At 70.8% G+C, this 55,954-nt stretch carries 50 protein-coding genes and 7 pseudogenes (2 of these 57 running past the window's edge); 29 read left to right on the top strand and 28 right to left on the bottom strand.

Annotated features, from left to right (window positions below; all coding sequences use genetic code 11):
* The 3 genes from QRX50_RS44670 to QRX50_RS44660 form a co-directional block, all read left to right on the top strand.
* Positions 1-189 carry the end of a lytic transglycosylase domain-containing protein gene (locus QRX50_RS44670; RefSeq protein WP_434533205.1) on the top strand. It extends 720 nt beyond the left edge of the window, so 189 of the gene's 909 nt are visible here — the last part of the coding sequence; the start codon falls outside the window, past its left edge; the stop codon is at positions 187-189.
* A 145-nt stretch (positions 190-334) separates the two neighbouring features.
* Positions 335-745: a hypothetical protein gene (locus QRX50_RS44665; RefSeq protein WP_285969096.1), complete on the top strand. Its 411-nt coding sequence runs from the start codon at positions 335-337 to the stop codon at positions 743-745.
* Between the two features lie 29 nt (positions 746-774).
* A complete protein-coding gene (locus QRX50_RS44660) occupies positions 775-1,125 on the top strand; it encodes a DUF3817 domain-containing protein (protein WP_285969095.1) in 351 nt (116 codons plus the stop codon).
* An 11-nt stretch (positions 1,126-1,136) separates the two neighbouring features.
* On the opposite strand, the gene QRX50_RS44655 is transcribed toward QRX50_RS44660, so the two are convergent.
* Positions 1,137-2,477: an MFS transporter gene (locus QRX50_RS44655; protein WP_434533388.1), complete on the bottom strand. Its 1,341-nt coding sequence runs from the start codon at positions 2,475-2,477 to the stop codon at positions 1,137-1,139.
* A 249-nt stretch (positions 2,478-2,726) separates the two neighbouring features.
* Between QRX50_RS44655 and QRX50_RS44650 the strand changes: the two genes are divergently transcribed.
* Positions 2,727-3,290, top strand: coding sequence for a TetR/AcrR family transcriptional regulator (locus QRX50_RS44650; protein WP_285969093.1), 564 nt, complete (start codon positions 2,727-2,729; stop codon positions 3,288-3,290).
* Between the two features lie 178 nt (positions 3,291-3,468).
* Here the strand turns inward: QRX50_RS44650 and QRX50_RS44645 are convergent, their stop codons facing one another.
* Together QRX50_RS44645 and QRX50_RS44640 are read right to left on the bottom strand one after the other, a co-directional pair.
* Entirely contained in the window at positions 3,469-5,067 is a 1,599-nt protein-coding gene (locus tag QRX50_RS44645; RefSeq protein ID WP_285969092.1) for a monocarboxylic acid transporter, read from the bottom strand.
* Positions 5,064-5,492, bottom strand: coding sequence for a DUF485 domain-containing protein (locus QRX50_RS44640; RefSeq protein WP_285969091.1), 429 nt, complete (start codon positions 5,490-5,492; stop codon positions 5,064-5,066). The genes QRX50_RS44645 and QRX50_RS44640 overlap by 4 nt, the downstream gene beginning before the upstream one ends.
* A 979-nt stretch (positions 5,493-6,471) precedes the next feature.
* Here QRX50_RS44640 and QRX50_RS44635 point away from each other — a divergent pair.
* The 4 genes from QRX50_RS44635 to QRX50_RS44620 are packed head-to-tail and all read left to right on the top strand — an operon-like array spanning position 6,472 to position 12,325.
* Complete coding sequence (locus tag QRX50_RS44635) at positions 6,472-10,506, top strand: sensor histidine kinase (protein WP_285969090.1); 4,035 nt, start codon at positions 6,472-6,474, stop codon at positions 10,504-10,506.
* Positions 10,503-10,955, top strand: a complete 453-nt coding sequence (locus QRX50_RS44630; protein WP_220238205.1) for a roadblock/LC7 domain-containing protein — start codon at positions 10,503-10,505, stop codon at positions 10,953-10,955. The genes QRX50_RS44635 and QRX50_RS44630 overlap by 4 nt, the downstream gene beginning before the upstream one ends.
* 7 nt (positions 10,956-10,962) lie before the next feature.
* Complete coding sequence (locus QRX50_RS44625; protein ID WP_285969089.1) at positions 10,963-11,733, top strand: DUF742 domain-containing protein; 771 nt, start codon at positions 10,963-10,965, stop codon at positions 11,731-11,733.
* Positions 11,714-12,325 carry a GTP-binding protein gene (locus QRX50_RS44620; RefSeq protein ID WP_285969088.1) on the top strand — a complete coding sequence of 204 codons (612 nt, stop codon included), beginning with the start codon at positions 11,714-11,716 and terminating at the stop codon, positions 12,323-12,325. The genes QRX50_RS44625 and QRX50_RS44620 overlap by 20 nt, the downstream gene beginning before the upstream one ends.
* Positions 12,326-12,356: 31 nt before the next feature.
* On the opposite strand, the gene QRX50_RS44615 is transcribed toward QRX50_RS44620, so the two are convergent.
* The 4 genes from QRX50_RS44615 to QRX50_RS44600 all read right to left on the bottom strand — a co-directional run bounded on the left by QRX50_RS44615 (position 12,357) and on the right by QRX50_RS44600 (position 14,526).
* Positions 12,357-12,929 (bottom strand): dihydrofolate reductase family protein, encoded by a 573-nt coding sequence (locus QRX50_RS44615; RefSeq protein ID WP_285969087.1) that lies wholly within the window; start codon positions 12,927-12,929, stop codon positions 12,357-12,359.
* Between the two features lie 165 nt (positions 12,930-13,094).
* Positions 13,095-13,745 (bottom strand): DUF899 domain-containing protein, encoded by a 651-nt coding sequence (locus QRX50_RS44610; RefSeq protein ID WP_285969086.1) that lies wholly within the window; start codon positions 13,743-13,745, stop codon positions 13,095-13,097.
* Positions 13,742-14,188, bottom strand: a complete 447-nt coding sequence (locus QRX50_RS44605) for an SRPBCC family protein (protein ID WP_353074058.1) — start codon at positions 14,186-14,188, stop codon at positions 13,742-13,744. The genes QRX50_RS44610 and QRX50_RS44605 overlap by 4 nt, the downstream gene beginning before the upstream one ends.
* A complete protein-coding gene (locus QRX50_RS44600) occupies positions 14,185-14,526 on the bottom strand; it encodes an ArsR/SmtB family transcription factor (protein ID WP_285969085.1) in 342 nt (113 codons plus the stop codon). Before QRX50_RS44600 ends, QRX50_RS44605 begins: the two co-directional genes overlap by 4 nt.
* 144 nt (positions 14,527-14,670) lie before the next feature.
* On the opposite strand from QRX50_RS44600, the gene icmF reads away from it, so the two are divergent.
* Entirely contained in the window at positions 14,671-17,916 is a 3,246-nt protein-coding gene (gene icmF, locus QRX50_RS44595; RefSeq protein ID WP_285969084.1) for a fused isobutyryl-CoA mutase/GTPase IcmF, read from the top strand.
* A 27-nt stretch (positions 17,917-17,943) separates the two neighbouring features.
* Here icmF and QRX50_RS44590 read toward each other — a convergent pair whose 3' ends face one another.
* Positions 17,944-18,219, bottom strand: a complete 276-nt coding sequence (locus QRX50_RS44590) for a hypothetical protein (RefSeq protein WP_285969083.1) — start codon at positions 18,217-18,219, stop codon at positions 17,944-17,946.
* Positions 18,220-18,534: 315 nt separating this feature from the next.
* Between QRX50_RS44590 and QRX50_RS44585 the strand changes: the two genes are divergently transcribed.
* Genes QRX50_RS44585 through QRX50_RS44575 form a run of 3 tightly spaced genes read left to right on the top strand, consistent with a single transcriptional unit; the run spans position 18,535 to position 21,219 of the window.
* Positions 18,535-19,365: an LLM class F420-dependent oxidoreductase gene (locus QRX50_RS44585; protein WP_285969082.1), complete on the top strand. Its 831-nt coding sequence runs from the start codon at positions 18,535-18,537 to the stop codon at positions 19,363-19,365.
* Between the two features lie 19 nt (positions 19,366-19,384).
* Positions 19,385-20,215 (top strand): LLM class F420-dependent oxidoreductase, encoded by an 831-nt coding sequence (locus tag QRX50_RS44580; protein WP_285969081.1) that lies wholly within the window; start codon positions 19,385-19,387, stop codon positions 20,213-20,215.
* 14 nt (positions 20,216-20,229) lie between these two features.
* A complete protein-coding gene (locus tag QRX50_RS44575; protein WP_285966420.1) occupies positions 20,230-21,219 on the top strand; it encodes a TIGR03557 family F420-dependent LLM class oxidoreductase in 990 nt (329 codons plus the stop codon).
* 30 nt (positions 21,220-21,249) lie between these two features.
* On the opposite strand, the gene kstR is transcribed toward QRX50_RS44575, so the two are convergent.
* Positions 21,250-21,879: a cholesterol catabolism transcriptional regulator KstR gene (gene kstR / locus QRX50_RS44570; protein ID WP_285969080.1), complete on the bottom strand. Its 630-nt coding sequence runs from the start codon at positions 21,877-21,879 to the stop codon at positions 21,250-21,252.
* A gap of 648 nt (positions 21,880-22,527) precedes the next feature.
* Here kstR and QRX50_RS44565 point away from each other — a divergent pair.
* Together QRX50_RS44565 and QRX50_RS44560 are read left to right on the top strand one after the other, a co-directional pair.
* Positions 22,528-25,269, top strand: a complete 2,742-nt coding sequence (locus QRX50_RS44565; protein ID WP_434533204.1) for an SCO1167/SCO6262 family helicase — start codon at positions 22,528-22,530, stop codon at positions 25,267-25,269.
* The gene (locus QRX50_RS44560; protein ID WP_285969078.1) at positions 25,269-26,447 is read left to right on the top strand and encodes an SWIM zinc finger family protein; all 1,179 of its coding nucleotides are present in this window, start codon (positions 25,269-25,271) and stop codon (positions 26,445-26,447) included. Before QRX50_RS44565 ends, QRX50_RS44560 begins: the two co-directional genes overlap by 1 nt.
* Here QRX50_RS44560 and QRX50_RS44555 read toward each other — a convergent pair.
* Positions 26,432-27,166 (bottom strand): helix-turn-helix transcriptional regulator, encoded by a 735-nt coding sequence (locus tag QRX50_RS44555; RefSeq protein ID WP_285969077.1) that lies wholly within the window; start codon positions 27,164-27,166, stop codon positions 26,432-26,434. The genes QRX50_RS44560 and QRX50_RS44555 overlap by 16 nt on opposite strands.
* A gap of 111 nt (positions 27,167-27,277) precedes the next feature.
* Between QRX50_RS44555 and folE the strand changes: the two genes are divergently transcribed.
* Both folE and QRX50_RS44545 read left to right on the top strand, forming a co-directional pair.
* Positions 27,278-27,877, top strand: a complete 600-nt coding sequence (gene folE / locus QRX50_RS44550; RefSeq protein ID WP_285969076.1) for a GTP cyclohydrolase I FolE — start codon at positions 27,278-27,280, stop codon at positions 27,875-27,877.
* Positions 27,878-27,891: 14 nt separating this feature from the next.
* On the top strand, positions 27,892-29,112 hold the full coding sequence (locus QRX50_RS44545; RefSeq protein WP_285969075.1) for an NAD(P)/FAD-dependent oxidoreductase: 1,221 nt from the start codon (positions 27,892-27,894) through the stop codon (positions 29,110-29,112).
* Between the two features lies 1 nt (position 29,113).
* Here QRX50_RS44545 and QRX50_RS44540 read toward each other — a convergent pair whose 3' ends face one another.
* Positions 29,114-30,355: an alpha/beta hydrolase gene (locus QRX50_RS44540; protein WP_285969074.1), complete on the bottom strand. Its 1,242-nt coding sequence runs from the start codon at positions 30,353-30,355 to the stop codon at positions 29,114-29,116.
* Positions 30,356-30,515: 160 nt separating this feature from the next.
* Here QRX50_RS44540 and QRX50_RS44535 point away from each other — a divergent pair, with 160 nt between their 5' ends.
* Positions 30,516-31,910 carry a WS/DGAT/MGAT family O-acyltransferase gene (locus QRX50_RS44535; RefSeq protein WP_285969073.1) on the top strand — a complete coding sequence of 465 codons (1,395 nt, stop codon included), beginning with the start codon at positions 30,516-30,518 and terminating at the stop codon, positions 31,908-31,910.
* A 2-nt stretch (positions 31,911-31,912) separates the two neighbouring features.
* Here the strand turns inward: QRX50_RS44535 and QRX50_RS44530 are convergent, their stop codons facing one another.
* A complete protein-coding gene (locus QRX50_RS44530; RefSeq protein WP_285969072.1) occupies positions 31,913-32,305 on the bottom strand; it encodes a nuclear transport factor 2 family protein in 393 nt (130 codons plus the stop codon).
* 69 nt (positions 32,306-32,374) lie between these two features.
* Positions 32,375-34,048, bottom strand: coding sequence for a TIGR04141 family sporadically distributed protein (locus QRX50_RS44525; RefSeq protein ID WP_285969071.1), 1,674 nt, complete (start codon positions 34,046-34,048; stop codon positions 32,375-32,377).
* A gap of 501 nt (positions 34,049-34,549) precedes the next feature.
* Here QRX50_RS44525 and QRX50_RS44520 point away from each other — a divergent pair.
* On the top strand, positions 34,550-35,104 hold the full coding sequence (locus QRX50_RS44520; RefSeq protein WP_353074057.1) for a Uma2 family endonuclease: 555 nt from the start codon (positions 34,550-34,552) through the stop codon (positions 35,102-35,104).
* Positions 35,105-35,107: 3 nt separating this feature from the next.
* Here QRX50_RS44520 and QRX50_RS44515 read toward each other — a convergent pair whose 3' ends face one another.
* Complete coding sequence (locus tag QRX50_RS44515) at positions 35,108-36,058, bottom strand: alpha/beta fold hydrolase (protein ID WP_285969070.1); 951 nt, start codon at positions 36,056-36,058, stop codon at positions 35,108-35,110.
* A gap of 149 nt (positions 36,059-36,207) precedes the next feature.
* On the opposite strand from QRX50_RS44515, the pseudogene QRX50_RS44510 reads away from it, so the two are divergent.
* The 5 genes and pseudogenes from QRX50_RS44510 (at position 36,208) to QRX50_RS44485 (ending at position 40,633) form a co-directional block, all read left to right on the top strand.
* A pseudogene (locus QRX50_RS44510) lies at positions 36,208-37,275 on the top strand (acyl-CoA dehydrogenase family protein).
* Positions 37,276-37,288: 13 nt separating this feature from the next.
* Positions 37,289-38,399, top strand: a pseudogene (locus tag QRX50_RS50160) (acyl-CoA dehydrogenase family protein).
* Positions 38,396-38,782, top strand: a pseudogene (locus tag QRX50_RS44495) (hotdog family protein). The pseudogenes QRX50_RS50160 and QRX50_RS44495 overlap by 4 nt, the downstream one beginning before the upstream one ends.
* Positions 38,779-39,876: pseudogene (locus tag QRX50_RS44490) on the top strand (lipid-transfer protein). Before QRX50_RS44495 ends, QRX50_RS44490 begins: the two co-directional pseudogenes overlap by 4 nt.
* A gap of 187 nt (positions 39,877-40,063) precedes the next feature.
* The gene (locus QRX50_RS44485) at positions 40,064-40,633 is read left to right on the top strand and encodes a DUF5134 domain-containing protein (protein WP_285969068.1); all 570 of its coding nucleotides are present in this window, start codon (positions 40,064-40,066) and stop codon (positions 40,631-40,633) included.
* Positions 40,634-40,658: 25 nt separating this feature from the next.
* Here QRX50_RS44485 and QRX50_RS44480 read toward each other — a convergent pair whose 3' ends face one another.
* The 5 genes and pseudogenes from QRX50_RS44480 to QRX50_RS44460 form a co-directional block, all read right to left on the bottom strand.
* A complete protein-coding gene (locus tag QRX50_RS44480) occupies positions 40,659-41,141 on the bottom strand; it encodes a riboflavin kinase (protein ID WP_285969067.1) in 483 nt (160 codons plus the stop codon).
* 57 nt (positions 41,142-41,198) lie between these two features.
* Positions 41,199-42,059 carry a MaoC/PaaZ C-terminal domain-containing protein gene (locus QRX50_RS44475; RefSeq protein ID WP_285969066.1) on the bottom strand — a complete coding sequence of 287 codons (861 nt, stop codon included), beginning with the start codon at positions 42,057-42,059 and terminating at the stop codon, positions 41,199-41,201.
* A gap of 21 nt (positions 42,060-42,080) precedes the next feature.
* Positions 42,081-43,100, bottom strand: a complete 1,020-nt coding sequence (locus QRX50_RS44470) for a ferredoxin--NADP reductase (RefSeq protein ID WP_285969065.1) — start codon at positions 43,098-43,100, stop codon at positions 42,081-42,083.
* Entirely contained in the window at positions 43,093-43,257 is a 165-nt protein-coding gene (locus tag QRX50_RS44465; RefSeq protein ID WP_285969064.1) for a hypothetical protein, read from the bottom strand. The genes QRX50_RS44470 and QRX50_RS44465 overlap by 8 nt, the downstream gene beginning before the upstream one ends.
* Before the next feature lie 109 nt (positions 43,258-43,366).
* Positions 43,367-43,588 (bottom strand): annotated as a pseudogene (locus tag QRX50_RS44460) (3-ketosteroid-9-alpha-hydroxylase); the annotation flags it as partial.
* A 521-nt stretch (positions 43,589-44,109) separates the two neighbouring features.
* Between QRX50_RS44460 and hsaB the strand changes: the two are divergent.
* Positions 44,110-44,649 carry a 3-hydroxy-9,10-secoandrosta-1,3,5(10)-triene-9,17-dione monooxygenase reductase subunit gene (hsaB, locus tag QRX50_RS44455; RefSeq protein WP_285969063.1) on the top strand — a complete coding sequence of 180 codons (540 nt, stop codon included), beginning with the start codon at positions 44,110-44,112 and terminating at the stop codon, positions 44,647-44,649.
* Positions 44,650-44,654: 5 nt separating this feature from the next.
* On the opposite strand, the gene QRX50_RS44450 is transcribed toward hsaB, so the two are convergent.
* The gene (locus QRX50_RS44450; protein ID WP_285969062.1) at positions 44,655-44,909 is read right to left on the bottom strand and encodes a Smr/MutS family protein; all 255 of its coding nucleotides are present in this window, start codon (positions 44,907-44,909) and stop codon (positions 44,655-44,657) included.
* 95 nt (positions 44,910-45,004) lie between these two features.
* Positions 45,005-45,403, bottom strand: coding sequence for a peptidase inhibitor family I36 protein (locus tag QRX50_RS44445; protein WP_285969061.1), 399 nt, complete (start codon positions 45,401-45,403; stop codon positions 45,005-45,007).
* 121 nt (positions 45,404-45,524) lie between these two features.
* Between QRX50_RS44445 and QRX50_RS44440 the strand changes: the two genes are divergently transcribed.
* Positions 45,525-47,957, top strand: coding sequence for an AfsR/SARP family transcriptional regulator (locus QRX50_RS44440; RefSeq protein WP_285969060.1), 2,433 nt, complete (start codon positions 45,525-45,527; stop codon positions 47,955-47,957).
* On the top strand, positions 47,912-48,382 hold the full coding sequence (locus QRX50_RS44435; protein ID WP_285969059.1) for a hypothetical protein: 471 nt from the start codon (positions 47,912-47,914) through the stop codon (positions 48,380-48,382). The genes QRX50_RS44440 and QRX50_RS44435 overlap by 46 nt, the downstream gene beginning before the upstream one ends.
* A gap of 372 nt (positions 48,383-48,754) precedes the next feature.
* On the opposite strand, the gene QRX50_RS44430 is transcribed toward QRX50_RS44435, so the two are convergent.
* The 3 genes from QRX50_RS44430 to QRX50_RS44420 form a co-directional block, all read right to left on the bottom strand.
* Positions 48,755-49,825, bottom strand: a complete 1,071-nt coding sequence (locus QRX50_RS44430; protein WP_285969058.1) for an MBL fold metallo-hydrolase — start codon at positions 49,823-49,825, stop codon at positions 48,755-48,757.
* A gap of 10 nt (positions 49,826-49,835) precedes the next feature.
* Positions 49,836-50,870, bottom strand: a complete 1,035-nt coding sequence (locus QRX50_RS44425) for a fatty acid desaturase family protein (RefSeq protein ID WP_285969057.1) — start codon at positions 50,868-50,870, stop codon at positions 49,836-49,838.
* A 79-nt stretch (positions 50,871-50,949) separates the two neighbouring features.
* On the bottom strand, positions 50,950-51,102 hold the full coding sequence (locus tag QRX50_RS44420) for an acyl-CoA dehydrogenase family protein (protein WP_491700783.1): 153 nt from the start codon (positions 51,100-51,102) through the stop codon (positions 50,950-50,952).
* A 60-nt stretch (positions 51,103-51,162) separates the two neighbouring features.
* Here QRX50_RS44420 and QRX50_RS44415 point away from each other — a divergent pair.
* From QRX50_RS44415 to QRX50_RS44405, 3 genes and pseudogenes are all read left to right on the top strand, one after another.
* A pseudogene (locus QRX50_RS44415) lies at positions 51,163-51,665 on the top strand (SDR family oxidoreductase); the annotation flags it as partial.
* A gap of 10 nt (positions 51,666-51,675) precedes the next feature.
* Complete coding sequence (locus tag QRX50_RS44410; protein ID WP_285969056.1) at positions 51,676-52,278, top strand: TetR/AcrR family transcriptional regulator; 603 nt, start codon at positions 51,676-51,678, stop codon at positions 52,276-52,278.
* Positions 52,271-53,421, top strand: a pseudogene (locus QRX50_RS44405) (acetyl-CoA C-acetyltransferase). The gene QRX50_RS44410 and the pseudogene QRX50_RS44405 overlap by 8 nt, the downstream one beginning before the upstream one ends.
* A 91-nt stretch (positions 53,422-53,512) precedes the next feature.
* On the opposite strand, the gene QRX50_RS44400 reads toward QRX50_RS44405, so the two are convergent.
* The 4 genes in view from QRX50_RS44400 to QRX50_RS44385 are tightly spaced (each overlapping or abutting the next) and all read right to left on the bottom strand, a layout consistent with a single transcriptional unit that may run on beyond the window.
* Positions 53,513-54,817: an NAD(P)/FAD-dependent oxidoreductase gene (locus tag QRX50_RS44400; protein ID WP_285969055.1), complete on the bottom strand. Its 1,305-nt coding sequence runs from the start codon at positions 54,815-54,817 to the stop codon at positions 53,513-53,515.
* Complete coding sequence (locus tag QRX50_RS44395) at positions 54,810-55,034, bottom strand: ferredoxin (RefSeq protein WP_285969054.1); 225 nt, start codon at positions 55,032-55,034, stop codon at positions 54,810-54,812. The genes QRX50_RS44400 and QRX50_RS44395 overlap by 8 nt, the downstream gene beginning before the upstream one ends.
* The gene (locus tag QRX50_RS44390; RefSeq protein WP_285969053.1) at positions 55,031-55,639 is read right to left on the bottom strand and encodes a ferric reductase-like transmembrane domain-containing protein; all 609 of its coding nucleotides are present in this window, start codon (positions 55,637-55,639) and stop codon (positions 55,031-55,033) included. Before QRX50_RS44390 ends, QRX50_RS44395 begins: the two co-directional genes overlap by 4 nt.
* A protein-coding gene (locus tag QRX50_RS44385) for a DUF4142 domain-containing protein (protein ID WP_285969052.1) crosses the window boundary here: on the bottom strand, positions 55,632-55,954 show its end. The gene runs 418 nt beyond the window's last position; only the last 323 of its 741 coding nucleotides appear in the window; its start codon lies beyond the right edge, outside the window; it ends in the stop codon at positions 55,632-55,634. Before QRX50_RS44385 ends, QRX50_RS44390 begins: the two co-directional genes overlap by 8 nt.

Genomic DNA, 55,954 nt, shown 5'->3' with positions numbered 1-55,954 from the left:
CCGCAGCAGATCGACGACGCCGCGCTGGCCGCCGGCCGCTACCTGTGCGCGGGCGGGCGCGACATGGCCACGCCGTCCGGCTGGTGGTCGGGGATCCTGTCGTACAACAACTCCACGGAATACGCCCAGAAGGTCTTCGGCCTCGCCGACGGCTACGCGCAGTCGGCGAAGGCCGTGCGGGCCGGTTGAGACCCGTCGGTCCGAAATCCGGGCCGGCCTGAATTCCCGCGGGTGTGAAATCCGTGCGAACCGCGAGGTCACCGGCTGAGAGGCGGACCACGTGCGGGCCCGCCTCTCAGCTTCGGCCCGGGTTCCCAGTGCTAGCGTCAAGGCCGTGGCAGTGAACTCCGGCCCGGCCGTGTCCCCGCTCGGGCGCAGGCTCCTGATCGCCGCGACGTGCGTGGTGAGCCTGCTGCTGTGCTGCGGGCTGGCGTGGTGGCAGTGGGACCGGTTCACCTCAGCCAACGGCACGTTCCAGAACCTCGGCTACGTGCTGCAGTGGCCGCTGTTCGGGCTGTTCCCCGCGTTCATGTTCTGGCGGATCAAGAAGCTGCGCGAACGGGAAGAGACCCAGGGCGAGAGCGCCGAGGCCCAGGCCGAGCAGGCCGCGGTCACCGTGCCCGCCCCGAGAGTCTCGACACCCGCGCGTCCCCCGGCGCCCCGGCCCGTGGCCGAAGAGGACGACGAGCTCGCCGCGTACAACCGCTACCTGCGCGAGCTCAACGCCCGCGACCAGCAGGCCTGAACCACCACCTCGGAAGTGAGGACGAACCCATGACCACGAGCACCGACGGTGCGGCCCAGACCCGCCCGGCGCGACTGAACGGAGCCCTGGTGCGGTTCCGCACCACCGCGTGGATCACCGGTGTCGGCCTGCTCGTGCTCTGCGCGACGATGGTGATCGAGTACGGCTTCGGCAACGCCACGCCCGCCGCGGTGTACTCGCCGATCCACGGTGTCCTCTACATGATCTACCTGGCCTGCAGCATCGACCTCGCGATCAAGGCCCGTTGGTCGATCAAGAGCACGATCCTCGTGCTGCTCGCCGGCTGTGTCCCGTTCGTCTCGTTCATCGTCGAACGCCGGGTGACGCACCGGGTGCAGGCGGGCCGTGACATCTTCTAAGCCGGCACTTCCTAGACCGTCGCGGCTTTCCCTCGCCGGAAGGTCAGCGCGACCCCGACGGTGAGGGCGGCCAGCCCGCTCGCGGCGAGGAACGCGGCCGTCATCCCGTCGACCAGCAACGGCGTGCCGGTGGCTCCCGAAGCCGCGGCCGAGCGCGTCGCCGCGCCGAACACCGTCACCAGGATCCCGAGGCCGAGCGTGCTGCCGACCTGCTGCATGGTCTGCAGCACGCCACCCGCGGCTCCCGCGTCCTCGGCGGGCACGGTGGACATGATGATCACGTTCAGCGGCGAGAACGCCAGCCCGCCGCCGACGCCCATCAGCAGCAGCGGCCCGAGCAGGGCAGCCACGTACCCGCTGTCCGGCGTCAGCATCGAGAGCCACGCGACGCCGGAGACCATCAGCACCGTGCCGGTCACGGCCAGCGGTTTCGGCCCGAACCGCGCGAGCAGCCGTGGCATGAGCCGGCTGAGCGTGAAGATCGACGCGGCCATCGGCAGGAACGCGAACCCCGTGGCCAGCGCGGCGAAGTGGCGTACGTCCTGCAGGAACTGCGTCAGGAAGAAGAACATCGACATCATGGCCATCGGCCCGAGGAAGAAGCTGGCGTAGGCGGCGGCGCGGTTGCGTTCGGCGAACAGCCACAGCGGCACCAGCGGATGGGCCACGCGCCGCTCCAGTAGCACGAAGGCGATCAGCAGCACCACCCCGGCCGCCAGCGCGGCGAGCGTGAGCGGCGCGCCCCAGCCGTCGGACGCGGCCTGGGTGAACGCCAGGACGAGCGACGCGACGCCGAGCGTGCCGAGCACGGCCCCGGGCACGTCGAGGTGCGCGGACCGGGGCGGCGGCGCGGGCACGAACCGCGGCGCGAGCACGGCGATGGCCAGCCCGAACGGGACGTTGATGAACAGCGCGGCCCGCCACGAGATCCACTCGGTCAGCAGGCCGCCCACGATCAGGCCTATCGCGAACCCGCCGCTGGCGACGGCGGAGAACAGCGACAGCGCCCGCACGCGGGCCTTGGCCTCGGTGAACGTGGTGGTGATCAGCGCGATCGTGCTCGGCCCCGCCATCGCGGCGCCGACCCCTTGGGCCACGCGCGCGGCGATCAGGAACCCGGCCGACGTGCTCAGCCCGCCGGCCAGCGAAGCGAGCGTGAACACGGCCGTGCCCAGCACGAACATCCGGCGGCGGCCGAACAGGTCGCCCGCGCGTCCGCCGAGCAGCAGCAGGCCGCCGAACACGAGGCTGTAGGAGGTCATCACCCACGACAGGCCGGTGGCGGAAAAGCCCAGGTCGGACTGGATGCGGGGCAGCGCCACGTTCATCACGGTGGCGTCGAGCATCAGCATGAGCTGGCAGGTCAGCACGATGGCGAGGACGAGCCCGGACGCGGCGGTCCGGTGTCTCGGCCTAGGCTCGGTCGACGAGGTTCGCTCGGTCAACTCGGTCAAGGAGGACTCCCCAGAGAGGGACGAAGTAAGTGGAGAAACTCTCCACTTGGTTGCGTCCGCGATAATATGGAGAGCGTCTCCGGTTCCGCAAGGGAATTCGGAGAATCTCTCCGTTTTCTGGGGAGCCGGGTGCGAGGAGGTGCGTGGATGACGGCGGAGGCAGCGCGGCCGATGCGGGCGGACGCGAAGCGGAACTACGACCGCATCGTGGCCACCGCGAAGGACGCCTTCGCGGAACACGGCGTCGACGTCCCGCTCGACGACATCGCCAAGCGCGCCGGCGTCGGCGCCGGCACGCTCTACCGCCACTTCCCGACGCGCGAGAAGCTGATGGAAGCCGTCTACCGCGACGAGATCGACCAGCTCGCCTCGCGCGCCGCCGTGCTCGCCGCAGAGCTGCCGCCGTGGGAGGCGCTCCAGGCGTGGCTGGGGGAGCAGGTCGCGTACGTCATCGAGCGCCACGGCCTCGCCGCCCTGCTCAAGGCGTCGATCGACTCGGGCTCCGAGACGTTCCTCTGGTGCCAGACCCGCCTGCGCACCGCGTGCGCCGACCTGGTCACCGCCGCCCAGTCCACCGGCGACGTCCGTGCCGACGTCACGGGCATCGACGTCCTGCGCCTCGGCCACGGCATCGGCACGGCCTCGAAGAACGCGTCCGAAGAGGACGCGGCCCGCCTGATGAAGGTGATGATGGACGGCCTGCGCGGGTGAACTTCGCCCAGGCCGACGGACGTGGACGATTGGTCCGGTCCGGTCGGCGAACGAGGCCCAGTGCAGTCGTCGGCCGCCGTGGTGTGCGGCGTCGGCGACTGTCGAACCTGGGCCACCTCAACAAAAAGAAGGGGCGACTCCCACCGGGACCCGCCCCTTCTCAGTGAAGATCCGTCCGTCAGGAGCCGATGCCGGTCAAGGACCGGACCTCCATCTCGGCGTGCTTGGACCCGTCCGCCTTCGAGCGGCCGACCATCGTGCCGATGAACCCGCACAGGAACGAGAACGGGATCGACACCAGGCCCGGGTTCTTGAGCGGGAACCAGTGGAAGTCCACGCTCTTGAAGATCGAGTCGGCGGCGCCGGACACGACCGGGGAGAACAGCACCAGGATCAGGCACGCCGCGAGGCCGCCGTAGATGCTCCACAGCGTGCCGGTGGTGTTGAACCGCTTCCAGAACAGTGAGTACAGCAGTGTCGACAGGTTGGCCGACGCGGCGACCGCCAGGGCGAGCGCCACGAGGAACGCGATGTTCTGGCCGTTGGCGAGGATGCCGCCGAGGATGGCCATCACGCCGACGACCAGGGCGGTCAGGCGCGCGACGCGGACCTCGTCGGCCGGTTCGGCCTTGCCGCGCTTGAAGATGTTTGCGTAGACGTCGTGGGCGAACGAGGCGGACGCGGTGATCGTCAGGCCCGCCACTACGGCGAGGATCGTGGCGAACGCGACGGCCGAGATGATGCCCAGCAGCAGCGTGCCGCCGATGTGCAGGGCCAGCAGCGGCGCCGCGGAGTTCTCGCCGCCCGGCGCGGCCTTGATCTCGTCGCTGCCCACGAGCGCGGCGGCGCCGAAGCCGATCACCAGCGTGCACAGGTAGAACACGGACATGCAGACGGTGGCCCAGACCACCGAGCGACGGGCTTCGCGGGCCGTCGGCACGGTGTAGAAGCGCATCAGCACGTGGGGCAGCGACGCGACGCCGAGCACGAGCGCGAGCGACAGCGACACGAAGTCCAGACGGGTGGTGCCGCTGCCGCCGTACGAGCCGCCCGGCTGCAGCAGCGCGGTGCCCATCGGGCTGTTGTCCGTGGCCGCGGTGAGCAGGTTGGAGAAGTTGAAGCCGTACTTGCCCAGCAGGAACACGGTGATCAGGGTGGCGGCCACGAGCAGGATGCTCGCCTTGATGATCTGCACCCACGTGGTGCCCTTCATGCCGCCGACGAGCACGTAGACGACCATCACGAGGCCGACCACGCCGATGACCAGCGACTGGCCCAGCCGCGAGTGCACGTTGAGCAGCAGCGCGACGAGACCGCCGGCGCCCGCCATCTGCGCGAGCATGTAGAAGAACGAGATCACGAGCGTCGAGGCGGCCGAGGCCGCGCGCACCGGGCGCTGCTTCATCCGGAAGCTCAGCACGTCGCCCATCGTGAAGCGGCCGGTGTTGCGCAGCAGCTCGGCGATCAGCAGCAGGTCGACCAGCCACGCGACCAGGAAGCCGATCGAGTACAGGAAGCCGTCGTAGCCGTGGATCGCGATGGCGCCCGCGATGCCCAGGAACGAAGCGGCGGACAGGAAGTCGCCCGAGAGCGCGATGCCGTTCTGCCGCCCGGTGAAGGCGCTGTCGGCCGCGTAGTAGTCGGCGGTGGTCTTCTTGCCGCGGTTGCCCGCGCGGTACACGACGAACAGGGTGATCGCGACGAACAGCGCGAAGATCCCGACGTTCACGAGCGGGTTGCTCTCCGGCACGCTCTCGGCGAGCTCGGTGGTGGTCACTGGCGGGTTCCTTCCGTCACGGCGGCCCGTTCCCTCAGCTCGGCGACCCGCGGGTCCACCTCCCGGTTCGCGAATCGGACGTAGACGAGCGTGATCAGCGCCGTGGTCACGAACTGCGCGAGGCCGAGCAGCATGCCCACGTTGACGAGCCCGAACACGCGGGTGCTCATGAAGTCGTTCGCGTACGCGGCCAGCACCACGTAGGTCAGGTACCAGACGAAGAAGCCGGCGCTCATCGGGAAGACGAATCTGCGGAACCGCCGGCGCAGCGCGGTGAACTCGGGGCTGCGCTGGATGAGGTCGTAGTCGGGACCGCGCCGGGTCGCCGGCGCCGGCTCCGCGCCCTCGCGGGCGAACATGGCCGGCAGCTGTCCGGTCTCCTCGAGCGGGTTGCTCGCCGCGGGGGTGTTCGCGACGTTGTGCATGGCTGCCTCCGGCAACTTGCGTCCGTGGCGGTGGCCGGGTCGGGGCCCCTCGTTCGAGTGGCACCCGGTCTGCCCTTGCGGACTGGGAGGCGGCCATAGTAACGACGGCATCGTATCCCGGAAAAAGCCGGTTCCTGAGAAGGGTGTCCAGAATTCGTTTTCCGGCTGGAAATGTGCGAAAACGGCACCTTCAATGAAGATCACGAACAGATCACTCGTAATAGTGAGACCTTATGTCACGCCACGTTGTCGCAGCTGAGGAACGCTGCGGCAAATGGTTGAGTTGCGGACAATGGTCGGACGAATACCGTGACACGGGGTAGCCAGGGTGCGGGGCCGGCGCCCCCGTCCGGCGTCCCTCCGGTGGGGTCGGGACGAGGATTCGCAGGCCAGTGGAGGATCCCGAAAGAAATCACCGGGTCGGGCGGCGAGTTGCTGCCAGACCACAACATCGTGTTCATCTTTGGGGGCGCCCCACTCGATGGGGGCACGGAGCGTAGATCCTCTGAGGGATTCGACTACCCTGCGTGGGCTAATCGGGTGACTGTCGGACGCCGTGGGCCGGAGCAACCGGTAACCGAAATTCCCTCTTCGACCCCGCGCGGGGTCCAATCCGCGGGCCGCGGCCGGGGCCGAATCGACTTTTCCCAGGTCAGCCGTGCGAAGCGGAAGACAATATCGTCGGGCGGGATTGGTGTACGATTCTTTGGCCCAGCTGACCGCAGCGATCGATAGGCACAGACAAGTTGACCTCGACCACCGCCGTGCAGTACGCAACTTGCGCCGTGCACGTGCAAAGTCCCGGGAAGCAGCACGCCGGTGATCACGGTGCAAGGTCTGCACGGTCGTGTCCTCACGGGGTCGATCGCGCGGGTCGGCGGAATGCCGTGGACCGTTCCGGGAGCACCGGAAGCCGCCCACGGGCAGCCACGACGCGGGACAGGGAGTCACTTTCGTGACCGTTGCAGGAGATGGCCAGGTGCCTGTTGAGAAGCTGCTCGGCCGCCCGCCCCGGCGACCGAGCCGGTCCTCGGGCTGGCGAGCGGCGCTGCGCTGGCGGGACTGGAGCATTCCCGTCAAGCTCTCGGCGGTGACGCTGGTCCCCATCGTCCTCGCGCTGGTGCTCGGCATTACCGCGATCGTGGGACAGGTCAGCCGGTCCGGTGACTACGAGCGGATCGACAAGCTGGTCGGCCTGAGCACCCAGCTGCGCAACCTCACCGACGGTCTGCAGAAGGAGCGCACGCTCACCGCGGCGCAGCTGTCCGGGGGCACCGCCGGCATCACGCCCGAGCTGAGGGCCGCTCGCGCGGCCACCGACGCCGCGGTCGAACCATTCATCACGGCGGCGAACCGCGTCGGTGGGTCCGAGTCCAGTGTGTCCGGTGCCGTGAACTCGGCGACCGCGCAGGTCAACGAGATCGCCGTGATCCGCCAGCAGGTCGGCGCCGGTCTGCTCGACGCCGCCGAGGCGGTGGGCGACTACAACGCCGTGACCGGTGCCCTCATCGGCGCCGACACCGCGGTGGCCGCCGGCGCCAGCGCCGACGCGCTGGGCGGCACGGCGAACGCCCTGCACGACCTCGAGGCCGCCAAGGAGCAGGTCTCGGTCAGCCAGGCGCTGGTGTCGTACGGCATCTCCAAGGGCACGCTGGAACCGCAGCAGCTCAGCGACGTCCGCGACGCCGAACTGCGGTACGACGACCGTATCGACGACTTCAACGCGGCCTCCACCGCGCCGCAGCGCCAGGACCTCGAGAGCACCCTCAAGCCCGACACCGCCTACGACCGCAAGCGCATGGTCGGCATCGTGCTCGGCGAACAGGGCCCCACGAGTGACCAGGGACTGTCGCAGGTCCAGTCGCAGGAGTGGAACAACGCGTCCAACGCGGTGGTCGGCCAGCTCTCCGAGGTCGGCAACCGCATGAGCGCCGATGCCACCTCCGCGTCCGCCGCGCTGGTCGAGGACGCCAGCAGCAGCGCCGGTCTGCTCGCCGTGCTGCTGTTCGCCGCGATGGTCGCCGCCGCGGCCGTCGTCTTCCTCATCACGCGCCAGATCCTGCGATCGCTGAAGACACTGCGCCGCAGCGCGCTGGACGTCGCGGAGAAGGACCTGCCTGCCGCCGTCCGCAACATCCAGGAGGGCCGCGCGCAGAGCGTCGAGGTCGAGCCGGTGCCCGTGCGGGTGTCCGACGAGATCGGCGAGGTCGCGCGCGCGTTCGAGAAGGTGCACAGCCAGGCCCTGCGGCTCGCGACCGAGCAGGCCGCGATGCGCGCCGGCTACAGCAGTGTGTTCGTCAACCTCTCGCGCCGCAGCCAGAGCCTCGTGCAGCGCCAGCTGCAGCTCATCGAGCGGCTGGAGCGCGACGAGGAGGACGCCGACCAGCTCGCCACGCTCTTCCAGCTCGACCACCTCGCCACCCGGATGCGGCGCAACAACGAGAACCTGATGGTCCTCTCCGGCGCCGAGCCGGGCCGCCGCTCGGGCCAGCCCGTGGCCGCGCACGACGTGCTGCGCGCCGCCGTGTCGGAGATCGAGCAGTACCAACGGGTCTCGGTGCAGCAGCCGCCGGCGGTGAAGATCGTCGGGTTCGCCGCGAGCGACGTCCAGCGCCTCATCGCGGAGCTGCTCGACAATGCCACCGCGTTCTCCGCGCCGGAGACGCAGGTGACCGTGGCGACGCGCCTGGCCGACGACGGCTCGCTCAACGTCGACATCCTCGACAAGGGCATCGGCATGAACGAGTACGAGGTGGTCGAGGCCAACGGCCGCCTCACCGAGGCCGGCTCGGTCGACCTCGCTACCTCGCGCCGCATGGGCCTGTTCGTGGTCGGCCGCCTCGCCGGGCGCCACCGCATCGGCGTCTCGCTCCACGGTGGCAAGGACATCGTCGGCGTGCGGGCCACCGTGGTGGTCCCGCCGGAGCTGGTCATGACCGGTGCCGCGCTGGAGAACCCGCCGCAGCAGGCCGGACCGTTCGGCAGCGTCGCCGCGCCGCCCGCGAGCCCCGGTGGCCTGCCGCGCCGCCAGCGCCCGGTCAACGGCTCGGCGCGCTCGGCCGCGGACCGCGCGCTCGTGCCGCAGCAGCCGATCTCCGGCGCCGACGAGCAGCAGCTGTGGCCCTCGGCGAGTGACCTCGCCGGGTTCGCCAACGGCCACACCGTCGACCCGGGCGTGCGCCCGCCAACGGACCTCGAGATCTCCGGGACCGCGCTGTTCAGCCCGATCCCGCGCGACGACGCACCGCCGCCGAAGCCGCCGGTGCCGCAGCTGCCGCAGATCGTCGACGTGCCGCCGCCGCGGCCGGAGCCGGAACCCGAAGCAGGCCCGGAGCCCGTCGACGAGCGTGCCCGCGAGCTGCCCTCGGGCAAGGATCTGTTCTCCGCCAACGGAACCACCCTGAGCGAGTGGTGGAACGAAGCGGCGCAGAAGGTGCCGGAGGTGCCGCCGCCCACGGCCGCCGAGACGACGATCGAGAACACGCCGATCTTCGACGAGATGCTCTCGGTTTGGTTCCGCTCGCCCGCGCCGCCCGCGGACGAGACGGCGACCAAGACCGGTGCAGACCAGCCCGCGGCCGAGAAGACCGCCAAGCCGGGCGAGTCCGGTGAGGACACCGGCAAGGCCGGCGCGAAGACGGAGCCGAAGCCGGGGGAGCAGCCGCCGGCCGACGTGGCGAAGCCGGAGCCCGGCATCGCCCCGGTGACCACGCCGGAGCAGGACGAGCGCAACTGGGACTTCGCGAGCGACGAGAACTGGCGCACCGTCCAGGCCGTCACGCAGGTCGAGCCCACGGCGTTCACGAAGGCGGGCCTGCCTCGCCGCCGTCGTGGCGAGCAGCTCATGCCCGGCAGCGCGACGCCGGACGAGCTGCCCGCCGCCGAATCGGCCAAGCCGGGCCTGCCGGTGCGCGACCCCTCCGACGTCCGCGGTCGTCTCACCAGCTTCCAGCGCGGGGTGAACCGTGGCCGGCAGCAGGTCCGCGACGGAGGTGTCGAGCCGGCTGCCGACCAGCAGGGGCTGGGCGCCGCGGCGCTCAACCGCCTGGAGGGCGAGCCCGGCACCGGGTTCGCGGCTCCCGGTTTCGCCCCGGCCGCCGAGCAGGCCGGCCAGGCCCCGGTGGACCGCCCGGGCGTCGCGCCCGCGTTCGGCCTCGGTGGTCCGGACCAGCAGGGTCCGGTGGGAGACAACGAGACCACGGCCGAGTACCCCGGTTTCGTCGGTGCCCTCGACGCGGCGGTGGCCGCTGCGGACGCCGCGGAGCGGGCCGGGCAGGCCGAGGAGCCCGCTGAGGCCGCGAGCGACCGGCCGGCCGTCGCGGACGCTTTCGGTGCGGCCCAGGCGGAAACGCCCGCGGCCGAGCAGGACGGCGAGGCCCAGCCGGACCGGCGCGGCGTCGCGAGTGCGTTCGGCGCGGCCCACACCGCTCAGCCGGAGCCCGCGACGGACCAGCCGGTGCCGCCGGCGTTCGACCCGCACGGCGGGTGGACCACCCCGACCGAGACCAACGGCAACGGCAGCAACGGCACGGCGACCCGCCCGTCGCCCACCCCGCGCCCGGTGCGTCGCCCCGAAGGCGAGGTGCCCGGCCGCCCCGCGGCGCCCGAGTCCCTGCCCACCCGGCGCCCCGCCGCCAGCAATCTGCCGCCGGGACCGCCCGCCGTCGACCCGAACCAGGTGCCCGCCGCGGTGGCGAACCTGGAGGCCGCCGCGGCCGGGACACCCGCCGCGGAGTGGGCTTTCGGGTCCGACGAGGGCTGGCGGACAGTCCAATCGGTGTCCCAGTCGACGCCCTCTTCGTTCACTTCGGCAGGATTGCCCCGGCGTCGCCGCGGGGAGCAGTTGCTCCCCGGGAGCGCTCCGCCGCCCGCCGGAGCGGCGAGCCCCCGTCCGACCCGCGACGCGCACGACGTGCGTGGCCGCCTGAGCAGTTTCCAGCAGGGCATCCAGCGCGGCCGGCACCGCACTGGGCAGGCCACTGAGACCAACCACGAAACACTGGAGGGTGAATGACCTCGCCGAGTACGGCTCAGCCGCAGCAGAACCAGTTCGGCTGGCTGGTCAACGACTTCGCCGAGAGGGTCCCGGGTGTGGCGCACGCCGTGGTGGTGTCGGCCGACGGGCTCCTCCTCACGGCCTCCAACCGCCTGCCGCTCGACCGCGCCGACCAGCTCGCCGCGGTCGCCTCCGGACTCGTGAGCCTCACCCAGGGCGCGGCCCGGTGCTTCGAGGCGGGCGCGGTGAACGAGACCGTGGTCGAGATGGAGCTCGGCATCATGGTGCTGATGTCCATCAGCGACGGTTCGTGCCTCGCGATCCTCGCGGCGCCGAACTGCGACATCGGCCAGGTGGCCTACGAGATGACGATGCTCGTGGACCGCGTCGGGCAGATCCTGACCCCCGAACTCCGCGCGCAGCTGCAGGGCGCGGGCGGGTCGCTGATCGGTGAACCGGTGGGATGATTACGCGATGAGCACGGGGTCCGGATTATTCGGCGGAGAGCCCGGAGACAGCGAGGAACCCCCGCGCGCGGGGACTCCCGGTGCTGCCCGCGGTGAGGACGACGGCACCTTCGCCGACCTCCTCAACGGCTTCAGCCTCGATTCGGGCCGCTCGCGCAAAAAGCGGAAGAAGACCGGTAAGGAGCCCCAGTCCCCCGAACCCCCGCCCGCGGGAGCGCACGCGGCGGAGGAACCGCCGGCGGCGCCAGAGCCGCCGGCAGAGTTAGGAGATCGAGTGACCTCTCTAGTCTCTCCACCGGGCAGTACCGATGCGGATGGGCCTAGACCAGGCGGGCTCTTCGACCCCGGACCGCCCAGTGGCGAGTTCGTGATGCCCGCCGCGTTCACCCGGCCGGACCGCCCCGATCGGGTGGACCCGGCCGAGGAGACGTCGATCGTGCGGCCGTACGCTCTCACCGGCGGCCGGACCCGGGCGAACTACGCGCTCGAGCTCGAGACGCTGATCTCCACCAATGACCACGTCGTCGCGGGGGGCTTCCCCGAGGCGGCGGCCGAACAGATCGAGAGCATCTCGATCATGGAAGAGTGCCGGACCCCGCGCTCGGTCGCCGAGATCGCGGCGATCCTGCGAGTGCCACTGGGTGTCGCCAGGGTGCTGATCAGTGACGCGGCCGACGCGGGCCTCGTCACCGTGCACCGGACGATTTCGGGCAATGACGGCGCCGAAGCACACTTGATGTTGATGGAAAGGGTTTTGAGTGGACTCCGTCGGCTTTAAGGCACCGCGGGAAACCGCGCCCCCGACCATGACATCGGCGAAGATCGTGGTGGCGGGCGGCTTCGGGGCGGGCAAGACGACCTTTGTGGGTTCGGTGTCGGAAATCGTTCCGCTCACCACCGAGGCGATGATGACCGACGCGAGCCGCGGCATCGACAACCTCGACCAGACCCCGAACAAGACGACCACCACGGTCGCCATGGACTTCGGCCGCGTGTCGCTCGACGCCGACCTGATCCTGTACCTGTTCGGCACCCCGGGCCAGCAGCGCTTCTGGTTCATGTGGGACGACCTGGTGCGGGGCGCGATCGGCGCGATCGTGCTGGCCGACACCCGCCGCCTGGCGGACTCGTTCGCGCCGATCGACTTCTTCGAAGACCGCGGCCTGCCCTACATCGTCGGCGTCAACACGTTCGACGGGGTGCTGGAACACGACATCAACGACGTGCGCGAAGCGCTGTCGATCGACCCGAGCATCCCCATCGTCCGCTGTGACGCGCGGGACCGCGAGTCGACGAAGCAGACGCTGATCACGCTCGTCGAGTACGCGATGCGGCAGTGGATCGCCTTGCGGGCAGCCAAAGCCCGCTGACCCGGGCCCCTTCAGCGTTGCGGCGGCCGGGTCACCTCTCTTCGGTGGCCCGGCGATACCGCAACAGCACCACGGCGCCGTCGATCACGCGGGACTCGACGAGCCGCAGGCCGAGCCGCTCGGCGTCGACGGCGAACGGCCGCTTGTCGCCGCCCAGCACCACCGGGTGCACGAGCACGTTGTACTCGTCGATCAGCCCGAGCCGGCTCAGCTGCGCGGGCACGTCGGCGCCGCCCATGAGCAGAATGTCCTTGGTGTGCCGCGCTTTGAGCGCCGTGACCTCCTCGGTCAGGTCGCCGCCGAGCACCTCGGTGTCCCACCCGGGGTCGGTGAGCGTGTGCGAGAAGACGACCTTCGGGGTCTTCCGCCACACCGGTGCGAAGGCGATGTCGTGCGGATCGTCCGAGATGGACTCCGCACGCGGCCAGAAGCCCGCCATCATGTCCCAGACCCGCCGCCCGTAGGCGAACACGGCGGCGCGGTCGGAGAGCTCGTGCGAGTGGGCCGACAGCTCGGGCCCCATCCGCGGCCAGTCGAACTCGCCGTTCGGGCCCTCGACGCAACCGTCGACCGAAACGTGCACGTAGTACACCAGATCACCCATGACCAGGCTCCTTCGCCGAGTGGCGTCCCTGCCGGACACCGTTCAGCCTACGGTCGGAGCAGGCGGGGCCGGCCGGACATCGGTGGCGAAAAATCTGACCCGGATCGTCGAAACGGGCCGGTCCCCCTGGAACCGGCCCGTTTCGGCCGTGGAGCTCAGCGCTCCTCAGTACTCGTCGTGCACTCGCCACCAGCCGCCAGGCTCGTCGGAGCCGCGCGACTCCTCCTCCCACGCCTCCTGCCGGCCGAACGGCGTGATGTCGAGGTAGCGGTGGACCGCGGAGAACGTCTCGGCGCCGCGGCCGGTGGTGAAGTACGTGCGGTAGACGTCGTCGCCGTCGCGCAGGAACACGCTGGTCCCGAAGAACCGGCCGACGCCGCAGTCCTCCGTGAAGTCGCTGCCGTTCGCCGAGACCCACGGCACGTCCCAGCCCATGCGGGCCTTGTACCGCTCGATCTCGGGCAGCGTCGCGGGCGCGGTGACGACGAACGTGACGTCACGGGCGTGGAGGTGCGACAGGTGCGGCACGTTGTCCACGACCATCGAGCAGCCGGGGCAGCCCGTTTCGTCGCCGGGGTGCAGCATGAAGTGGTAGACGATCAGCTGGGGCCGGCCGTCGAACAGGTCCAGCAGGCTCTTCTTGCCCTCGGCCGAGGTGAACTCGTACGCCTTGTCGAAGCGCACCATCGGCAGCCGGCGCCGCTCGGCCGTGAGGTGGTCGGCCGCCTTCATCAGTTCCTTTTCCTTGACCAGCAAGGCATCGCGCGCGGCCTGCCAGTCCTGGGCGGACACGACACGGGGGAGTGCGGTGGTCATCGGGCCTCCTCGAGGTGGTGGGCGAGCTTTTCGAACGTGGAGCTCCAGCCGTCCTGGTGGCCGGCGCGCTCGTCCTCGGTGGGGAACGGCGCCTGGTGGAACGTCATCTCGGTCTTGTCGCCGACCTCGGTGAAGGTGATCGTCACGACCGTCTCGCCGACCACGTCGTCGGGCTGGTCCCACGAGAACGTGAACACGAGCCGCCCGGGCGGGCTGATCTCGCGGTAGGCGCCCTGCATCCAGCGCTCGACGTCGTACTCCGCGCTGTGGATCCGCGCGCGCCACGCGCCGCCGGGCCGCAGGTCGATCGTGACTCCCGAGGCGGCGAACTTGTCCGGGCCGAGCCAGCTCGCGAGGCGCTCCGGCTCGGTCCACGCGCGGAACACCAGCTCTCGCGGGGCGTCGAACACGCGCGTGATGGTCAGGTCCCGTTGCGTAATCACTCGGTCTCCTTCCGGGGCTCGCGCAGGAGCCGCAGGTGCTCGTCCAAGCGGTCGAACCCCGCCTCCCAGAACTGCCGGTACTCGTTCACCCAGTCGGCCACGACCACGAGCGGCTTCGTCTCGAGCCGGCACGGGCGCCACTGGCGCATCCGGCCGCGGGTGATGAGCCCGGCCGCTTCCAGCACCTTCAGGTGTTTTGACACCGCCTGCAGGCTCACCTCAAACGGCTCGGCCAGCTCGTTCACCGTCGCTTCGCCCTGGGCGAGCCTGGCGAGGATGGCCCGCCGCGTGGGGTCCGCCAGCGCGGCGAAGGTGGTGCTGAGCTGATCAGTGGCCATCGGTACTCAATCGCTCGGTTGATTAACTTGTAGGTTGAATATAGCTCCCAGCTGGCTCCTGTCAACCGCTCCGGGAACCGGCTTGAGACCTGCGTCACCGCCGCTCGGGTTTCCAATAGTAGGAAGTCCAAGTATTTTGGAAGGATGAGCAGCGACCTCTACCGCCCCGAGAACCCGGTCCGGTTCGTCACCGCGTCGAGCCTGTTCGACGGCCACGACGCCTCGATCAACATCATGCGGCGGATCCTGCAGTCGCAGGGCGCCGAGGTCGTGCACCTCGGGCACAACCGCTCGGTCGACGAGGTGGCCACCGCCGCCATCACCGAAGACGTGCAGGGCATCGCCATCTCCGCCTACCAGGGCGGCCACGTCGAGTACTTCTCCTACCTGGTGGAGCTGCTGCGCGAACGCGGCGCGGGCCACATCAAGGTGTTCGGCGGCGGGGGCGGCGTGATCGTCCGCGAGGAGATCGACCTGCTGCACTCGCGCGGCGTGGCGCGGATCTTCTCGCCCGAGGACGGCTACGAGATGGGCCTGCCGGGCATGATCAACTCGATGATCAAGGCCTGCGACGTGGACCTCTCGGCCCAGCCCCCGGTGTCCGTCGACAAGCTGCTCTCCGGCGACGTGCCGGCGCTCGCGCGGGTGATCACCCAGCTGCAGCGTGAAAAACTGCCCGAAGAATGGCTCGCCGCCATCACCGAGGCCGCCGAGAAGCGCCACGTACCCGTGCTCGGCATCACCGGCACCGGCGGTTCCGGCAAGTCGTCGCTGACCGACGAGCTCATCCGCCGCTTCCGGCTCGACCAGGAGGACAAGCTGCGGATCGCGGTGCTGGCCGTGGACCCGTCGCGGCGCAAGGGCGGCGGCGCGCTGCTCGGCGACCGCATCCGGATGAACTGCCTCGACGGCTCGCCCGTGTACTTCCGCTCCATCGCGACGCGCACGACCAGCGGCGAGATTCCCGCCGGGCTGCGCGAGTCGATCCTCGCGTGCAAGGCCGCGGGCTACGACCTCGTGATCGTGGAAACGCCGGGCATCGGCCAGGGCGACGCGGGCATCGTCGACTACGTGGACGAGTCGCTGTACGTGATGACGCCGGAGTTCGGCGCCGCGTCGCAGCTGGAGAAGATCGACATGCTCGACTTCGCCGACGTGGTGGCCATCAACAAGTTCGAGCGCCGCGGCGCCGAGGACGCCCGCCGCGACGTCGCGCGCCAGCTGGTGCGCAACCGCGAGGCCTTCGACAAGGCCCCCGAGGACATGCCGGTGTTCGGCACGAGCGCCGCGAAGTTCAACGACGACGGCGTGACCGCGCTGTACCAGAAGCTGCGCGACCAGCTCGCCGAGCGCGGGCTGGCGGTGTCGGCCGGCGTGCTGCCCGCCGTCGAGGGCAAGGTGTCCACCGACGCCAGCACGGTCATCCCGGGCAACCGGGCGCGCTACCTCTCGGAGATCTCCGAGACCGTGCGTGGCTACCACGAGCAGACCGAGAAGCAGGTCGCCGCCGTGCGCAAACGCGAGCACCTGGCCGTGGCGAAGGCCGCTCTGTCCGAGTTGGACACAGTGGACGCCTCCACCGACGCGCTCGACGGGCTGCTCGCCGCCGCCGAGTCCGATGTGGACGGCGAGACCACCAAGCTGCTGGAGCGGTTCCAGGCGCTGTCGGAGGAGTACCGCGAGGACGAGCTCGTGGTGAAGGTCCGCGACAAGGAGCTGCGCACGCAGCTGTGGCGCGACACGTTGTCGGGCAACCGGATCCCGCGCGTCGCCCTGCCTCGGTACACCGAATCCGGTGAGCTGCTTTCGTTCCTGCGCCGGGAACACCTGCCCGGATATTTCCCCTACACGGCGGGCGTGTTCCCGTTCAAGCGTGACGGCGAGGACCCGGCGCGCATGTTCGCCGGAGAGGGCGACGCCTTCCGCACAAACCGCCGGTTCAAGCTGCTCTCGGCCGACTCCGAGGCCAAGCGCCTGTCCACGGCCTTCGACTCCGTGACCCTCTACGGCCACGACCCCGACACCCGCCCGGACATCTACGGCAAGGTCGGCACCTCGGGCGTCTCGATCGCGACGATCGAGGACATGAAGGTGCTCTACGACGGCTTCGACCTCACCGCGCCGAACACCTCGGTGTCGATGACGATCAACGGTCCGGCGCCGACGATCCTCGCGTTTTTCCTCAACACCGCGATCGACCAGAAGCTCGACGCCTTCCGTGCCGAGCACGGCCGCGAGCCGTCGGCCGACGAGGCCGCCGAGCTGCGCGCGTGGGCGTTGAAGAACGTGCGCGGCACCGTGCAGGCCGACATCCTCAAGGAGGACCAGGGGCAGAACACCTGCATCTTCTCCACGGAGTTCAGCCTGCGCATGATGGCCGACATCCAGGAGTGGTTCATCCAGCACGCGGTGCGCAACTTCTACTCCGTCTCGATCTCCGGCTACCACATCGCCGAAGCCGGGGCGAACCCGATCTCGCAGCTGGCGTTCACGCTGTCCAACGGGTTCACCTACGTCGAGTCGTATCTCGCGCGCGGCATGGACATCAACGACTTCGCCCCCAACCTGTCGTTCTTCTTCTCCAACGGCATGGACGCCGAGTACTCGGTGCTCGGCCGCGTGGCGCGGCGGATCTGGGCCGTGGCCATGCGCGAGCGCTACGGCGCCGATGAGCGTTCGCAGAAGCTCAAGTACCACGTGCAGACCTCGGGCCGCTCGCTGCACGCGCAGGAGATGAGCTTCAACGACATCCGCACCACGCTGCAGGCCCTGTGCGCGCTCTACGACAACGCGAACTCCTTGCACACCAACGCGTTCGACGAGGCCATCACCACGCCGAGCGAGTCGTCGGTGCGCCGCGCGATGGCGATCCAGATGATCATCAACAAGGAGTGGGGCCTGTCGAAGAACGAGAACCCGCTGCAGGGCTCGTTCATCATCGACGAGCTGACCGACCTGGTCGAGGAAGCCGTGCTGGTCGAGTTCGACCGGATCTCCGAGCGCGGCGGCGTGCTCGGCGCGATGGAGACCGGTTACCAGCGCGGCAAGATCCAGGACGAGTCGATCCTGTACGAGCGCAAGAAGCACGACGGCTCGCTGCCGATCATCGGCGTCAACACATTCCGCAACCCGCACGCGGGTGAGGAAGACGTGGAGGTCGAGCTGGCCCGCGCCACCGAGGACGAGAAGAAGTCCCAGCTCGACCGCCTCGCCGACTTCCAGCACCGCCACGTCGAAGACGCCCAGCAAGCACTCAAGGCCCTCCGCGAGGCCGCAACCCGCGGCGGCAACCTGTTCGGGGTGCTGATGGACGCCGCGCGGGTCTGCTCGCTCGGGCAGATCACCGACGCGTTCTTCGAGGTCGGCGGTCAGTACCGGCGCAACGTCTGACGCGCCTCGATAGGTGAAAGGGCCGGGTCACGCGCGTTGGGCGGTCAGCTGCCAGACCTGCGCGCGGACCCGGCCCTGCTCGTCCACCTCGAGGCCGGCCGCCGTCGCGTCGTCGACGGTCTGGCCCGGCCTGAAGTTCTCCACGACCTCGCGCACGGCGTCGCGCGTGACGGACGTGGTGTAGAGCGTCTGCACCAGACTCGTGATGCGCCAGCCGTTTCCGCCCGTTTCGCGCAGGTTCTGCTCACTGATCCGGTACGGCGCGGGGAAGGACTCCGGCAGGTCCTCGGAGAAGGCGAACATGTGCAGCCGCGCGCCGGGCTTCGTGGCCCGGACAACTGCGGCGACGCAGTGAAGTCCGTGACGTTCTTCGTGGTTCGGGACCGATCGGGGTTGGCTCAGGTGGGGTTGAAGAAATTCCCTCACCTCACGCCGGACACGCCCCCGCAGCGCTCACCGGCGTTGTCATGCCCCGGCGCACCTGTTCGAAGTCGACCTCTTCCGTCGTGATGCGAACCCTCGCGTATTCAACGGTCGATGATTTATGGAGTGCGACCGATCCGGTGAGCTGTCAGCCGGACCGGGAATAGGGGCTCGGCGGATCGGGTAGAACGAGGCATGGACTTCGGGATCTCCACGTTCGTGACCGATGAAGGCATCCGCCCCGACGTGCTGGGCGAGGCGCTGGAGGAGCGGGGCTTCGACTCGCTGTTCCTCGCCGAGCACTCGCACATCCCGGTGAGCCGGGAGAGCCCTTACCCCGGCGGCGGCGACCTGCCCGAGAAGTACAAGCGCACGCTGGACCCGTTCGTCGCGCTGACCGCGGCGGCCGTGAACACGTCGAACCTCGTGCTGGGCACGGGCATCGCGCTGCTGATCCAGCGCGACGTGATCCACACGGCCAAGGAGGTCGCGTCACTCGACCTGGTGTCGCGCGGCCGGGTGGCGTTCGGCGTCGGCGTGGGCTGGAACCGCGAGGAGATGGCCGACCACGGCACGGATCCGACCACTCGTGGCGCGCTGATCGACGAGCAGATCGAGGCGCTCAAGGCGATCTGGACCCAGGAGCAGGCGGAGTACCACGGCAAGCACGTGGACTTCGACCCGATCTTCGCCTGGCCCAAGCCCGTGCAGACGCCGCACCCGCTGATCTACGTCGGCGGCGAGAGCCCGGCCGCGCTGCGCCGGCTCGCCCGCCACGGCGACGCTTGGCTGCCGCGCCAGCAGACGCCGTCCGACGAGATCAAGCGCGTGCGCGAATGGCTCGCCGAGCAGGGCCGCACCGACGTGCCGTTCACCGTTTTCGGGGGCGGTCCCGACACCGACGCGGTGAAGCGGTTCGCCGAGGCCGGCGTGGAGCGCTACACGTTCATGCTGCCGACGCTGCCCGAAGCCGAGACGCTGGCCGCCCTCGACGACCTCGCGCGGCTCGCGGCGGACCACCGGTGACCCGTGGTTCGATGAACGCATGAGGTTCGGGATCTTCAGCTTCGTCACGGACGAGGGCATCCGGCCCGACGCGCTCGCGCGCGGGGTCGAGGAACGCGGGTTCGATTCCCTGTTCGTCGGGGAGCACTCGCACATCCCCGCCGACCGGCAGTCGCCGTACCCGGCGGGCGGTGAGCTGCCGCGGATGTACTACCGGATGTACGACCCGTTCGTGGCGCTCACGGCGGCCGCTTCGGTGACCTCGACGCTGCTGCTGGGCACCGGCGTCGCCCTGCTGGCGCAGCGCGACCCGATCCAGACGGCCAAGGAGGTCGCCTCGCTCGACCACCTGTCGGGCGGGCGCGTGGTGTTCGGCGTGGGCGCGGGGTGGAACCTCGAGGAGATGCGCGATCACGGCACTGATCCCGACACACGCGGCCGGCTGCTCGACGAACGGCTGGACGCGATGAAGCAGCTGTGGACGGCCGAGGAAGCCACCTTCCACGGCGAGTTCACGCATTTCGACCGCGCCGTGGCGTACCCGAAGCCCGCGCGGAAGCCGCATCCGCCGATCTACGTCGGCGGCAACAGCCGGCACGCGGCGCGGCGGGCGGCCCGGCACGGCGGCGTGTGGATGCCGAACTCCGTGGTCGTGCCCGAGCGGGTCGGGAAACTCATGGCCCTGCGCGACGAGTTCGCCCCCGGCACCCCGGTGTCGGTGTTCGCGGTGGGCAGCAAGAACGAGGCTCTGCTGGAGGCCTACGCCGAAGCCGGGGTGGAGCGCATCACGCTCCTGCTCGGCACGCGGCCCGAAGCGGAGACCCTGAGCAGGCTCGACGCCCTCGTCGAGGTCGTCGAAAAGTACCGGTGAAGGAGCGGAAACGCGTGAGTGACGTGCAGATCGGTCTTGCGGCTGCGTTGGAGCAGTTTTCGCCGCGGGAGTCGATTCGGTTGGCGAAGGCGGGCGAGGAGCGGGGCTTCTCGGGGCAGATGGCGGCGGACCACTTCCAGCCGTGGGTTCCGCAGCAGGGTGAGTCGTCGTTCGTGTGGAGCATGCTGGCGTCGCTGGCGGAGAACACCACCGGTGACCTGGGTCCCGGGGTGACGTGCCCGTCGTTCCGGTTGCACCCGGCGATGGTGGCGCAGGCCGCGGCGACGCTGGAGGCGACCTATCCGGGCCGCACGTGGCTGGGGATCGGGTCGGGTGAGGCGCTCAACGAGCACATCATCGGCGGTTACTGGCCCGAGGCGCCCGAACGCGTGCGGCGGATGTTCGAGGCGCTCGAAGTGATCCGGAAGCTGTTCACCGGCAAGGACGTCAAGCACAACGGCGAGTTCTTCAAGCTGCACACCACGCGCCTGTGGACCCTGCCCGAGACGCCGCCGCCGGTCTACATCGCGTCGGCCGGGCCGTACACCTCGCGCAAGACCGGGGAGCTGGCCGACGGGCTGATCACGCCGGGCGCCTCGATCGAGAAGCTGGGCGGGATCCTGGACAACTTCAACGCCGGGGCGAAGAAGGCCGGGAAGAACGGCGACGAGATGCCGAAGCTGCTGCAGGTGCACCTGTCCTGGGCCGAGGACGACGAGACCGCGTGGGCCAACGCGATGGACCAGTGGCCCAACGGCGGCATGAAGTTCCCGAAGGCCGACGTGCGTTCACCGTTCGACTTCGCGCAGATGGCCAAGCTCGTGCGCCGGGAGGACTTCGAGGGCCGCATGGTCGTCTCGTCGGACCCGGACGAGCACCGGGCGGCGCTGCAGAAGTACATCGACGCCGGGTTCAACCGCATCTACATCCACAACGTGGGCCGCAACCAGGACCAGTTCCTGGACGTGTTCGGCAAGGAAGTCCTGCCGAAGCTGACTGCCTGAGCCGCCGCGGACAAGTAGGGCTCGCGGGCCCTACTTGTCCAGCAGCAGGTGCACCGACAGCTCGAGGCGGTGGGCGACGTCGGCGGCCGAAGCCCGGCGCGTCACCCACGCCACGAGGTTGGCCATCCACACGTCGGCGACGACGTGGAAGATGTCGCGATCGGAGTCCGTGGGCTCGGCGATGCCCATGGCTTGCGCGAACATGTCCTCCATGAGCCGGCCGACGAGCTCGACCTCGGCCGCGGCGGACGTGTCGGCGAACATGAACGCGCGCACCATCGCCTCGGTCAGGTGCGGGTCGCGCTGCATGAGCCGCGTGTTGCGGCCCAGCACGAACATCAGTCGCTCCGCGGGGGTCTCACCCGGGATCGCGGCGCGTTCCAGCTTCTCCTGCGCCCGCTCGAACTGCCGCGCGAGGCCGGATACCAGCAGGTGGATCTTCGACGGGAAGTAGCGGTAGAGCGTGCCCAGCGCAACGTCGGCCTTCTCGGCGACGGCCCGCATCTGCACGGCGTCATAGCCGCCCTTGGAGGCCAGCGCGAGCGTGGCGTCGATGATGCGGCGGCGGCGATCGCGCTGTGCCGCGGAGCCGAGCTCGTCGCCGATCGTGCCCAGTCCGGTGCGCGTCTTCGCCGCCGGAGCCTTCGCCTTGCCCGGCATCGGCCTTCTCCTGTCTTGCGGAACTCGTTCCAGTTCTGCGTTCAGCGTACCTTCCCTGGCGAAACGTTCAACTACCGACCCGTTGGCCGAAAAACTGTAACACGTTCTACACGCGCGAGTAGTCCCGTACCGCGAGGAGGCCTCGATGGCGGTCGCGCTCACCGGCGAACAGGCGGCGCTGGCCGCCGCGATCCACGACTGGGCGCGGGCCCACGACCGGTGGCGGCCGTGCGCGCGGCCGAGGGGTCCGGCGCCCCGGTGCCCGCGCGGTTCGCCGGCCTGGGGTTGTTCGGGGTCGCGTTGCCGCCGTCGGTGGGTGGCGCGGGAGGCTCGGTCGCGGATCTGGCGGCGGGGCTGGCCGCGGCGGCATCGGAGCTGGTCCCCGGGCCGGTGCTGAGCACGGCGTTGGCCGGACTGCTGCTAGTTCCTCCTCATCCGCTGCCTCTCGATCGCCGGCGGCACGACGCAGGTCCTGCTCTCGGCGGTGGCCGAGCGGGTGCTGGGCCTACCTCGCTGAGCCACCCGGCCCGCGCCCCAATGCGGCGTTGGGTGCGTTGGGCGCACCGAACGCCGCATTGGGGGCGCTGGGCCGAGCCACCCGGCCTGCCGCTGAGCCGTTTGTCGTACCCCTGCCCTACGGTGCTGGGCGTGGAGTTCGGCGCACTGACCCAGGCCACCTACCTTCCCTCGGACCCGCCGCGGGAGGGTGTGCTGGCGTTGTGGGGCGACGAGGTCGCGGGGGACACCGCGATCGAGCTCGTGCTGCCCAACGACAAGAAGTTCGCGCGCACCAAGGTGGACGCGCGCCTCGTCCCGCTGGCGCGGGCGATCCCGCGGCTGCTGGTGGTGCCCGACGACGTGAGCCCGGCGATCGCCGCGTGGTCGGCCGTCGTGAACGCGGGGGTGAACCTGGTGGCGCGCGGCAGGTTGCGGCCGGCGCTCACGCCCGGGGGTGTGGGGTCGTGGCGGGTGGGGCCGCTGGACGCCGCCGACGAAGAGCTGGTGCGGGGCCTCGCGTCGGCGTTGCCGCCGGAGGCGCACGCGTTGCCGTTGTCCGGAGTGAAGCGGATCCGGCTGCACTCGCCGGAGTCGCTGGTCCGGGCGTTGTGGGACGCGGCGGCCGACGTGCTCGTGCGCAGCCCTTCCGCGTCCGTCGGGGCGGGTGGGCCGGCGTTCGCGGAGCCCGAGCCGACGCTGGTCGGGCCGGCCGGGGCGGCATGGCTCACCGAGCTGGACGCCCGCGGGCCCCACGGCGCGCAGCTGATCCTGCGGGTCGAAGCACGGGAAGACGAGCAGTTCGCGGGCGTGCTGGCCGTGCGGTCCGCGCTGGAGCCGAGCCTGGTCGTCGAAGCCGCGACGCTCTGGGACGCCCCCGATGCCGTGCTGCATCGCCTCGGTGACCAGGTGGAAACCCAGCTGCTGCTCGGCCTGCGCCGCGGCGCGCGAGCGTGGCCGCCGCTGGGACGCGTGCTCGCCGAAGCCGCGCCGACGGAGCTCGCGCTGTCCGACGACGACGTCGTGGACCTGCTCGGCTCAGGCGGCCGCGACCTGGGCAGCGCCGGCATCGAAGTGCTGTGGCCCAAGGATCTCTTCGCCGGCGAAGTCCGCGCGAAGGCGAGCGCGACGCAAGCGCCGGCCAGCGAGGCGGGCCCCGCGTTCCCGTTGAACGGCCTGCTGGAGTTCCGCTGGCGCCTGTCCCTCGGCGGCGCCGAGCTGACCGACGAGGAAGTCGCGACGCTCGCCGAAGCCAAGCGGCCGCTCGTCCGCCTGCGCGGCCAGTGGGTGAAGCTCGACCCGCGCCTGATCGCCCGGATGCGCGCCAAGCGCAACCGCAAGCTCACCGGCGCCGAGGCCCTGGCGGCGGCGCTCACGGGCGAGCTGGAGCTGGACGGCGAAACCGTCGAGTTCGCCGCGCAGCCCGCGCTCGCCGGCCTCGTCGAACGGCTCAAAGAGCGCAGCCCCGAGCCGGTCGGCCCGCCCGACGGACTCACGGCGACGCTGCGCCCGTACCAGCTCGCCGGCGTCGGCTGGCTCGCCACGATGACCGGCCTCGGCCTCGGCGCGTGCCTGGCCGACGACATGGGCCTGGGCAAGACCATCCAGCTCATCGCGCTGCACCTGCACCGCCGGGCGCTGAAAGCCGGGCCCACGCTCGTGGTCTGCCCGACGTCGCTGCTCGGCAACTGGGAACGCGAGTTCGCGAAGTTCGCGCCCGACGTGCGGGTGCGCCGCTTCCACGGCGGTGGCCGCCACCTCGACGACCTGCTGCCCGACGAGGTGGTGCTCGCCACCTACGGCGTGGTGCGCCGCGACCGCGCGACACTGTCCGAAGTGGACTGGGGTCTCGTCGCCGCGGACGAGGCCCAGCACGTGAAGAACCCGTTGTCCGCCACGGCAAAGGGGCTGCGGAAGGTCCCGGCCGCCGCGCGCGTGGCGCTCACCGGCACGCCCGTGGAGAACCGGCTCACCGAGCTGTGGTCCTTGATGGACTGGACGACACCGGGCCTGCTCGGCCCGCTCGACCGCTTCCGCCGCACCGTCGCGCGGCCCATCGAGCGCGACCGCGACCAGTGGGCCACGGAGCGACTGGCCACGACCGTGCGCCCCTTTCTGTTGCGGCGCAAGAAAACCGACCCCGACATCGCGCCGGAGCTGCCGCGGAAAACCGAGACCGACCGGTTCGTGCCGCTCACGGCCGAGCAGACCACGCTGTACGAGGCCGTGGTGCGGGAGAACCTGGCCGAGATCCGCGAGTCGCAGGGCGTGCAGCGGCGCGGGCAGGTGCTCAAGCTGCTCACCGAGCTCAAGCAGATCTGCAACCACCCCGCGCAGTTCCTCAAGGAGAGCGGCGGAGTCCTCACCGGACGCTCCGGGAAGCTCGCCGCGTTCGAGGAGCTGCTCGACGTGATCCTCGACGAGGGCGACAGCGTGCTCGTGTTCAGCCAATACGTGCAGCTGTGCCGCCTGCTGGAGCGCCGCCTCGCCGACCGCGGGCTGCCCGTGGCGCTGCTGTCGGGCGAAATCGGGCCGAAGCGGCGCGACGGGCTGGTGGCGTCGTTCCAGTCCGGCGAGGTGCCGGTGTTCCTGTTGTCGCTCAAGGCGGGCGGTGTCGGGCTCAACCTGACGCGCGCGACGCACGTGATCCACTACGACCGCTGGTGGAACCCGGCCGTGGAGGACCAGGCGACCGACCGCGCGTACCGGATCGGGCAGGACCGGCCCGTGCAGGTCCACCGGCTGATCGCCGAGGGCACGCTGGAGGAGCGCATCGCCACGGTGCTCGAGGCGAAGCGCGGGCTGGCCGAGGCCGTGGTCGGTGCGGGGGAGGACTGGATCACCGAGCTGTCCGACGACCAGCTCGCCGACCTCGTGCGGCTCGGCGGTGGGTGATGCCCCGCACGATTCCCGGGACCCGGCGCAGGACGTTCGGCAACACCTGGTGGGGCCGCGCTTGGGTGGAGGCGCTGGAGCAGCGCGCGAGCGTCGACCCGAACCGCCTGCCGCGCGGGCGCACGTACGCGCGCAAGGACACCGTGAGCGAGCTGCACGTCGGCGCCGGCGAGGTCACCGCGCGTGTGCGCGGGAGCCGGCCCGAGCCGTACCACGTGACGATCCGGATGCGCGAGTTCTCGCCTGAGCAGTGGGATTCGCTGCTCGACGTCGTCGGCCGCCGCCTCGGCCACGCCGCCGCGTTGCTCGACGGCGAGCTGCCCGAGAAGCTGGCCGCGCAGGCCCGCGAGGCGGGAGCCGATCTGCTCCCGGGCCCGGGCGATCTGAAGCCGCGCTGCTCGTGCCCGGACTCGGCGAATCCGTGCAAGCACGTCGCCGCCGTGTACTACGTCGTGGCCGACGAGGTCGACACCGACCCGTTCGTGCTCTTCAAGCTCCGCGGCCGCCCCCGCGACGAAGTCCTCGCCCGGCTGCGCACGCTGCGCACCCCGGACCGCCCGCAACGCAAGAAGGTCCACGACCCCGGCCTCACCCCGAAACGGGCCTACGCCCGCCGCGTCACCGCCGTGCCGCGATTGCCGCCCGTGCCCGACGTGGCCGGCCCACCAGCCGTCCTCGACCTCGACCCGCCCCCGAACACGGGCTGGACGTCGGCCACCCTCGGCACCCTCGCCGCCGACGCCGCCTCCCTCGCCCGCGACCTCCTGCTCTCCGGCGGCGCCACGGCCGAGCTGTCGTTCGAAGAAGACCTGGCCCGCCGCGCCGCCGCCCGCACGTCGGCGGAACTCCCCGCCCTGGCCCACGCGGCCGGCGTCGCACTGCCCGAACTCACCACCTGGGCCCACGCCTGGCGCGAAGCGGGCCGCGACGGCTTGGCCGCCTTACGCGAAACGTGGTCCCCGGGCCCCGGCCCCCTCGCGGACGCCCGCGCCTGCCTCTCGGACTCCGGCCTCCCCGACCCCACCACAACCTGGCGCAACCGCGTGACCCAAGGCCCCCTGCAACTCCGCTACGGCCGCGACCACCGCTGGTACCGCTTCCTCCGCACCGGCTCGGCTTGGCAGTTGGACGGCCCACCGTCCACGCGTGCCCTCGATGTCGCCTATCCGCCGGGCTGATCCGCTCGCAGCTCCACGCAGCACCCGCCGGGCGCGGGATCGATCAGCACCGCGTCGACGCCGGGCACCTCCAGCCCCGCGACGATGCCACCCAGGAACGCCTGGTTGATCCCGCACACCAGATCCGGCGCCTTGCTCGCCAGCGGATGGAACGGGCAGTTGCGCAGCCGCACACACGTCGGTGTCTCGCGGCGCGGCTCGAACCCCTGCCGGGCGAGAACGGTTTCGGTGACCGTCAAGCCGCGTTCGGCGCCGAGGCGGCCGGGGCGCAGGGAGGCGCGCTCGGCCGCGCCGAGGGATTCGCCGCGCTCGGCCGCCACGCGCAGGGCCGTTTCGCGGGCGGTTTCGCCCTCGGTTTCGGTGACGACGGCGTCGAGAAGGATGTCGGCGAGGACGCCGTGGCGGCGCGGCGGGATGGTGACGGCGAAGTCGGTGTCGGCGGGTTCGTAGACCTTCGGGGTGCGGCCGACCTTGCGGATGCCGCCCACGGCCTCGTAGCGCGAGCGCAGCAGGCCGGCGTCCACGAGCTTGTCGAGGTGGAACGCCGCGAGCTTGCGCGAGATCCCGACCGACGCGGCGGCCTCGTCGCGCGTGACGGGCCGCACCGCGCCGCGGATGAACGTGTACATCCCGCGGCGCAGGTCCTCCTCCAGCGCGGCCACGGCCTTGATCGCGGGAGCGGCGGGCTCAGTCGTCACGGCTCCCACGATAACGCCCATGGCCGTGTCCGCAAGTGTCAGTTCACCCTGTTGAACTGGTCACCTTGACCGAAGCTGACAATAAGACCAATATTCATGGACGAAAACCCGCCGAACCCCCGAGGGGTCCCCATGCGCTCCGGCTCTGCTCTGCACGTCGTCCACGAACCCGACCCCGGCATCGATCTCGCCGCCGCCGCGCGCGCCGCGGGCGACTTCCTACGGGCGCTCGGCGTCAGCCTGGAGACGGAGAGCCTGCAGGGCACGCCCGAGCGCATGGCGCGTGCGTACGCGGAGCTGTTCACGCCGCGCTCGTTCGACCTCACCACGTTCCCCAACGACGAGGGTTACGACGAGCTGGTGCTGGCCCGCGGCATCCCCGTACGGTCGGTGTGCGAGCACCACCTGCTGCCGTTCACGGGTGTCGCGCACGTCGGCTACCTGCCGGGCGACCGCATCCTCGGCCTGTCGAAGCTGGCGCGCGTCGTCGAGCACTTCGCGTGCCGGCCGCAGGTGCAGGAGCGGCTCACCAAGCAGGTCGCGGGCTGGCTGGGCGAGCAGCTGTCCCCGAAGGGAGTCGGCGTGGTCATCGAGGCCGAGCACACGTGCATGACGCTGCGCGGCGTGCAGGCCACGGGTTCCAGCACCGTCACCTCGACACTGCTGGGCACTTTGCGGGAGGATGCCCGCTCCCGCCAGGAGTTCTTCGCACTCACCGGTGTCAACGCATAGAGGAGTTGTTTCCTGTGGCAGAGCAGGGTTTTGTCATCGTCGGCGCGGGCCTGGCCGGCGCCAAAGCCGCTGAGGCTTTGCGGGCCCAGGGGTTCACCGGACGGGTGACGCTCATCGGCGACGAACCCGACCGGCCCTACGAGCGCCCGCCGCTGTCGAAGGACTTCCTCGCCGGCAAGGCCGAGCGCGACAGCGTGTTCGTGCACGAGGAGGGCTGGTACTCCGAGCACGACGTGGACCTGCGCCTGGGCGCCACGGCCACCGCCATCGACCGCGACAACCACGTCGTCCGCCTCGATGGCGGCGAGACCGTGGGCTACGACAAGCTCCTGCTGGCCACGGGCTCGAGCCCGCGGCACCCGCCGATCCCGGGCGCCGACGCCGAGGGCGTGCACTACCTGCGCCGCCTGGGCGACTCCGCGAAGCTCAAGGCGACGCTGACCGCGGGCACCCGCCTGGCCGTGATCGGCGCGGGCTGGATCGGCCTGGAGGTCGCGGCCGCCGCGCGGGAGGCCGGGGCCGAGGTGACCGTGCTGGAGGTCGCCGAGCTGCCGTTGCTGGCCGTGCTGGGCCGCGAGGTCGCCACGGTCTTCGCCGACCTGCACCGCGCCCGCGGCGTCGACCTGCGCCTCGGCGTGCACGTCAAAGCCATCACCACCGACGAGGGCAAGGCCACGGGCGTCCGTCTCGACGACGGCACCGAGGTCGCCGCCGACGCCGTGCTCGTCGCGGTCGGCGCCGCGCCCAACGTCGAGCTCGCGCAGGCCGCGGGCCTGGCCGTGGACAACGGCGTGGTGGTCGACTCGTCCCTGCGCACCACCGACCCGGACATCTTCGCGGCCGGCGACATCGCCTCCGCCCAGCACCCACTGTTCGGCAAGCACGTGCGCGTGGAGCACTGGGCCAACGCCCTCAACCAGCCCGCCGTCGCCGCCGCCGCGATGGCCGGCCAGGAAGCCACCTACGACGAGCTCCCGTACTTCTACACCGACCAGTACGACCTGGGCATGGAGTACCACGGCCACGTCGACCCAGGCGCCTACGACCGCGTCGTCTTCCGCGGCGACGTCGAGGCGCGCGAGTTCATCGCCTTCTGGCTCCGCGACGGCCACGTGCTGGCCGGCATGAACGTCAACGTCTGGGACGTCGGCGACCAGCTCAAGGCCCTCATCCGCGCCGAAGGCCCGGTGGACGCCGACCGGCTGGCGGACCCGAACGCGCCGCTCGAACCCTGAGCTACCGGTCCGCCGCGGCCCACGCCCGGTAGGTGTGGTCGAGGAACCGTTCCACGCCCCGGACGACGTGGGCGCTGCGGATCGAGGGGAAGATGTCGAACGCGTGCTGCGCGCCCGCGAGTTCGGCGTAGGCGACGGGCTGGTGGGATGCCGCGCGGAGCCGGGTCACGAACTCGCGGGCCTCCTCGACGGGCACGAGCGAGTCGTTGCGGCCGTGGATCACGAAAAACGGCGGCGCCGAGTCGGAGACGCGGTCGAGCGGGGAGGCGGCCACGTAGTCGTCGAGGTAGGTCACCGGGTCGCGGTCGGGGGAGAAGATGCGGCGGGCCAGCAGGCTCTCCAGGCGGTACTGGCTCTCGGTCGCGCCGCTGGTGGCCGCGATGTCGTAGACGCCGTAGTGCGGCACGCAGGCCTGCACGCTCGTGTCGGCGTCGGGGAAGTCCGGTTGCAGGGCCGGGTCGTTCTGGCTCAGCGCGAGCAGCGCGGCCAGGTGCCCGCCCGCCGAGCCACCCGTGACGGCGACGAAACCGGGATCCCCGCCGTACGAAGCGATGTTCGACCGAATCCACACCAGTGCGCGCTTCGCGGCCTCCACGTGCGCGGGCCAGCGGTGGGCGGGCGCGAGCGGGTAGTTGATCGCCACGCACACCCAGCCGCGGCGCGCGAGGTGGCGCATCAGGGGCTGGCCCTGCTCGTCCTTGTTGCCGATCGTCCAGGCGCCGCCGTGGATCTGCAACAGCACGGGCGCGCCGGTCACCGGCTTCGCGGGCCGGAAGACGTCGAGCAGGAACCGCTTGCCGCCCGGCGCGTACGGGATGTTCCGCTCGCGCACGACCTCGGGATCGCGGCCGCGGAACGGCAGCGCCAGCTGACCCCACGGCGTGGCCAGGTCGCGGGAGCTCGGCGGGTGCTCCAGCCGCGTGGAGTAGTCCGGCCCGAGTGCCTCGGTGAGCGCCGACTCGACCTCCCCGCGGGCCTTCTGCGCCGTCGCCACGAGCGTGCCCAGCCCGGCGGCCGACAGCGCGGCCAACGCAACCCCGGCCCTCGACGACCGCCGCCCGTGCCGCGCGACGTGCTGCGCGGTGTCCAACGCGGTGAGCGCCAGCAGCTGCGGAGCCAGCTCGTCGGTCAGCCACGCGCTGAAGAACACGGGGATCGACGTGACCCGGTTGCGCGGCGGGCGCAGGGCGACGGCGGTGAGGCCGAGCTGCGCGGCCCGGCGGGTCAGGAAGGCCGGTTTCACCTTCGCGATGCTACCGCCGCAAACCGCCCCATCCGCCGTTCTGCCTTACTGTGCTGCCCGCTACCAACCCGACCACAGTAACGGCGGGAACGGCTGCCACATGCGATAACGCGCGGTTTGGGTACCCGCCTGCTTCTGGCCGGATTGGTAGCCTGACGACATGCAGAGACTGAGCGGCCTGGATGCGAGTTTCCTCTACCTGGAGACCCCTGCGCAGGTCCTGCACGTCTGCGGGCTGCTCACGCTCGACGGTTCCACCATCCCCGGCGGCTACTCGTTCGCCGAGCTGCAGCGCCGGCTCGCCGAGCGCGTCGCGCTGATTCCGGAATTTCGCCGCAAACTGCACAATCCACTCTGGAACCTCAGCCATCCGGTGTGGGTCGAGGACGAGGACTTCGACCTCGACAACCACCTGCACCGCATCGGCGTGCCGGCGCCCGGCGACGACCGCGAGCTGTCCGAGCTGTGCGCCCACATCGCCGGCCAGCAGCTCGACCGGGCGCACCCGCTGTGGCAGTTCTACGTGATCGAGGGCCTGTCCGACGGTGGCATCGCGGTGCTCATCAAGATGCACCACGCGAGCATCGACGGCGTCGGCGGCGCCAGCCTGATCACCTACCTCGCGGGCCTCGAGCCCGAGGCGCCGCTGCCGGAGATCCCGCGGGAGAAGCAGCACAACAGCGGCCTGCCCACGCGCGTCGAGATCCTGCGCGAAAGCCTGGAAGGGCTCGCGCACCGCCCGTTCGAGATGGCGAAGCTGCTGCCCGAGCTGGTGGAGCTCGTGCCGCGCTGGCTCGGCAAGACGTTGCGCGGCAAAGGGATGCCGGTCCCGTTCACCGCGCCCCGCACGTCGCTCAACGGCACGATCACCGGCCACCGCAGCGTCGCCTACGCCCACGTGGACCTCGACGACGTGAAGCGCGTGAAGAACGCCTTCGGCGTCACCGTCAACGACGTGGTGCTGGCGCTCGTTTCCGGCGCGCTGCGGCAGTTCCTGCTCGGCCGCGGCGAGCTGCCGGAGGACCCGCTGGTGGCGACCGTGCCGGTGTCGGTGCACGAGCGCACCGAACGCGATCACGGCAGCAACAAGGTCTCCGCGTTCTTCGCCTCGCTGCCCACCCACCTGGGTGACCCGGCCGCGCGCGTGTTTTTCCTCGCCGAGGCCAACCGCCTGTCGAAGGACCACCACTACGACATCGACGCCGACATGCTCGCCGACTGGGCCCAGTTCTCCCCGGCCACGGCGTTCGGCCTCGGTGTGCGCGCCTACTCTTCGCTGCGGCTCGCCGAGCGCCACCCGGTGGTGCACAACCTGATCATCTCCAACGTGCCCGGCCCGCCGATGCCGCTCTACCTGCTCGGAGCCCGCGTCACCGCCTTGTACCCGCTGGGCCCGGTCTTCCACGGCGCCGGCCTCAACATCACTGTCTTCTCATACGAGGGCAAGGTCGGCGTCGGCCTGCTCGGCGCCAAGGAACTGGTGAAGGACCTGTGGCCGCTGGCCGAGGCCCTGCCCGAGGCGATGACGGAGCTGCTCAAGGCCATGCCGGCCTGACGTCAGCCCGGGATCCGCTCGGCCACGGCCGCCCGCGACTCGGGCGCGGGGAAGGGATCCGCGAAGTACTGGGTCTCGTGGGTGACGAAGCCGTCGGTGAACTCCATGACGCTCACCGAATGGGTGGGCGAGCCGTCGTAGGTGATCACGCACTCGCTCACCCAGAGGTCGCCGCCGCCGGTGATCCGGCTGATCGTGAAGTGGCGCTCGGCCGGGTGCCCGCCGCGTTGCGCGCGAATCCGGTCGCGGCCGCGGAAGCGTTCGCCGGACTGCGGGTAGTCGAGGATCGCGTCCGCGGCGTAGATCGCGTGCTCGGTGTCGATGTCCCCGGCCTCGGAGGCGCGCCAGTGCTCTTCGATCCGGGCGCAGATCGGGGGATCAGGGGGCACCGTCATCACGTCCTCACCGTCTCGCCGGGCAACTGCGCGCCAGCCTAGCCGCGCGTGAGCCGAACCGCCTGCCGCTCAGGCCTTGCGGCGGCGTTTGGCCGGCTGAGCGGTGGTCTTCTTCTTGGCCTGGTACGGAATGTCGGCGAATTTCAACGTCGCCTGCAGGCTGCGCACCGCCCGGTCGAGCCGCAGCAACGCGACCTGCGACAGGGTGAACAGCTCGCCGACGTTCCACGCGCGGCCCGCGGCGGCGAGCACGACGGTGTCCGGCGCCTCGGTCAGCACCCGTCCGTCGTCCAAAGTGGACACCTTTTCGGCCAGCTGCGCCAACGCTTCCGGCTCGTCGTGCAGCGCCTCGGCCGACACGAGCGCTTGGGTGTAGAGGTGGCTGGCGGCCGTCGCGCGGCCCAGCCACTTCACGTGGATCAGCTCGTTGCCCGGGCCCAGCAGGTCGCACAGCTCGAACCGCGGGTGCAGTGGTGTGGTCGCGGTGTCGCGATCGAGGCAGACGTAGCCGTCGAGCGTGGCGACCTGGCGGCAGTAGCGGTTCTCGTCGTCGGGCTCGCCGGTGGGTTTCCACGTGAGGTCCGGCCACTCGTATTTGCGCGCCAGCAGCTGCGAGACCTGCTCGCGCATCTGCTCCACGTACGTCTCGCCGATGCGGTACCAGCGGCCCTGGTGGAACACATAGCGGGTGTGCCCGATCGTCGTCTCGAACACGAGCCACTTCGCGACCTGCACGGGCGACCCGGTCTCCTCTTCGCCCGCCTCGTCGGCGCAGGTGGCCACGCGCCCGGCGCGCAGGGCCTTCACCCGCTTGTCCTCGGGCAGCTGCGCAAGCCGGCCCGTGAGGTGTTCCAGCTCCAGCCGCGACTCCACGTGCAGCGGCCCGCCGGAGCCGAGGCCGGTGATGCGGAACGAGCCGGCGTTCTCGGCGTCGTTCACCGCGGTCGCGGGCCACGCCAGGCCGAGCGACGCGCCGGTGTCGCCGCCGAGCGCTTCGGCCAGCTGCGCCTCCAGCGTCGGCACGAGCCGGTGGTGGCGGTCGAGCGGCCGCGTCTGCGCCACGAATCGCAGCGCCGAAGACGCGTCGGGCTCGTCCACGACGGCACCCACCGCGTCGAGATCCGCGAGAAAAGCCTGTGGTTCCTTCGCAAGCGGTACGTAGAGCGAGTTGCCGACGCGGATCCGGTAGCGCTTGCCGGTCACCCGCCCGTAGGTGAGGTCGGTCAGGTCCGCGGAGCCGGCCAGCCGGTTCACGAGGTCGCCGTAGGGCTCCAGCCGGAACGCGGAAAGCTCGCCGCCGCCCGGGATCGAGATCTGCGTGGCGCGTGCCGACACGTCGAGCGCGGCGCTCGACACCAGCCCGAGGTCGAACGGGTCGAGGCGGCGGATCCCGAACAGCAGCCCGAAACCCTGCTCCACGTACTCGTCGTTGAGCACCAGGTGCCCGGCGCCCCAGGACACCGCGTATGTCCAAGGTGGACGCGGCACGAGCAGCACGGCGAACGGCAGCGTGGAAGAGAGGTCGAGTTCGCTTCCGGTCAACGCGGCCGCGTGCGGAAGCCACAACGGGATCTCGGTGTGGAACGCGCCGGCGACCAGCCGCGCGCGGGTACCGGAGAGGTCCACCGTCGTGTCGGTGGTGACCTGCTCGGGCTTGAGCGACACCAGCAGGTCGGGCTCGGCGCCGGTGCCGTCGAGGCGGAAGAGGGAGACGGGCCGGCTGGGTGCGGACGGGGCAGGCATGACCACCACCGAAGTGTGCTGACGCGTGCGAACGTCGAATCAGAATGCGTGATTTTCTTGTCCACCCGGTTAATCACGGAGAGCGAACGTGATGCGGAATGGTGAAGTTCACCTTACTTGGGGTTTCCTGCTCGCTTCGATCGCGCAATGATAACGTGATGTAGAGCCGAGGGGAACACGTTTACGGCGTCACGAAAGATCGGTTTCGGACCAGCTCAGAAGTCCAGCGGGTAATCCATTGGTGTCGTATTACCCTACCCGGAATGGCCATTCCGAGAATTCGCTCACATAACTCGAACGGCCCTGTCGTGCGGGGTTCTCCTGGGCTGTCCGGGTCTGTTTCGCCGCATTTTCGTGACCCTGTGTGACGGCGGACGCCGGACGGCGCGCGGACGGATAGGCCGCCCGGGTTTCCAACACGCCGGAGGACGGTTCGCGCTGCCGCGTGTACCCGTCTACCCTGGCGTAGTCGTTTTCCGGTCGGCCCGTCCTGGGGGCAGCATGATGACAGTCCCGTCGTTCGCACACGGCGACCGTCTCACCCGTCGGGACCTGGAGGCGATCACGGATGAACGCCATCGATACGAACTGGTGGACGGGACGCTTCTGGTGAGCCCGTCCCCGCGTCCGCTGCACCAGAGGGTGGTCGCGCGCTTGCTCGCGGCGCTCACCCCGGTGTGCCCTGAGGATTGCGAGGTGCTCCCCGCACCGGTCGACGTCGTGCTCGACGAGTTCACCGTGATGATCCCCGACGTGGTGGTCGGCCGGCGCGAGACCTTCACCGAGCGCGCACTCGTGGGCGTGCCCGTGCTCGCCGTCGAAGTCGTTTCCCCGTCCAGCCGCTACATCGACCGCCACCTCAAGCCCGCCCGCCTCGCCGCGGCCGGCTGCCCGTTCTACTGGGTCATCGAGCCCAACGAGCCCACCCTCAGCTGTTTTCGCCTGGAGGGGACCGAATACGTGCTCGACGCCGAGGCCACCGGCGGCGAGACCGTGCACCTCGAGGTGCCCTACCGCCTCGACCTCAGCCCCGCGGACCTGGTTTCCAGCTACTGAGCTTCACGCCGAGTCGGGTTCTTCCTCGCGCACCCGGTCCGTTTCCTCGTCGGCGATCGCCGCGTGCACCGACGTGCACGCCGCCATCAGCGCGGGTACGAACTGGTTCGCCGCGAGCACGCACGCCGTGTGCCCGGCGGGGATCTCGTACGTCGCCGCGCCCGGGATGCGCCGCGCCAGTGACCGCTGGTGCGCCGGCGCGATGAAACCGTCGCGACTGGTCACGACCACCGAGGTCGGCACGCGCAACGTGTGCAGCCACGGCGCCGAGTCGAACCGGCCGATCTCGTCGAGCGCGACGGCGATGGCCCAAGGGCTCGTGGACCGGAACTCGGCGAGCGCCCACCGGTGGTCCTCCAGTCGCGCGAGCCGTTCGCGGCGCGGTTCGCCGGGCACGAGGCCGATCTTGGCCTGGTCGCGCATGAGCTGCAGCGTGCGCCCGAACAGGTCGAGCGCCACGCGCTGGCGCACGCCGCGGCGGAAATAGCTCGCCGTGGAGCACAGGACGAGGCCGCTCACGCGCTCGCGCCGCTGGTAGGCGACCATCTGGCCGACCATGCCGCCCATCGAGTAGCCGGCGATCATGAACCGCTTGATGTCGAGCGCGTCGGCCACCGCCACCACGTCGTCGGCGCAGTCTTGCAGCGTGAACTCGTGGGAGCGGATGCCCTGCCCGTGCCAGCGCTGGTCGAACACGACCACGCGGTAGTGCGCGGAAAGCCGCTCCAGCAGCGGGTACCAGGTCAGCAGGCCGGTGCAGGCCACGGAGTGCAGCAGGATGATCGCGGGCGCTTGGCGCGGGCCCACGTCGACCACCACGGTCTGGCCGCGGCCCGGCAGTGAAAGTGGCTCCGGGTCCGGCACCCCGGCCGTGGACGGGATCGTCGCCAGCTTCCGGGTCGCCTGCCAGCCGACGTCGCTCAGCGCGCCGATGAGAACCTGTTCCGCACCCACGTCGACTCGGCACCCCTCTTCGCTCGACGGCCTGTTCCGCTTCTGGAGTACCCGGTTGCCGAAGCCACCGGAGGTTGCCGATCCCATCCCTTCCGGTTAAAGCTAGAACGTGTTCCACTTGTGGCGGCCATTCGGAGGGAGGGACCGGCGTGGACTTCACCCCCGACGATACGCAGGCCGGGATCGCCGCGCTGACCGCGAGGGGTGCTCGGCAAATCCGCCGACGCGGGCGAGCAGTGGCGCGCGCTGGCCGGCGCCGGGCTGCTCGCGCTCGCCCTGCCCGAGGACCTCGGGGGCGACGGGCTCGGAGTCGCGGAGGGTCGCCGCGGTGCTGACCGAAGTCGGCCGCGCGGCCGCGGCCGTGCCTGTGTACGCCGTGCTGGCGCTGGGTGCGCTGCCCGTCGAGACGCTCGGCACGCCGCGCCAGCGTGCGCAGTTGCTGCCGCCCGTCGCGGCCGGCGATGAGGTGCTCACGGCGGCGCTGCACGAGCCGTCCGCGCCGTTCACGACCGTGCCTGGCACCGTCGGCGCGGCCGGCGACGGTGTGTGGCAGCTCACCGGCGTCAAGACGGGGGTGCCGGGCGCCGCGGACGCCACGCGGATCCTCACCCCGGTCGCACTGCCGGGCGGTACCGCGGTGGCGCCTGGTCGACCCGTGCGCCGACGGCGTCGAGCTCGTCCGCACGCCCAGCTCCGGCGGCGCGCCCGAGTACACCGTGCGGCTGGCCGGGGTGCGGCTGGCCGACACGGAGTTCCTGCGCGACCGCTCACCCGGCCACGCCGTCGCCACGCTGCACCGGTTCGCGCTTGCGGGCGCGCTGGCACTGGGCGAAGGGCTGCTGGCCGGCGCGCTGGCCCTGACTTCGCAGCATGTCGCTCAGCGCACGCAGTTCGGCCGTCCGCTGGCGGCGTTCCAGGTGGCCCAGCAGATCGCGGCCGTCTACGTGGCCCCCCGGACCGTGCACCTGGCCGCGACGTCGGCCGGGTGGCGGCTGGCCGCGGGCCTCGACGCCGACACAGAGCTCGACATCGCCGCCTACTGGCTCACCGACCAGGCGCCCGCGGCGCTGGCGACGTGCCACCACCTGCACGGCGGCCTCGGCGTCGACCGCGAGTACCCGCTGCACCGGTATTCGTCGGCGGTGAAGGATCTTGGCCGGGCGCTCGGCGGCGCCGCGCACCCGCTGGACCGGCTGGGGGAGCGGGTGGCCGGGTGAGCACGCACATCGGCTGACGGCCGCCCAGCAGGCGCTGCGCACCGAGCCGCGGGAGTACTTCGCGGGCCTGCTGACGCCCGAGGAACGCCGGGCGCTGCTGCGGGAGCGCCACGGGCCGGTGTACCGCGAGGTCGTGCGGCGCCTGGGCCGCGACGGCAAGCTCGGCGTCGGCTGGCCGAAGCGCTACGGCGGCCAGGGCTTCGGTGAGATCGAGCAGCACCTGTTCGTGGACCAGGCCGCGCGCGCCGACGTGCAGCTGCCGTCGGAGACACTGCAGACCGTTGGCCCGACGCTGCTTCGCCATCGGCTACACCGAACCCGAGACGGGCACAGACCTGGCTTCGCTGCGGACCCGCGCGGTGCGCGAAGGCGACGAGTACTTGGTCAACGGCCAGAAGATCTTCACCACCGGCGGCCACGACGCGGACTACATCTGGCTTGCCGTGCGGACCTCGCCGGACGCACCCAAGCACCAGGGGATCTCGATCCTCGTTGTCGACACCCGCGACCCCGGCTACTCGTGGACGCCGATCATCACGTGCGACGGCGCCCACCACGTGAACGCCACCTACTACGAGAACGTCCGCGTGCCGGCGGACCTGCTGGTGGGGCAGGAGAACGAGGGCTGGCGCCTGATCACCACTCAGCTCAACCACGAGCGCGTCGGCGAACCCGTGGCGGACATGGTGTTCCGGGTGCTGAAGTTCCGGCCGCTTTCGGCCGAGCCGCCCGCGCCCGTGCTGCGCCCGCTGATCAGCCGGGACACGGAGTTTCTTCTGGGCCGGCCTGCGGAAGAGCGAGCTGCGCATCCAGTGGTGGGGCGACACGCTGCGGCACCCGCCGGGTCCGATACCGCCTGGCGGTTCCCTTGAAGTGACACCGGACTACGTCGTGGCGAGCGGACGCGGCACGGTCTACAGCTACGTCGTGCACCACCACCCGCCGGTGCCGGGCAAGCGGCTGCCGTTCGTGGTCGCGCCGGTGGAGCTGGAGAGGGCGTGCGCGTGCTGGCCGAGCTGCTCGACGCGGAGCCGGACGAGGTGCGGGTCGGGCTGCCGGTGGTCGCCGCGTTCGTGCGGGTGGACGACGAGCTGACCTTGCCGGCGTGGCGGGTGGCGCGATGACGGTCGAGCTGCCGTCGTTGCGGATCGAGGCGACCACGACGTTCGTGGTCAGCACCGCCCTCGCGACCCGTGACTTCCAGGACGTGCACCACGACCGCGACGCCGCCGTCGCTCGGGGTTCAAAGGACATCTTCCTCACCATCCTCACCGATACCGGTCTCGTGCAAAGGTTCGTGAGCGAGTGGGCCGGGCTTGAGGCGTTGATCCGGTCGATCAAGATCCGCCTCGGCGTGCCGTGTTACGCGGGGGGACACGCTCACGTTCACCGGCCGGTCGTCTCGCGCGACGGCGCCGACGTCGAGCTCGCCGTTTCCGCGACGGGCAGCCTGGGCGAGCACCTGACCGGCACCGTTTCCCTGACATTGGCTGGTGGTGCGTCGTGACGTTGGCGGGCGTGGCGGCGATCGCCGGGATCGGGGCCACGGAGTTCTCCAAGGACTCCGGCCGGAGCGTTCTGCGGCTGGCGGCCGAATGCGTGACGCACGCGCTGGCCGATGCCGGCCTCTAGGCGTCCGAAGTGGACGGACTGGTGTCGTTCACGATGGACGGCACCGCGGAGATCGCGCTGGCCAGTGAACTGGGTATTCCGGAGCTCGAGTTCTTCAGTCGCATCCACTACGGTGGTGGTGCCGCGGCCGCGACGGTGCAGCAGGCCGCGATGGCCGTGGCCACGGGTGTCGCCGAGGTGGTGGTGGCGTACCGCGCCTTCAACGAACGCTCCGAACAGCGCTTCGGCCGCGTGTCGGCCGCCGCGGCGAGGCAGATCAATTCGTCCGGTGTGGACAATGCGTTCCACGACCCGATGGAGGGCTTCGGCCGCGTGGCCGTGGTGGACCATGCGCACGCCGCGACCAACCCGGCGGCGTGGTTCCACGGCCGGCCGATCACGCTGGCCGAGCACCAGGCGTCGCACTGGGTCGCGGAGCCACTGCACCCGCTCGACTGCTGCCAGGAGAGCGACGGCGGGGTGGCGCTGGTCGTCACGCGCGTCGAGCGCGCGCTCGACCTGCGGCACGCGCCGGCTGTGGTCGCCGCGGCGGCGCAGGGGAGCGGGCCGGACCAGTACGTGATGACCAGCTACTACCGTGACGACCTTGCCGCGCTGCCCGAGATGGGGGTGGTCGCCCGGCAGCTGTGGGCGCAGTCGGGGCTCGGACCGTCCGATGTGGACGTCGCGGTGCTCTACGACCACTTCACCCCGTACGTGCTGATGCAGCTGGAGGAACTGGGCTTCTGCGGCCGCGGCGAGGCGAACGACTTCATCGCCGGCGACACCCTGACGCTGCACGGCGCGCTGCCGCTCAACCCGCACGGTGGGCAGCTCGGCGAGGCCTACCTCCACGGCATGAACGGCATCGCCGAAGCCGTGCGCCAGATCCGCGGCACGGCCGTGAATCAGGTGCGCGAAGCCGAGACCGTGCTCGTGACCGCCGGGTCCGGCGTCCCGACCAGTGGACTGGTCTTGACTCGTCACTGAGCGCGACTCATACCCTGGCCCCGTACGGTAGCTCTGCGAGGTCGGTAACTCTTGTGGGGCAACGACTTTCACCTCTTTGCTGGCTGGTGCTCACCTGCCGTGGAATGCCACCGTGGAGCGGAGATCAGCGACGCAGCGTGAAAGCAGGCACGACGATGTCCGGATCCACCGTCCTCGCGGGCTCGCCATGAGCGCACCGGTGCTGGTGGCATGGCTGCTCACCGCGGTCTTCGCGGTGCTCGCGCTGCCGTGCGTGCTGCGGCTCGTACGGCTCGACTACGCGCGCCTCGGCTCCGGCGTGCGCAACGCCGACCTCGCCGAGCTGCTGCTCGTGGTGGCCATGGTGGCGATGATCTCGCCCGTCGGCGGCCCCATCCCCGCCGCCGGCTGGCAGGCGGTGTTCGTGCTCACGGCGGCGTGGTTCGGGTTCGCCTGGTGGCGCGGGCGCGGTCAGGCCCACACTTCGGGCTGCGGCCACCACGCGTTGTCCGCGGCCGCGATGCTGTACATGGTGAGCGCGATGCCCCACGGCGGCATGGTCCACGGCCCGTGGCTCACGATGTCCTCTATGGACACCCGGCTCGCGGTGCCGCTGCTCGCCGTGCTGGGCGCGGTGTACTTCGTGGCCGACGCCGCCCGGTCGGGTGTGGTCGCGGTGCGCACGCGCGGCGACGCCGCACCCGGGCTGACCTCGCGCACGGTGTGCCGCGCTGTGATGGGTGCGGGTATGGGGTACCTGCTGCTTGCCGCTGTGTGACTCGCTGTTGCCGGGCGTCGCCGCTTCAGCCGAGCCGGCGGACCTCACCGTCGGGCGGCGGCGTGCCGAGGTCCGGCAGCTGGCTCGCCGGATTCTCCTCGATCCACTTGCGCGTGGCGGCGACGTCGCGGTCGAGGGCCTCGATCAGCTCCTCGCCGGAGTTGTACTTCTGCTGCTCACGCAGGTGCGCGCCGAGCCAGACGGTGAGCGTCTCGCCGTAGAGGTCGCCCTTGAAGTCGAGCAGGTGCGCCTCGACGAGCCGGTAGCCGTCGGCGCCGTAGTACGTGGGGCGGCGCCCGACGGACACCGCGGCGGCCACGTGGGTGCCGTCCGCGCGCTCGGCCCAGCCGGCCCAGACGCCGTCGCCGACCTGCCCGCTCTGGTTGCGCAGCGCGATGTTCGCCGTGGGGAAGCCCAGCTCGCGGCCGCGCTTGTCACCCGGCTCCACCGGTCCGCGGACCACGAAGAAGGTGCCGCTGTGCTGACCGAGAGCGTGCTCGTCCGCCATCCGCCGTCCCGTCCCTGTTCCGGTGTCCTTTCCGACACCGTAATACTGGCGGTCGGCTCAGCGCGGCACGAGCACTGTGTCGGACAGCACAGGAGCGTCGTCACGCTCCGGAGCGGTGGTGGTCACCAGCAGCCGGTCGCTCTCGCGCCACACGCGCGTGCGCAGTGGTTCGCCCGGAAAGACCACGCCGGCGAACTTCGTCCCAAACGAGCGGATCCGGGTGGGGTCGCCGTCGAGGAAGGCGTCGGTGAGCGCCTTCGCGACCACTCCGTAGGTGCACAGCCCGTGCAGGATCGGGCGGTCGAACCCGGCGGCTTTCGCGAACGCGGGGTCGGCGTGCAGCGGGTTGCGGTCGCCGCAGAGGCGGTACAAAAGCGCCTGCTGGGGCAGCGTCGGGGTGTCGAGCACGGCGTCGGGCTCGCGCTCGGGCCACCCGAGCCTCTGCGACGGCCCGCGCTCGCCGCCGAAGCCGCCCTCGCCGCGGGCGAAGATACCGGAGCGGGCGGTCCACAGTGGATCGCCCTGCGAGTCGGCGACCGTGGTTTCCTGCACGAGGACGGCGGCCTTGCCCTTGTCGAACACGTCCGTGATGCGCGTGCGCGCCACGGCTTCGCCGTCGACGGGGATGGGCCGGTGCAGCTCGATCTCCTGCGTGCCGTGCAGCACCTTGGCGAGGTCGATGTCCACGCCCGGGAACTTGAGCGCGGGCGGGGTGAACGTGCGCAGGTTCACCGCGACCGTGGCGAACGTCGGGATCACCCGCAGGTCCTGCTCGTAGGTGTAGTGCAGTTCGCGCTCGTCGACCGGATCGGCGCCGGCGCCCAGCGCGAGGTGGTAGAGCAGCACGGCGGACGGCGTCCAGGCGAACCGCACCTCGCCGAGGTCGGCACCGATCGCGAGCGCGGGGTCGATGGGCACGGGCTCTCCTTGGCTTTCGGGCTATTCGTAGCTGACCGACACCTCGTCCGTGACGGGCAGCGACTGGCAGGCCAGCACGATCCCGTCGGCGAGGTCTTCGGTGTCGAGCACCTCGTTGTCGAGCATCTTCACCTCACCGGACACCAGGCGGCACGCGCAAGCGTTGCACTGGCCTGCGCGGCAGGAGTACGGCGCGTCGAGGCCCTCGGCGAGCAGGTGGTCGAGCAGTTTCCGCTGCCGCGGCCAGGCGGTGGTGCGGGTTTCACCGTCGAGGTCGACGGTGAGCCGGGCCGTCTCGCCTGCTTCCGGGGACTCGGGTTCGCGTGTCCGGTCGAACGGGTTCCCGGTGAGGGAATGGAACTTCTCGACGTGGACGCGCTCGCGCGGCACGCCGAGCTCGGTCAGCGCGGTCCTGGCGGCGGCCATGAACGGCTCCGGGCCGCAGAGGTACGCGTCGTGCCGGCGGTAGGGCGCGGCGAGGGTTTCGAGCGTGCGCGCGGACGGCAGACCCTGCAGGCTTTCGAGCCAGTGCAGCACGGTCAGCCGATCCGGGTGCCGGCTGGTGAGCTCGGCGAGCTGCCGGGCGAAGATCACGGACGCTTCGTCGCGGTTGGCGTAGACGAGCACGACCTGTCCGGTGCCGTGCCGCAGCGCCGACTTGAGGATCGACATCAGCGGCGTGATGCCGCTGCCCGCCGCGAACAACAGGAAGTCACCGTCCAGCGACGCCGGCACGAACACCTCGGCCGGCGGCAGCACCTCGATCTCCGCGCCTTCACACAGCTCTTCGCACACCCAGCCGGAACCGAACCCCGTGCGTTTCACCGTGACCTGCACCCGGCCCTCGTGCGGCGCGCTCGAGAGCGAGTAGCACCGCGCGACGGATCCCGCGCGGTCGCTGGGGATCCGCAGCGTGAGGAACTGGCCGGGTGCGTAGGCGAAGGCCGCCTGGTGTTCTTCCGGGATGGCGAACACGATCGAGCGCGCGTCGGCGGTCTCGACGATCACCTCGGCCACGGTCAGCGTCACGACGTCAGCCATCACGCACCACCCGGTCGGCCACGTCGAGGCTCCCGTCGTGCACGGCGTCGGTGATGCTGTCGGCCAGCTTCTCGCACGTGTCGAGCAACGCGGGATGCCTCCCGGCGGCCACGTGCGCCGCGAAAACGGGCAGCTGCGAGGAGCGTCGGTGGTCCACTGGATGCTCGTGTGCGCGAGGCTGTTCTTCTTCACCGGCACACACGTCCCGCAGCTGCGGCACTCGTGCGGCCGCAGCCCGGCGGTGTGGAACTCGGTGACCTCGGTCGTCACACGCCTGCCTCTTCCGCCTCCGCACGCTGCCGCGCCAGGTTCTCCGCCACTTCCGCGGCCCACGCCTCGTTGGCCTTGCTCGTGTCGACCTCGAACTCGAAGCGGCGCGTCATGTCCTCGGTGACGTCGTCGGCGTCGACGTAGAACTGCTCGTACCAGCGGCGCAGCTGGTAGACCGGCCCGTCTTCCTCAGACAGCAACGGATTGTCGATGCGGGTTGCCGATGGCTGCGTTGCTTCGCGGGTTTCTGTGCCCGGGCTGGCATCGCGGTGTCCGTTTGGGGCCACGACTTCGGCGACAGTTGCCGATGGCTGCGTTGGTTCGCGGGTCTATGGGCCCGCGCTGGCATCGCGGTGTCCTTGTGGGGTCACGACTTCGGCGTGAGTTTCCGATGGCCGCGTTGGTTCGCAGGTTTCTCCTCGTGCGCCGGCATCGCAGTGTCCCTTTGGGGCCACGCCTTCGGCGTCGGTTCCCGATGCCCCGTTGTTCCGCGGGGTTCTCGGCCCGCGCTGGCCTCGCGGTGTCCCGTTGGCGCCACGGTGTCGGCGCCCGTTCGCGATGGGCGCGTTGTTTCGCGGTTTCTCGGCGCGCGCCGGTGCCGGGGTGTCCCTTTGGGCCACGATTTCAGCGTTGGCTCTCGATGGCCGCGATGGTTCGCGGTCTCTCAGCCCCCTCCGCGCGCCTTTGCCGCGGGTCAGCCGGAGACCTGGCGTCCAACCGAAACTTCGGTGAGGCCCGGATGACCGCTGTACTCGGCCCGTCGCGATTCCGGGCCGTGCTCGGACACTTCTGCACCGGAGTCACCATCGTCACCAGCCATGACGGCGCCGCCCCGGTCGGGTTCGCGTGTCAGTCCTTCGCGGCGTTGTCCCTGGATCCGCCGCTGGCGTTGTTCTGCGCGGCCCGCACGTCGCGCACCTGGCCGATCCTCGCCGCCACCGGTCGCTTCACCGTCAACGTCCTCGCCGAGCACCAGCGCGACCTCAGTGCCACCTTCGGTGCCCGCGTTGACGACAAGTTCGCCACCGTCGCCTGGCACCCCGCCCCGTCCGGCGCCCCGCTGATCCACGGCGCCCTCACGTGGATCGACTGCGCTCTCGAGACCGTGCATCCCGCCGGCGACCACCACCACGTCGTCATCGGCCGCGTGACCGCACGCGGCGACACCTCCGACGCCCGGCCGCTCCTCTTTCACCGCGGTCAGTACACCGTCACGGAACCCGTCCTCGACCCGCTCGCCGCGCTCCTGTCCTGGCCCCGCCCGGACGACTGGCTGTAGCGCGCCTACTTCCACCTGAAGTGCACGAACACCCGCCCGAAGTTGTCCTTGTCCTTCTCCACACGGTGGTAGAGCGCCTTGATCTGTTCCTGCTCCAGAAACCGCAGCACGTGCTTCTTCAGCTGGCCGGACCCCTTGCCCGGGATGATCTCCACGAGCGGCGCCTTCTTCGCCACGGCCTCGTCGATCACCGCCCGCAGCGCCCGGTCGATATCGCCGCTGCGGTTGTAGATGTCGTGCAGGTCGAGTTTGAGCTTCATGCCGTCCAGCGTGCCACGCGCACCCGCCGAGACGGCCGGACCGAGCCCCCGGCGCACCCCTCACGGCGCCGGCGGCTCGGCCCGAAGAGGGGGGATCAGCAGGCGTTGATCTTCCAGGAGTCGGCCTTGTCGTTGGTGCCCGGGATGTCGGCCAGGTTCTTGTAGTCCTTGAACGGACCGACCTTGAGGATCAGCTTGTCGCCCAGGACGCCGCGGTGGTTGTAGAGGCAGATGGTGCGATTGCCGTTGTTGATGATCGACGACAGCTGGCTGCGCTTGTCCCCGCTGGACGCCGGCGGGTTGTTGAAGCTTCCCGACGGGGTGGAGCTGTAGTTCAGGTGCCAGCCCGTGTAGCTCGCGTTCTGGTAGAAGCAGTAATAGTTCGCCGGGCAGGGCGCGGTCGCGGCGGAGGCCGGCGCTGCGGCGACCACGGTGCCGGCGGCGACACCGGCGATGGCGGCCGCGATCGCGGCGGCGGAACGGATCTTCGACATGGCGGTTCTCTCCCCTTGAGCGGCCACCCCCGGAGTGGGCGACCGGATGGCTCAACCGTGTCGAGGTCCGTCCTCGTGTCGTCATCACGCCATCCTCACGCAGGTCAGCGCAGGTATGATCATGGTCCGGGAAGGGACGTGGATGGACTTCTGTGTGCTGGGGCCGTTGGAGATCTGGACGGCCGGGGGACGGCTGTCCCTCCCCGGAACCCGGCACCAGCGCGTGTTGGCGACGTTGTTGCTCACCCCCAACGCCGTCGTCCCGATGGCGAGGCTCATCGAGGCCACGTGGGAGGGCGAGCCGCCCGCCACGGCCACCAAGCAGGTGCAGAACTGCGTGTCGGCCCTGCGCGAACGGCTCGGTGACCCCGAGCAGCGCCTCATCGTCACCGACGGCCCCGGCTACCGGATCACCGTCGCCGACGACCAGCTCGACCTGCTCCGCTTCACCAAGGGCCTCGCCGACGCGAAGCGCTTCGCCGAGCAGGGTGCGCTGCGCGACGGCGTGCGCGAGATCCGGACCGCGCTCAAGCTTTGGCGTGGCCCCGCACTCGACGGGCTCGATACCCCCGCGCTGGTCAGCCGCGCCGCCCGGCTGGACGAGCAGCGCCTCGACGCGTTCGAGTCGTGCGTCGACTGGCAGATCGCGCTCGGCCAGCACCGCGAGGTCGTCGACGAACTCGCCGAGGTCGTCGCCGAGCACCCGCTCCGCGAACGGCCGCATGCCCAGCTGATGCTCGCGCTCGACCGCTCCGGCCGGCAAGCAGACGCGCTCAAGGTGTTCCAGCGCCTGCGCACCGACCTCGCCGAGGATCTGGGCATCGACCCCGGCCCCGACGTCCGCGACCTGCACGAACGCATCCTCCGCGGCGAGAATCGCCCGTCGGGCGCCGCGCCCGACACCGCCGCGCCCGACACCGCCGCGCCCGACACCGCCACACCCGACACTTCCGCGCCCCCGGACGAGCTCGACCGCGCGGCGAAGGAGCTCGCCGCGGCGATCACCCGGCAGTGGACCGCCGAAGCCGAGATGCGCTCGCTCAAGCGTCCGGAGCCGGTGCCGTTGAACTGGTCGTGCACCGAGCGCGAGGTCGCCGCCGCTGCGTCGACAGTGCTCGGCGCGCGCCCCGGCGAAGGCCCGGACCGCCTGGTGCTGAGCGGCGACCTGACCGACGTCGTCGCGAAGTTCCGGCAGGTCCCGGCTCGGCAGCTCGTGGTGCTCGGCGAGCCCGGCGCCGGCAAGTCCGTACTGGCGATCCTCCTCACTCTCGGTCTGCTGGCGGACCCGCGACCGGGCGAGCCGGTGCCGGTGCTGTTGCCGCTCGCCTCCTGGAACCCGCACCGCGAGCACCTGCACACCTGGCTGGCGCGCAAGCTGGTCGAGGAGTACCCGGGCCTCGCGAACACCGCCGCCTACGGCGAGGACGCCAGCCTGCGCCTGGTCCTCGAGGGCCGGATCATCCCGGTCCTCGACGGCCTCGACGAAACCCCGCCAGGCCTCCACACCGCCGCGATCGATGCCCTCGACCAAGCCGTCGGCGCCGGCCGCCCGCTGGTGGTGACCTGCCGCAGCGCCGAGTACGAGCTCGCGGTCCGCCAAACGGGCGCCTTCCTGACCCGGGCCGCCGTGGTGGAGATCGAGCCGGTCGAGATCGAGGACACGATCGACTTCCTCACCGCACGCCGACGCTCCGGCGAGACCCGCTGGGACCCGCTCGTCCGCCGGCTGCGCCGCGAACCGACCGGGCCGCTCGCCCAAGCCTTGCGCACGCCCCTGATGGTCGACCTGGCCAGGACCGCCTACGCGAACCCCGCCACCGACCCCGGCGAACTCTGCGACCCCACGCGATTCCCGGACCGCGCATCCGTCGAACGACACCTCCTCGACTCGTACCTCCCCGCCGTCTACACCCGCAAACCCACACCTCCCGCTCAGCTCGCCCGCCCACACCCGCCGCGCGACTACGACCCCGCGCAGGCCGAGCGCTGGCTCACCTTCCTCGCGCGCCGGCTCGAACGCGAACGCACCCGCGACCTCGCCTGGTGGCAGCTGGACCGCGCCGTGCCGAGGCTCGTCGTCGGCCTGTACCTCGGGCTGCCGCCGGCGGGGTTGTTCGCCCTCACCGGCTGGCTGGCCGCCGGCCCGGTGATCGGCGCGATCTACGGCGGCTCCTTCGCGATCGCGGGCTGCGTCACGCACAGCGTCGGGCGCCGCCCGGGTCCGCTGCGAGTGGAACCGAGGTTCGCGGGTACCGCCGGCCGCTTCGCCCGCCGGTTCGCGGTGGGCGAAGCGGCCGGAGTCTGCCTCGGCCTCGGCTGGTCGCTCCCGACCTGGGTGATCAGCCTGCTCGCGCTCGTGTTCGGTCTGGCCGTCGGCGTGCACGTCTGGCTGGGCACGCCGCTGGATGCGAACCGGGTGTCCAGCCCGGAGACCGTGCTGCGCCACGATCGCGCCGCGGCCCTCTCGTTCACGTTGTCATTCATGGTCTCCCTCGGTCTCTTTACGGTTTGGCTCTGGCGCTCACCCCCGCAGAGTCCACCTTCGAAATACTGAACGGGCACTACGACGTGGTGCTCGGCCTGGCGGGCGGAGTGGCCGCCGGGCTGCTGGGCCGGTCCCTCGTCGCGAACCTGGGTGGTGTCGCCTACGGGATCGCCGGTGCGGTCATCGGTGGTCAGGTGTTCCTGCCCGCGACCAGCGCAGTGCAGGCGGTGGTGGGTGGCGGCCTGTTCGGCCTTTCGGTCGGCGTGAGTGTGTGTTTGGCCCGGGCGTGGGGCGCCTTCGCGTTCACCCGGCTCTGGCTGGCCTCGCGGGGCCGGATTCCCTGGGAATTCATGGCTTTCCTCGCCGACGCACACCGGCGCGGGGTGTTGCGGCAGGTCGGCGAGGTGTACCAGTTTCGGCACGCGAGGCTGCAGGAGCGGCTTGCCGACGCGGGACCTACAGCAGGTGGGCGCCCAGGCATGGATGACGAGTAAGGATCACTGGAGCAGCACCGTTCCATCGTGCCCTGGTGATCGGCCGATGTCATCGATTCGAACACATGTTCGCACGATCGGGTGGTCGCTCGGGTGAAGGGCGGCGTTTGCCGCTTGAGGCGCGCTAACGTCGGATTCATCAAAGCAGCCGGACGTGGTGCGACTCCGCCCGTCCTCCTCGGCGCGGGAATCCTTCAGCAGCACCCTTTTCTGCACTCGAGCAGCACATCCTCGAGCAGCACGTCGACACATTCACGCGAGAACGGATCAGCGATGTACCCAGCAGGAGTCAATTCGGCGGCGCGCAAACAAGCTCGTCCGCACCGGAGACCGGAGCGCCGTCCCATGGACGGTGAGCGAAGACCCAGGGCGTCACCCCAGCGTCTGCCACCAACCGTCCACGGCGGGCGGGTTCGTCACGTCGATCCGCTGACCGGGCGTCGGCACGGCGAGGGCGAGGTCGTTCGCCTTGGCCTCGCGCCACACGCGGTCCGCGGGCTCGCCCCAGGGGTGCATCGCGAGGGAGAACGTGGCCCAGTGCACGGGCACGAGCAGTCCGCCTCGAACGTCGATGTGCGCGGCGATGCCTTCTTCGGGCGTCATGTGGATGTCCGGCCAATGGGGGGCGTACGCGCCGACCTGGATGAGCGTGGCGTCGAACGGGCCGTACTCCTCGCCGATCCTGGCGAAGCCGTCGAAGTAGCCGGTGTCCCCGCTGTAGAACACTTTGTGCTGCGGCCCGGCGATGACCCACGACGTCCACAGGGTGCTGTCGTTGCCGATGCCGCGGCCGGAGAAGTGCTGGGCCGGTGTCGCCACGAACCGGATGCCGGCGACCTCGGCTTCGTCGTGCCAGTCGAGCTCCACGATTCGCGAAGCCGGCACGTGCCACCGCTCCAGGTGCGCGCCGACCCCCAGCGGCACGAGGAACGGTGCGTCGTGCGCCTCGAGCAGGGCGCGCACGGTGGCGAGGTCGAGGTGGTCGTAGTGGTCGTGCGAGATCACGATCGCGTCGACTCGGCCGACCGCGTCCAGCGGCACCGGCGCGGCGTGCAGGCGGCGCGGGCCCAGGAAAGCGGCGGGAGACACCCGGTCGCTCCACACCGGATCGCACAGTACGCGGGCGCCGTCGATCTCCACGAGCGTCGAAGCGTGGCCGTACCAGGTGAGGAACAGACCTTCGGCGGAGTCTGTGGTGGTGTCGGCCACGAGCGGGATCTCCCCGGTGGGCTTGCGGCGGTCTCGGTCGTCGCCGAAGAGCAGCTCGCGCAGGATGCCGCCGGCCGCCGAGGGCGAAGGGGACGAGCGCGTGGGTGAGGCATTGTGGAAGACGCCATCGGCGTACTGCGGCGAGCGCCGCATCCGCTCGGCACGCGCGCCGGTGGCCTTCGCGCCGAAGGCCACCGGGAGATCACCGAGTGCCGAGACAGTTTTCCTGAGCATGCCCCCGAGTCTACGAACGCTTCCTGAGAGGAGCCCCAGCTTCGTGGAGGTGGGCCAACGCCTGCCGGTAGGACTCCACGAGGCTGGTCTGCAGGTAAGGAATGCCGAGCTCGGCGCAGTAGCTCTGCACAATCGGCTGCGCGCGCCGCAGGTGCACCGACGGCATGCTCGGGAAGAGGTGGTGCTCGATCTGGTAGTTGAGGCCGCCGAGGGCGACATCCACGATCGCACTACCGCGGACGTTGCGCGAGGTGAGCACCTGCTTGCGGAGGAAGTCGAGCTGGGGGCGGCCGGTCAGCGTCGGCATGCCCTTGTGGTTCGGCGCGAAGATCGATCCCATGTAGACACCCCACAGTCCCTGGTGGACGGCGAAGAAGAGCAGGGCCAGGCCCGGCGGGAGGACCACGAACAACGCGGTGAGGTAGGTCGCGAAGTGCAGCGCCAGGAGCGTGGCCTCGAGGCCACGGCGGCGCAGACCGGGCCGGGCGACCGCGCGGATACCGGACCAATGCAGGTTCAGGCCTTCGAGCGTGAGCAGCGGGAAGAAGAGGAACGCCTGGTGCCGCCCGATGAACCGGGGCACGCCGCGGCTGGCGCGGGCCTGGTCCTGCGACCACACGAGGATGTCGGGGTCGACGTCGGGATCCAGCTCCTCGTGGTTGGGGTTCGCGTGGTGGCGGGTGTGCTTGTCCATCCACCAGCCGTAGCTCATGCCCACGCCCAGGTTGCCCGCGAGGAGCCCGGCGGTTTCGGTCGGGCGTCGCGTGCGGAGCACCTGGCGGTGGGCCAGGTCGTGGGAGAGCAGGGCGATCTGACCGAACATGAAGGCCTGGAACGCGGCGACGGTGAGCTGCCACCACGAGTCCCCGAGGAGCGCGAAGGCGACCCAGCCGCCGGCGAACAGCGTGGTCACCACGGCGACCCTGGCCGTGTAGTAGCCGGGGCGCCGCGCGAGCAGCCCCGCGTCCGTGATGCGACGGGAAAGGCGGGCGAAATCGCTGCCCGGGCCGGCCGCGGCCGGGAGGACGAGATTGTCTGTGGTCACCTCGTCGAGTTTTTCGGGGAAGCCGGCCGAGCAGAACCCGGCAGGCCCCAGAACCCGTACGGGGGGTGGCCCCACCCCGCTAGGGGTGGACGCGCGAAAGGTGGTGATGGGGTGCGCCGAAAAGCTGCGAGGTCGAGTGTGCTCGTTTGAAGTACCGGTGCGCGGGATGATTCCAGGTGATGGCCATGCCCCCGTGCAGCTGGATCATCTCGGCGGCGACTTCGGCGAACACCTCGCTGCAGTGCACCTTCGCCACCGCGGCGAGCCGGGGCGACTCCGGCGCGGCGTAGGCGGCGGAGCGCGCGTGCTCGTCAACAACGCCGGCCTCGGCGGCACCTGCTCCCGGCTGGACATGTCCGACGACGAGTGGTCGCGTGTGCTCGACGTGACGCTCACCGGCACCTTCCGGGCCACGCGCGCCGCCCTGCGCCGGTTCACGGTCCAGAAAACCGGCGGCGCCATCGTGAACAACGCCTCCGTGCTCGGCTGGCGCGCGCAGGAGGGCCAGGCCACTACGCCGCCGCGAAGGCCGGCGTGCTGCCCCTGACGCGCTGCGCCGCCGTGGACGCCGCGCCGTACGACGTGCGCGTGAACGCCGTCGCGCCCAGCCTCGCGATGCACGCCATCCTCGCGAAGGTGACCAGCGACGAGCTGCTCGCCGAACTCACCGCGCGCGAGGTCTCGGGCAGGGCGGCGCAGCCGTGGGAGGTGGCGAATGTGATGGAGTTCCTGGCCAGTGAGTACGCCTCGTACCTCACCGGCGAGGTGGTGTCGGTCAGTGCCCAGCACGCGTGAGGTGGAACGAGTGAAGAACGTCCCCGGATCACGGCGAGCCGAGCTGCTCGCGCTCGCCGTGAAGCTGTTCGCCGAGCGCGGGTACGTGTCCACCACGGTCCGCGACATCGCCGACGCCGCGGGCATCCTGTCCGGCAGCCTCTACCACCACTTCGACTCGAAGGAGTCGATGGCCGACGAGATCCTGTCCGGTTTCCTCGACGAGCTTTTCGGGGCCTACGCCGAGATCGTCGCGCAGGGCAAGGGCCCGCGCGAGACGCTGGAGGCCGTGGTTGTCGCGTCGTTCGACTCGATCCACCGCCGCCCCGCCGAGGTCGCGATCTACCAGAACGAAGCCCAGCACCTCATGCAGCTGCCGCGCTTCGCCTACCTCAACGACCGCAACGCCGAGTTCCGCAAGCTCTGGAACGGCATCCTCACCGACGGCGTCGAGGCCGGCGTCTTCCGCCCCGATCTCGACGTCGAGCTGGTCTACCGCTTCATCCGCGACACGGTCTGGGTCGCGGTGCGCTGGTACAACCCCGAAGGCGCGCTGAGCGCCCACGACGTCGCCGACCAGTACCTCGGCATCCTGCTCGACGGCATCGCGACCCGCAGGAGGCGCCGTGGCTGAGGCCTACGTGCTCGACGCCGTGCGCACGCCCGTCGGCCGGCGCGGCGGCGCGCTCGCCGCGGTGCACCCGGCCGACCTCGGCGCGCACGTGATCCGGGCGGTCGTCGAACGCACCCGCATCGACCCGGCGCTCGTCGACGACGTGATCCTCGGCTGCGTCGACCCCCTCGGACCGCAGGCCGGCAACCTCGCGCGCACCGCGTGGCTCGCCGCCGGGTTCCCGGACCACGTGCCGGGCGTGACGGTCGATCGCCAGTGCGGATCGAGCCAGCAGGCCGTGCACTTCGCCGCGCAGGCGGTGCTCAGCGACACGGCTGACCTGGTGCTCGCGGGCGGCGTGCAGAACATGTCGGCTGTGCCGATCGGTTCGGCGATGCTCGCCGGGCGCGAGCTGGGGTTCCCCGACCCGTTCTCGGGCTCGAAGGGCTGGCAGGAGCGCTACGGCGCCGAGGAGATCTCGCACTTCCGCAGCGCCGACCTCATCGCGCACCACTGGGACCTCTCGCGCGCGCAGCTGGAGGAGTTCGCGCTGCGCAGCCACGAACGCGCGGCCGCCGCCATCGACGAAGGGCGCTTCGACGCCGAACTCGTGGCCTACGGTGACTTCCGCGTGGACGAAGGTCCCCGCCGCGACACCAGCCGCGCGAAGATGGCCGCGTTGAAGCCGCTTTCCGAAGGCTCCCGCATCACCGCCGCCGTCTCCAGCCAGCTCTCCGACGGCACGAGCGCGACGCTCCTGGCCTCGGCGGCGTTCGTGCGGGAGCACAAATTCAAGCCCCGAGCACGCATCCACCACCTTTCGGTGCGGGCCGCGGATCCGGTCTGGATGCTCACCGGCCCGATCCCGGCGACCGCGCACGCGCTGCGCCAGACCGGCCTCACCATCGGTGAGATCGACCTGTTCGAGGTCAACGAGGCCTTCGCCAGCGTCGTGCTCGCGTGGCTCGACGAGACCGGCGCGGACCCGGACCGCGTGAACGTGAACGGCGGCGCCATCGCGCTCGGCCACCCGATCGGCGCGTCGGGCACGAAGCTGTTCGCGACGCTCCTGCACGAGCTGGAACGCCGGGACGCGCGGTTCGGCCTCAGACCATGTGCGAAGGCGGCGGCACCGCCAACGTCACCATCGTCGAACGGCTGTGAACGAAGGGCCGGTCACCACACCGCCCAGCCGCAGGGACGGCGTGGTGACCGGCGGGAGGGGGCGGCCGCCGCGCGCGGCCACCCCCGGCTCTCACCGCGCGTAGTCCTGAACCGTGCCGAGCTCGTCGGCGAACTCCGCGTAGAACTCCTGCGTGTCGAACCGCTCGTCGGTGTCGAACTGTTCGTCGTCGGGCCAGGTCTCGACCGGCGTAGGTGCCACCGGGGTGTAGTCCGGCACCGGCAGCCGACGGTCGAGCTCGGCCGTCCAGTCGAGCATCGCGCGCGGCTTGTCCCACGCCGTGATGCCCACGAGCTGCCCGGCGCGGATGAAACCGGTGATGCCGTCGGCGAGCGACACGGTGTCCTCGCCCAGCGACGGCAGGCCCGCCATCTGCAGCCGAACGTCGTAGAGCGTCGACCACGCCCGCGGCAGCGGCGCGAACGGTGTTGCCGCCGACCGGCCCGCGATCAGGTTCTCGGCGGCCGCGCGCGCCGATTCCACGGCGTTGATCCAGTGCTCGACCCGGCGCGGCACCTCGTCGAAGCGCAGGTTGGGCCAGCGCGCGAGGTCACCCGCCACCACCACGTCGTCGGCGCCCTCGGCGAACAGCGTCGGCTCGCACAGCACACCGTCCTCGACGTCGAGACCCGAGCCACGCAGGTAGTCGACCGCCGGGACGCTGCCGATCGCGAGCACCACGCAGCTCGCCACGAGCAGCTTGTTGTTCGTCAGGTGCAGCCCGACTGTGTCGTCGGTGCTGATCCAGTGCCGCACCTCCGAACCCATCGCCAGCTTCGTGCGGTGTTCCTTGTGCAGCTTCACCACCGCGTCGGAGATCCGGCTGCCGAAGCGGTGCAGCGGCGCCTTCGCGTGGCCGACGAGCGTGACGTCGCGTCCGAGGTGGCGCATGCTCGCGGCGAACTCGTTGCCGATCAGGCCGCCGCCGATCACCACGGCGGGCTTGTTGCTCGCGTGCAGGCAATGCCGCACAGCCAGCGCGTCGTCGATCGTGCGCAGCACGCGCACGCGCGGGTCGTGGCGCGGTGAACCGGGCAGGTGCCGCGGCACGACGCCGGTGGCCAGCACGAGCCCGTCGTACCAAAGTGACTCGCCGCCGGGCAGGTGCACGACGCGTTCGGCGGTGTCAAGGTGCGTCGCGCGGGTGCCGAGGCGCCAGTGGACGTCGAGGTCACCGTAGGCACGCAGCGTGGTGTCGGGCGGTCGTGCCGCTCCCATCACGAGCTGCTTCGAGATCATCGGCCGGTGGTACGGGCGGCGGGCCTCGTCGCCCACCACCACGATCTCGCCGTCGAAGCCGAGCTCACGCAGTCGTTCCGCCGCGCGCAGGCCGGCCACACCTGCGCCGACGATGACGATCCGGTCGCCGTCAGCCATCGAGTTCCCCTCTGAGTACGACCGCCTGCATCGGGCACACGCGGGCGGCGGCGATCGCCTGGGTCATGTCTTCGGGATCGAGCAGGCGCTTGCGGAAGCGCAGGCGCCCGTCCCGGCCGAGGTCGAAGAGGCCGGGGGCCTCCATCGCACAGATTCCGTAGAGCTCGCACCGGTCGTTGTCGACGCTCACGCGCGGCCCGCTGCCGGGGAGTTTCACGCCACCTGCTCCTCGACGAGCCCGATCCGCTCGAGCGTCCGCGGCGGCAGGAACCGCAGCAGCGCCAGCGTGACCGGGGGGACGAGCAGCGTGATGCCGGCGAGCCACAGCGTCGCGAGGTGACCGTTGGCGATCGCGCCGAAGAAGGCGTGCAACGCGGTCAGCGCGACGGCCGGGTAGGCCAGCCGGTGCAGCCACAGCCAGCGCCGGTACGACGTCCAGCGCTGCACACACGTGGTGAGCGCGATGGCCAGCATCAGCTCCAGCCCGACGATGCCGAACGTGTGCCGCGCGAGCGTGCCCGGCATGAACGGGACCGTGATGTAGGCCAGCGAGAACGGGTTCACCGTGAGGTAGAGGAACCCCAGCGCGTGGAGGCAGCCGAACGAGAGCGCGAGCGTCGCCAGCGTCAGGTGGCCGCTGCGCAGGGCTTTGCGGCCGGTGACCGAGCGCACCCAGCCCGTGGCGGTGAGCACGCCCCAGCACAGCGTGAGGCACATGAACGCGTACGACAGCCTCGCCGACAGCGCCGCGATACCGCGTGCGGCCGGGTCGGTGGACTGCTGAGCGAGGGTGGTCACCGCCTCGTGGACGGTGTCAACCATGGGTTTCTCCTGAGTTCGGGCGGAGGCGGCCGCCGCGCAGGCGGCCCGACTTGAGGTAACGGACTCCGAGCAGCGTCGCGCCGCCGACCAGCAGGATCAGCAGCGCGCCGGTGAGCACGTCGCCGGTCCGCAGGTCGAGGGCGGCGCCCGCGGGCGCCGCGGAACTGGCCACGTTGGCCTGCGGCAACGCGCTGAAGTCCACGAAACCGGTGCTCTCCAGCAGCGTCATGTGCCGCAGCACGGCTTGGTTCGCGACGGTGGCGTACGCGCGGATCTCGGGGTTGCGCGTACCGGCGCGGACCTGCGCGATGACGG

The organism is Amycolatopsis sp. 2-15, from assembly GCF_030285625.1.
Lineage (GTDB): Bacteria > Actinomycetota > Actinomycetes > Mycobacteriales > Pseudonocardiaceae > Amycolatopsis > Amycolatopsis carbonis.
Note: the sequence above shows the minus strand (reverse complement) of the source record. Positions and strands in the feature narration are given on the sequence as shown.

Excerpts from the sequence above, each read along its gene's own strand:
- QRX50_RS44660 (WP_285969095.1), top strand. The coding sequence starts at position 775 with ATGACCACGAGCACCGACGGTGCGGCCCAGACCCGCCCGGCGCGACTG.
- QRX50_RS44655 (WP_434533388.1), bottom strand. The coding sequence starts at position 2,477 with ATGCTGATGCTCGACGCCACCGTGATGAACGTGGCGCTGCCCCGCATC.
- QRX50_RS44650 (WP_285969093.1), top strand. The coding sequence starts at position 2,727 with ATGACGGCGGAGGCAGCGCGGCCGATGCGGGCGGACGCGAAGCGGAAC.
- QRX50_RS44640 (WP_285969091.1), bottom strand. The coding sequence starts at position 5,492 with ATGCACAACGTCGCGAACACCCCCGCGGCGAGCAACCCGCTCGAGGAG.
- QRX50_RS44630 (WP_220238205.1), top strand. The coding sequence starts at position 10,503 with ATGACCTCGCCGAGTACGGCTCAGCCGCAGCAGAACCAGTTCGGCTGG.
- QRX50_RS44625 (WP_285969089.1), top strand. The coding sequence starts at position 10,963 with ATGAGCACGGGGTCCGGATTATTCGGCGGAGAGCCCGGAGACAGCGAG.
- QRX50_RS44615 (WP_285969087.1), bottom strand. The coding sequence starts at position 12,929 with ATGGGTGATCTGGTGTACTACGTGCACGTTTCGGTCGACGGTTGCGTC.
- QRX50_RS44610 (WP_285969086.1), bottom strand. The coding sequence starts at position 13,745 with ATGACCACCGCACTCCCCCGTGTCGTGTCCGCCCAGGACTGGCAGGCC.
- QRX50_RS44600 (WP_285969085.1), bottom strand. The coding sequence starts at position 14,526 with ATGGCCACTGATCAGCTCAGCACCACCTTCGCCGCGCTGGCGGACCCC.
- icmF (WP_285969084.1), top strand. The coding sequence starts at position 14,671 with ATGAGCAGCGACCTCTACCGCCCCGAGAACCCGGTCCGGTTCGTCACC.
- QRX50_RS44590 (WP_285969083.1), bottom strand. The coding sequence starts at position 18,219 with ATGTTCGCCTTCTCCGAGGACCTGCCGGAGTCCTTCCCCGCGCCGTAC.
- QRX50_RS44585 (WP_285969082.1), top strand. The coding sequence starts at position 18,535 with ATGGACTTCGGGATCTCCACGTTCGTGACCGATGAAGGCATCCGCCCC.
- QRX50_RS44580 (WP_285969081.1), top strand. The coding sequence starts at position 19,385 with ATGAGGTTCGGGATCTTCAGCTTCGTCACGGACGAGGGCATCCGGCCC.
- kstR (WP_285969080.1), bottom strand. The coding sequence starts at position 21,879 with ATGCCGGGCAAGGCGAAGGCTCCGGCGGCGAAGACGCGCACCGGACTG.
- QRX50_RS44560 (WP_285969078.1), top strand. The coding sequence starts at position 25,269 with ATGCCCCGCACGATTCCCGGGACCCGGCGCAGGACGTTCGGCAACACC.
- QRX50_RS44555 (WP_285969077.1), bottom strand. The coding sequence starts at position 27,166 with ATGGGCGTTATCGTGGGAGCCGTGACGACTGAGCCCGCCGCTCCCGCG.
- folE (WP_285969076.1), top strand. The coding sequence starts at position 27,278 with ATGCGCTCCGGCTCTGCTCTGCACGTCGTCCACGAACCCGACCCCGGC.
- QRX50_RS44535 (WP_285969073.1), top strand. The coding sequence starts at position 30,516 with ATGCAGAGACTGAGCGGCCTGGATGCGAGTTTCCTCTACCTGGAGACC.
- QRX50_RS44530 (WP_285969072.1), bottom strand. The coding sequence starts at position 32,305 with ATGACGGTGCCCCCTGATCCCCCGATCTGCGCCCGGATCGAAGAGCAC.
- QRX50_RS44525 (WP_285969071.1), bottom strand. The coding sequence starts at position 34,048 with ATGCCTGCCCCGTCCGCACCCAGCCGGCCCGTCTCCCTCTTCCGCCTC.
- QRX50_RS44520 (WP_353074057.1), top strand. The coding sequence starts at position 34,550 with ATGATGACAGTCCCGTCGTTCGCACACGGCGACCGTCTCACCCGTCGG.
- QRX50_RS44485 (WP_285969068.1), top strand. The coding sequence starts at position 40,064 with ATGAGCGCACCGGTGCTGGTGGCATGGCTGCTCACCGCGGTCTTCGCG.
- QRX50_RS44480 (WP_285969067.1), bottom strand. The coding sequence starts at position 41,141 with ATGGCGGACGAGCACGCTCTCGGTCAGCACAGCGGCACCTTCTTCGTG.
- QRX50_RS44470 (WP_285969065.1), bottom strand. The coding sequence starts at position 43,100 with ATGGCTGACGTCGTGACGCTGACCGTGGCCGAGGTGATCGTCGAGACC.
- hsaB (WP_285969063.1), top strand. The coding sequence starts at position 44,110 with ATGACCGCTGTACTCGGCCCGTCGCGATTCCGGGCCGTGCTCGGACAC.
- QRX50_RS44450 (WP_285969062.1), bottom strand. The coding sequence starts at position 44,909 with ATGAAGCTCAAACTCGACCTGCACGACATCTACAACCGCAGCGGCGAT.
- QRX50_RS44445 (WP_285969061.1), bottom strand. The coding sequence starts at position 45,403 with ATGTCGAAGATCCGTTCCGCCGCCGCGATCGCGGCCGCCATCGCCGGT.
- QRX50_RS44440 (WP_285969060.1), top strand. The coding sequence starts at position 45,525 with ATGGTCCGGGAAGGGACGTGGATGGACTTCTGTGTGCTGGGGCCGTTG.
- QRX50_RS44430 (WP_285969058.1), bottom strand. The coding sequence starts at position 49,825 with ATGCTCAGGAAAACTGTCTCGGCACTCGGTGATCTCCCGGTGGCCTTC.
- QRX50_RS44400 (WP_285969055.1), bottom strand. The coding sequence starts at position 54,817 with ATGGCTGACGGCGACCGGATCGTCATCGTCGGCGCAGGTGTGGCCGGC.
- QRX50_RS44390 (WP_285969053.1), bottom strand. The coding sequence starts at position 55,639 with ATGGTTGACACCGTCCACGAGGCGGTGACCACCCTCGCTCAGCAGTCC.